The sequence below is a fragment of the Solimonas terrae genome, from assembly GCF_011067135.1.
In the GTDB taxonomy this organism is placed as follows: domain Bacteria; phylum Pseudomonadota; class Gammaproteobacteria; order Nevskiales; family Nevskiaceae; genus Solimonas; species Solimonas terrae.
Genome location: NZ_JAAMOW010000007.1, coordinates 1 through 55,976, shown reverse-complemented (window position 1 = coordinate 55,976; position 55,976 = coordinate 1). Strand labels below are relative to the sequence as shown.

The following is a 55,976-nucleotide window of genomic DNA, read 5'->3' as shown; positions in this document are numbered from 1 at the left end:
AGCACCGACGCCAGCCCCGGATCGCCGGGCTGCGCTTTGCCCAGCGCGAGCCGCAGTCGCGTATGGCTCGACTGCAGGGTACGGCGATCGGCGTCGGTTTCTTCGCGTTCCGCGAGGGTTTCGTGAACGCTGGCGAACAGCGCCTCGACCGAACGCGTCGGGTCGGCGAGCAGCTGCGCTTCAAGGCGCGGCCAGACGCGCGCCGCTGCGGCTGGCGGCAGTTCCCGCAGATATTCCTCGACACGACGCGGGAGCGGCGATGCGAGAGCCGAAGGCTGCTGAGTCACGATATCCCTGAAACGGTGGTGGCCGGGCCCGTCGCGGGCCGAACGTCGCTGCCGAAAGCGGCGCAGCCGTCGAGTTTAGGGACAAAAACGGTCGCTGCCGAGTCCCGCGATGAAACCCGCAGCGCGCTGAAGCGGCGATGAATCCGCCGCGCGACCGTCCGGCCTCAGTGCGGTTCCGGCGGCAGGATGTAGGCCCAGGTTTCCGAGATGTTGTCGTCGCCCTTGCGCAGCACCGCACGCATTTCCAGGGGCTTGCTGTCGTCGCTGCGGCGCACGCGCATGATCACGCGCCAGCCGCCGGTGACATCGTTCTTGACCAGCTGGCGATCGACGATTTCCCCGTTGTCGTTGACCCACAGTCCGGCCACCGGCCGCTCGTCCGGTTTCATGAAATCGAGCGGGCCACCCTGGAAGTCGATGACGTAGCGCAGCGTGTCGTCCGGCGTGTCGGTCCAGCCGCGGCCGCGACGGGTCTGCGCGACCCAGGCCAGCGGTGGCCTGGTTTCCTGATTGGCTTGCCAGAACAGGGTGTATTCGAGGTCCATCTGGCCGCCGGCCTTCGGCGTCTGTTCCGGCACCCAGTAGGCGACGACATTGTCGTTGGTCGCGTCCTTGGTCGGAATCTGCACGAGCTCGATGCGTCCGCGTCCCCAATCGCCTTTCGGCACGACCCAGACGCTGGGCTTGCGGTCGTAACGGGTGTCGAGGTCCTCGTAGTGCGCGAACAGGCGATCGCGCTGCATGAGACCGAAGCCACGCGGATTGAGCTCGCCGAACGAGGTCATCAGCAGCCGTTTCGGATTGACCAGCGGGCGCCAGACCCATTCGCTGTCGCTTTCGATCGACAGGCCCTCGGAGTCATGGACTTCCGGGCGATAGTCCTCGTTGGCGGACGGCTGGTTGGATGCGTACAGGAACATGCTGGTGAGCGGCGCGATGCCGAGCTTGCCGATGCTGTCGCGGAAATACAGTCGGGCCTTTATCTCGGTGGCGGTCGAGTCGCCGGGCCGCACCTTGAAGCGGTAGGCGCCGGTCACGCGCCGCGAGTCGAGCAGCGCGTAGATCGTCAGTTCGTGGTCTTCAGGGCGCGGCCATTCGATCCAGAACTCGCGAAACACCGGGAATTCCTCGCCGGACAGTTCACCGGTGTCGATCGCCAGACCGCGTGCCGACTCGCCGTAGACCTGGTCCTTGCCCAGCGCGCGGAAATAGCTCGCGCCCTGGAAGGCGATCAGCTCGTCCTCGACGTTCTTGTCGTTGAGCGGATAATGCACGCGAAAACCGGCGAAGCCGAGATCCTGCAGCTTGCCCGGATCGATCTTGTTGCTGCCGTAGTCGAAGTTCTCCGGCTGGAACGGAATCTTGCGCACGCCGTCGACCGTGACCAGATTCATCTTGACGATCTGATTGAAGTACAGACCCGGATGGTAGAACTGCACCTCGAACGGCGATTTGTTGCCGCGCCAGAGTGCCTTGTCGGGCTTGTACCTGATCTGCTTGTACTGGTCGTAGTTGAGATCGGTCAGCACTTTCGGCAGCTGCGTGTCCGGACGCACGAACGGCTTGTCGGCAAGCGTCTTGGCACGCCTGGCGACATCGTTGAAATCAAAAGCCAGTGCGGCATGGCTGGTCAGCGTTCCGGCTGCCAGCAGCAACGTTGCCAGGAGTGCCTTGCGTGTCATCACGTTCCGTCGTTGTCTGCGTTGAAGGCCAGTTGTGCGGGCGAAGGGTCCGATTCGCTCGCGCCACCGCCAGCGGTGGCTTCCTCGAACAGCGGTTGCATGCGATTCACCAGCAGGCAGAACAGGTCTGCCGTCTTTTCCGCATCATAGATTGCCGAATGCGCCGATTCGGCCTCGTAGCCGAGCTTGGTCGCCTGCAGCGCACGCGCCAGCACGGTCTGGCCGATCGCGGCGCCGGCCAGGGTCGCGGTGTCGAACACGCTGAAGGGATGGAACGGGCAGCGCTTGTAGCCGGTGCGCGCGACAGCGGCGTTGATGAAGCCGAGATCGAAATGCGCGTTGTGACCGACCAGGATCGCGCGCGTGCAGCCGTTCTCGGACACCGCGCGGCGGACGACGCGGAACACGTGATCGAGCGCATCCTTCTCGGCCATCGCCAGCCGCAGCGGACTGTCGATGCGGATGCCGGTGACTTCCAGCGCCGCCTTCTCGATGTTCGCGCCCGGGAACGGCGTGACGTGCGCGAAGCTGGTCTCGCGGCGGAACAGCCGGCCGTGCTCGTCGATGCCGAGGATGACCGCGGCAATTTCCAGCAGCGCGTCGGTCTGCGCGTTGAAACCGCCGGTTTCAACGTCGACGACCACCGGCAGGAAGCCACGGAAGCGGTGGCCGACCTTGAACCGGCGTTCTTCGGGTTGTGCCGCGAGCGGCTCACTGCTGGCTGACATGCGGGTCCGTGTCGTGGGGGAGGGCGGGCTCAGTTGCCGAACAGCGACTGTGCGCGTTGCTGGATTTCGTCGTTCGACAGGTTCTCGATGCGGCTCGCAAACCACCAGAGATGGCCGAACGGATCGACGAATTTGCCGCCGCGATCGCCGTAGAACTGGTCTGCGACCGGCTTGACGATTTTCAGTCCGGCAGCCACCGCCCGCGTCGTGAAGGCATCGACATCGTCGACGTACAGATGCACGGTGACCGGCGAGCCGCCCAGCGTCAGCGGACCGTGAATGCCCATCGCCGGAGATTCGTCGGCCAGCATCAGCGTTGCCGCGCCGAGCTTCAGTTCGGCATGGCCGATCTTGCCGTCCGGGCCGGCGATGCGCATGGTTTCGACCGCGCCGAAAGCCTGTCGGTAGAAGGCGATCGCATCGGCGGCACCCGCCACGGCGAGGTACGGCGTCGCGCCGAGGCTGCCGTCCGGGACCGGTTTGGCGGATTTCGTCATCGGGCTCTCCTGGTGGCGTGGCGGCGGAATCGGGCCGAGCATGATACCCGCTTCACGACCACGATCCGCTGCACCTGCAGTCGTGTCGCGGCGCAGGCTCTATAATCGCGCGCCTCGAGCCGGCCCATCCACACCTGCCTTCACGGCTTTCCGTTCGTCTGACGACCATGAGCAAGCAAAGTTCCTCACGCCGCAAGATCGCGCTCGCCTATTCCGGCGGCCTCGACACCTCGGTCATCCTCAAATGGCTGCAGGACACCTACGACGCCGAAGTCGTGACCTTCACCGCCGACATCGGCCAGGGCGAGGAGCTCGACCACGTGCGGCCGAAAGCGCGGCAGTTCGGCGTCAGGGAAATCTTCATCGACGACCTGCGCGAGGAATTCGCGCGCGACTTCGTGTTTCCGATGTTCCGCGCCAACGCGCTGTACGAGGGCGAGTACCTGCTCGGCACGTCGATCGCGCGGCCGCTGATCGCCAAGCGTCTGGTCGAGATCGCGCGCGAGACCGGCTGTGATGCGATCAGCCACGGCGCGACCGGCAAGGGCAACGACCAGGTTCGCTTCGAGCTCGGTGCCTATGCGCTCTGGCCCGAAGCCAAGGTCATCGCGCCGTGGCGCGAATGGGACCTGAACTCGCGCGAGAAGCTGCTCGCCTACGCCGCCGAACACCAGATTCCGATCACCAAGAAGAAGGACGGTGGTTCGCCGTACTCGATGGACGCCAATGCGCTGCACATCAGCTACGAAGGGGGCGGCCTCGAAGATCCGTGGTGGTCGCCGGACGACGGCATCTGGCGCTGGACCCGGAATCCGGAGGACGCTCCGAACGAGGCGCAGATCATCACCATCGAGTTCGACAAGGGCGACGCGGTGGCGATCGACGGTGTGCGCGGCTCGCCGTTCCAGATTCTCGACAAACTCAACCAGCTCGGCGGCACGCACGGCATCGGCCGCCTCGATCTGGTCGAGAACCGCTATGTCGGCATCAAGAGCCGCGGTTGCTACGAAACGCCGGGCGGCACCATCCTGCTGAAGGCGCACCGCGCGATCGAATCGCTGTGCCTGGATCGCGAACAGGCGCACCTGAAAGACGAGTTGATGCCCAAGTACGCCAGCCTGATCTACAACGGCTACTGGTGGAGCCCGGAGCGTCGCGCGCTGCAGGCACTGATCGACGACACGCAGACGCGCGTCAACGGCGAGGTCCGCCTCAAGCTCTACAAGGGCGCGGTTTACAACCTCGGGCGTCGCTCGAAGGACTCGCTGTTCGACGCGACGCTGTCGACCTTCGAGGACGATCGTGGTGCGTACAACCAGAAGGACGCCGAGGGCTTCATCCGCTTGAACGGTCTGCGCCTGCGTACCGGTGCAAAGCGCGACCAGCGCTGAGCAGCGGCTGAAGCCCTGGGAGCCGACTCGCCTTGCCGTCGATCCCGCGCTGCGCGCGGGTCCCTCGCCGGCTGGCTCGCGGCTCTGCTTCATTCGCCTCAACGGCCTGCGCCTGCGGACCGGTGCCAAGCGCGACGCTCGCTGATTCGCCTGCTGCGCGCGCCGATCTCGCGCCTGCCGTGCTCGCTGTGCTTCAGCACAGCTGTGCGCGACAGACGCGACCTCGGCACTGCTCGCGACGGCGACTCAGCGAGCGTCCGCGAAGTATCTAGCGCAAGGCCCGTCGAACGGGCCTTGTGCCTTTTTGCGCCAGGTGGGTGACTGCGTCGTAGACCCAGAGATTCGGAGCAGACGATGAGCATGAGAGCGATTCCGCTCGGTGGCGGGCGCAGACTGATTCGGCCGTGCTGACTGCATTGCGCGATCTGCTGCTGTTCGCGCGCATCGAGGCGCAGTGCTGCTTGTTCGCGGTGGCGATCTTCGGCGGGCTGGCGCTCAGCAAGTTCCTGAGCTTGCCGATTCCGCGCTATGACTTTCTGCTGCTCTGGTGCCTGGCGGTACAGGCACTGATGCTGCTGACCCGCATCGAGACCCTCGACGAGGCGCTGGTCATCTGCCTGTTCCACGTTTTCGGCCTGGCGCTGGAACTGTTCAAGACGCATCACGGTTCCTGGGCGTATCCGGAATTCGCCTATACGAAATTCCGGGGCGTGCCGCTGTACAGCGGCTTCATGTACGCCGCGGTCGCGAGCTACATCGTGCAGGCGTTCCGCCGCTTCGATCTGCATTTCAGCGAGTATCCGAGCGACGTCGCCAATCTGTTCGCGATCCTGCTGTACGTGAACTTCTTCACGAATGCCTGGATTCCGGATCAGCGCTGGGGTCTGGCGGCGGCGCTGGTCGCCCTGATGTGGAAGACGCGCGTTGACTTTCGCGTCGGCGAGCGCCGCTACGGCGTGCCGCTGGTGCTGTCGTTCCTGCTGATCGGCTTTTTCATCTGGCTGGCCGAGAACATTGCGACGTTCTTCGGCGCCTGGCGCTATCCGGATCAGCGCGATGTCTGGCACAGCGTGCACTACGCGAAGATCAGTTCCTGGGCGCTGCTGGTGATTCTCAGTTTCGTGCTGATCGCGCGCCTCAAGGGTCTGAAGGCCTCACTCGGGGTTCCGGATGGCGGCTCGTTCCTGCTGTCGCGCCTGCGCCATCCTTCGCTCGCCGGCTTCGATCAGAGCCGGAACTGTTCGCCGAGATAAACCTTGCGCACCGTCTCGTTGGAGAGCAACGCGTCCGGCGAGCCTTCGGCGATCACCTGGCCTTCGGCGAGGATGTAGGCGCGTTCGCAGAGCGACAGGGTTTCGCGCACGTTGTGATCGGTGATCAGCACGCCGATGCCACGTTCCTTCAGATGATGGACGATCTGCTGGATGTCGCCGACCGCGATCGGATCGACGCCGGCGAACGGTTCGTCGAGCAGGATGAAGCGCGGATTGGCGGCCAGTGCGCGGGCGATCTCGACGCGCCGCCGCTCGCCGCCGGACAGCGCCTGGCCTTCGGCCTCGCGGATGTGCGTGATGTGCAGTTCGCTGAGCAGGCGCTCCAGTTCGGATTCGCGCTGATCGGCGCTCAGATCCTTGCGCAGTTCGAGGATCGCGAGGATGTTGTCCTTGACCGACAGCTTGCGGAACACGCTGGCCTCCTGCGGCAGGTAGCCGAGACCGAGCCGCGCACGGGCGTGCATCGGCAGTGCCGTGATGTCCTTGCCGTCGAGTTCGATGCGGCCGCCGTCCGCCGGAATCAGGCCGACGATCATGTAGAACGACGTGGTCTTGCCGGCACCGTTCGGACCGAGCAGGCCGACGATCTCGCCGCTGGTCACCGACAGCGAGACATCGCGCACCACATTGCGCTTCTTGAAGCGCTTGACCAGCGCGAATGCCGACAGGGTCGAGGAGCTGCTCACGGTGTCTTCGCCTTCGGTTTCTTGTCGGATGACGGGCCCTGACTTTTTGCCGGCGGCGGCTGGAAGGTGATCGTCACCTGACCATTGCCGCCACTGGCGGCGCGGATGCGACGCTCCGGCACGACATAGCCGATGGTCTCGCCGTCGACCTCGTCGTCGCCGCGTTTGACGTGCGCGCCGCCGGTAAGATCGGCCGTGCCGCTTTGCGAGTCGTAGTGGATTTCCCTGGCCTCGGCATGCAGCGGCCTGGCCGCCGCGCCGGTCGCCTGCGGGTCGGCGGCGTGGTCCATCGTCGCCGGCTGGCCGTGAATCCAGGCTTCGAACTGGCCGTCGGCGGCCTGGTGCACTTCCATCGTGTCGCCGTGCACGACCAGAGTGTCGGATGTCATCGACACGTTGCCGGTGTACTTCATCTGATTGTTCTGTACCCATTCGGCGCTGTCGGCCTTGACCGTGACCGGTCCGGTCGGGCGCATTTCCTCCGCCTGGCTGCGAGCGTCCGGCTTGGCATCGGCCTTGGTCGCCGTCGCGCCTGCCGGCGCTGCGGCCGCGGGCGCCGACGGTTCGGCGGCGAGCGCGCCGGTGCTCAGCACCAGGCCGACAAGGACCGAAACACTAGCGGCTGGGCGCATCGTACTGAACCTCCACATTGCCCTTCATCTGGATGTGCGTGGCGTCGAAATCGGTCTGCCAGCCTTTCGCGGAAACGGCGCGATTCGGCGCACTGCCTTGCACCGGCTGGTCGGAGCTGATCGTGCGCAGCTGCCAGTCCACCCAGACATCGCGCGCGGCGATGGTGGTCGGCAGATCGGATGCCGTCTCGCCGCGGATCGCCACGTCCGGCTGCAGCAGCATGCGCTGCGCGTCCGGCGGCACGCTGCCGCGCGCGGCTTCCAGATGCCAGTGGCCCTGCGTGCCGCCCAGCCTGTCGACGACCACCGCGGTCATCGCGATCGAGCGGTCATCGTAGTAGTCGATGCGTTCGGCCTGCGCGCGCACCTGCGGCGTGCCGTCGACTCCATAGCGCACCCAGGTCGCCTGATCGGCGACATAGGTCGGCACGCGTTCGCCGGCCGCCGGCGTGCCGCCGGCGAGTTCCGCGTTGCGCCGCATGCTGTGCGAGACGATGTACGCGGCTGCCGCGATCAGCAGCACGAACGGCAGCCAGGCGCACAGCCTGCTCATGCCCGGCCCTGCGCTTCGAGGATCAGATCGATCGCTTCGCGCACGGCGCCGTTGCCGCCGTTGTAGCGCGAAACCCAGTGTGCGGCGCTCAGTGCCTTTGGATGCGCGTCGGCGACGCTGAGCGCGAGCGCGACGCGTTCCATCAGCGGCAGGTCCGGCGTGTCGTCGCCCATGTGTGCGCATTGCGCGTCGGCGAGGCCGAGCGCATCGCGGATGCGGACGTAGGCCGGCGCCTTGTCTTCGGTGTCGAGCGCGATGTGCTCGACACCAAGCCAGCTCAGGCGCGCGCGCATCGATTCGGACGGGCGGCCGCTGATCACGGCAACCTGCAGGCCGGCCTTCAGCATCATCCTGATGCCGAGACCGTCGCGCACGTAGTTGGTCTTGGTTTCTTCACCGTTGGCGCCGATGTAGAGCTTGCCGTCGGTCAGGACCCCGTCGATGTCGAGGAACAGGCAGCGGATGTTCGCCGCGCGCGCCTGCAGTTCCGCGTCGTCCAGCCGCTTCATGCGCGTATCCGTGCCGGCGTGCGCATCAGACGACGCCCGCACGCAGCAGGTCGTGCATGTGCACGACACCCTGCAGATGTCCGGCTTCGTCTTCGATCAGCAGCGCCGTGATCTTGTGCTTTTCCATCAGCGCGACTGCCTCGGCGGCGAGTTGCGAGCCGCGCACGGTCTTGCCGCCGCGCGTCATGACGGCGTCGACGCGCACTTCGCGGACATCGATGCCCTGATCGAGCACACGGCGCAAATCGCCGTCCGTGAACACGCCGAGCACGCGATCCTCGGTATCGACGATCGCGGTCAGGCCCATGCCCTTGCGCGACATTTCCAGCAGCGCGGCGCTGAGCCGGGTCTCCGGCGACACCTTCGGCAGACGGTCGCCGCTCTGCATCACGTCGCCGACCTTGAGCAGCAGTTTGCGGCCGAGCGAGCCGCCCGGATGCGACAGCGCGAAATCCTCGGGTGTGAAGCCGCGTGCTTCGAGCAGTGCGACGGCCAGCGCATCGCCCATCGCCAGCGTCGCCGTCGTGCTGGCGGTCGGCGCCAGATTCAGCGGGCAGGCTTCCTTGTCGACCGACACGTCGAGGTGCACGTCCGCGGCCATCGCCAGCGTCGAGCGCGGCTTGCCGGTCATCGCGATCAGCGGTGCGGCCATGCGCTTGAACAGCGGCAGCAGCGTGACGATTTCGGCGGTCTCGCCGGAATACGACATCGCCAGCACGACGTCCTGGCGCGTGATCATGCCGAGATCGCCGTGGCTCGCTTCGCCGGGATGCACGAAGAACGCCGGTGTGCCGGTCGATGCCAGGGTCGCGGCGATCTTGTTGCCGACGTGCCCGGATTTGCCCATGCCGGTGACGACCACGCGGCCGGTGCAGGCGAGCATCAGTTCGCAGGCGCGCGCGAAGCGAGCATCGATGCGCGGCAGCAGCGCGCTGAGCGCGTCGCGTTCGATCTCGATGGCTCGGCGGCCCAGGCTTTGCAGCTTTGCGGAATCCATGCGTTCCAAGAACGTTGGCCTCGTTTGGGGTCGCCCAGTATACCGGCCGGCCGGCCGGCGCCGACGGCGGCTCAGGCCGATTTGATGGTGGCGTAGGCCGCCAGCGCGCGTTTGCGCGATGCCGCCAGATCGACGATCGGCGCCGGATAGTCGGTGCCGAGACGGATGCCGCCGCGATTCAGTACCTCGGGCCGCGCCAGCCAGGGCGCTCGCAGCGCGTCGGCCGGCAGGGTGGCGAGTTCCGGCAGCCACTGGCGCAGGTAGGCGCCGTCGGCGTCGAATTTCTCCGCCTGCAGCAGCGGATTGAAGATGCGGAAGTACGGGGCGGCATCGGCGCCGCAGCCCGCGGTCCATTGCCAGCCGAGCGTGTTGTTCGCGAGGTCGGCATCGAGCAGTGTGTCCCAGAACCAGCGCGCGCCGTCCTGCCAGGGAATCAGCAGGTTCTTGGTGAGAAACGACGCCACGATCATGCGCACGCGGTTGTGCATCCAGCCGGTGGTCCACAGCTCGCGCATGCCGGCGTCGACGATCGGGATACCGGTGCGGCCGCGCTGCCAGGCGGCCAGGTCGGCAGCGCGGCTTTTCGCCGGGCGCCACGGCATGTCGGCGAATTTCGTCTGCAGGGGGTGCTCGGGCGTCTGCGGAAAATGGAACAGCAGATGGTGGGCGAATTCGCGCCAGCCGAGTTCGCGCAGCACCTGTTCGCCGTCGGCTTCGAGCCTGGCGATGCCGCCAGCCCGCCGGACGATCGCGGCGCGGATCTGCTGGGGCGAGATCTCGCCGAAATGCAGGTGCGGCGACAAGCCGGTGGTGTCGCGGCGCGCCGGCAAATTGCGACCGTCGGTGTAATGGCCGAGGCCGCCGCGCACGAAATTGTCGAGGGCGTGCAGCGCGCCGTCTTCGCCGGGCCGCCAGCGCGCATAGAAGCCCGTGTCCCAGTCAAGCTTCGGCAGCAGTTCCAGCGCGTCGGGCGACAGGCCGGCCACTTTGCCCGAAAGGCCCTTGATCCGGGCCGGGGCGGCGTGAATCTGCAACGGCGGCAGCTCGCCGACGAGCTTGCGCCAGAACGGCGTGAACACGCGATACGGTTCGCCGGCAGCGGTCTTCAGATTCCAGGGTTCGTGCCACAGCGCGGCGCGGAAGCTCTGCGCAATGATTCCGTCCTCGCGCAGCGCCGCCTTGACGACGCGATCGCGCTCGATCAGCGCCGGCTCGTACAGGCGATTCCAGTACACCGCTTCGGCGCCGGTCTCCGCAATCAGGCGGCGCAGTTCGGCGAGGCTGGCGCCACGGCGGATCAGCAGGGCGTTGCCGCGGCCGGCGAACGCGTTTTCGAGCCGGACCAGACTGTGATGCAGCCACCAGCGGCTGGCGGCCCCGGGCGCCCACGACGCCTCGGCCGCGAAATCGGCGACGAACACCGGCACGATGCGTTCGTGACGCGCCAGTGCCGCCTGTAGTGCCGGGTTGTCGGTCAGGCGCAGGTCGCGGCGGAACCAGACGATGGCGGTCGAGGTCCGGGATTCGGGCTTTTTGCTCAAGATCGTCGCTGGGTGGGCCGTGTACGGCCGTATAATGACGGTCTTCCATGACTTCCACATCCGCGCCAACCGCCGCAGCGCCCGCCAGCGCCATCGAAATCCGCGGCATTCGCAAGCGCTATGGCGCGCTCGAGGCCCTGCGCGGCGTCAGCTTCGATATCCGTCGCGGCGAGTTCTTCGCGTTGCTGGGCCCCAACGGCGCCGGCAAGTCGACGCTGATCAGCATCATTTCCGGCCTCGTGCACGCCAGCGAGGGCAGCGTCAGCGTGCTCGGGCACGACACCGTGCGCGACTACCGCGCGGCGCGCCGGCGGCTCGGCGTCGTGCCGCAGGAGCTGGTGTTCGATCCGTTCTTCAAGGTGCGCGACATGCTGCGCATCCAGGCCGGCTACTACGGCTGCGGCAAGGAAGTCTGGCCCTGGATCGACGAAATGCTGGAGCGTCTCGATCTGTCGGCGAAGGCGAACGTTTCGATGCGCGCCCTGTCCGGCGGCATGAAGCGTCGCGTGCTGATTGCGCAGGCGCTGGTGCACAAGCCGCCGGTCGTGATCCTCGACGAGCCCACCGCCGGCGTCGACGTCGAACTGCGGCGCACCACCTGGGCGTTCATGAGCGATCTGCACCGCCAGGGCACGACCGTCGTGCTGACCACGCACTATCTGGAAGAAGCGCAGGAGCTGTGCTCGCGGATTGCGATCCTCGATCGCGGCAGTGTCGCGGTGATCGAGCCGACACAACACCTGCTTGCGCGGCATCCCTACCGTTTCCTGCGCATCAAGCTGGTGGACGGTGCGCAGCTGCCGGAAGGGTTGATGCCGCTGGTGACCGGCGAGGTCAATGGCGCACTGGAGCTGAAACTCGAAACCAGCCGCAATCCGATCGGTGGCGTGTTCGACGCGCTGCGCACGGCCGGCATCGGCATCGAGGACGTGCACACGCGCGAGCCCGACCTCGAAGACATCTTCATCGAGCTGACCGGTCACCCGGTCGGAGCGGTTGCGGCCGGAGCGCCGAAATGAGCCCCGATCAACTCGGCTTCGTCACCTTGCTGAAGAAGGAAGTGATGCGCTTCTGGTCGGTCCTCGGCCAGACCGTCATTGCACCCGTCATTACCGCGCTGCTGTATCTGCTGGTGTTCGCGCAGGCGATGAAAGGCCGGGCGCCGGTCTACCCTGGCGTCGGCTACGGCGAATTCCTGGTGCCGGGCCTGGTGATGATGACGGTGATCCAGAATGCATTCGCCAACACCTCGTCCAGCCTCACGCAATCGAAGATGATGGGCAATCTGGTATTCCTGCAGATGGCGCCGCTCGGGCCGCTGGAATGGTTCGGCGCGTACATCATCGCGGCGCTGTTCCGCTGCATGCTGGTCGCCTGCGCAATGCTGCTGGTCACGGTGCCGTTCGTGCATCTGCCGATTCATGCGCCGCTGGCGCTGCTCGTGATGTTCGTGTTGTCGGCCGGCAGTCTGGCGGCGCTCGGGCTGATTGCCGGCATCGTCGCCGAAAAGTTCGATCACATCGCCGCGTTCACCAATTTCTTCATCACGCCGCTGTCGTTTCTGTCCGGCGTGTTCTACTCGGTGCACGCCTTGCCGCCGCTCTGGTTCAAGGCCAGCCATTTCAATCCGTTCTTCTACATGATCGACGGCTTCCGCTACGGCTTCTTCGGTCACGCCGACGTGCCGATCCTCTACAGCGTGCTGTGGAGTTTCGGTTTCTTCGCCCTGGCCTCCGCGGTCTGCATGTGGATGCTCGTCACCGGCTACAAGCTGAAGCGATGACCATGACCAAAGATGAAATCCGCCAGTTGATCGAAACCGGCCTGCCGGGCGCGCAGGTCACCGTCATCGGTGACGACGGCCAGCACTTCGAAGCCATGGTGGTCAGCGCCGAGTTCGCCGGCAAGGCGCTGCTTGCCCAGCATCGTCTGGTCTACGCGACACTCGGCGAGAAGATGGGGCGCGAGATTCACGCGTTGAAGCTCACGACGCGGGTCGCCTGAGCCCTTCCGATTCGGGTAACGAAACCGCGAATCGCCTGACGATCATCGATCGTTCTTCACCCGTCACCAGGAACCATGGACAAATTCATCATCGCCGGCAACGGCCCGCTGGAAGGCGTGATCGATGCCTCCGGCGCGAAGAACGCGGCGCTGCCGATCCTCTGTGCGTCGCTGCTCTCCGACGAGCCGCTGCATGTGACCAATGTGCCGAAACTGTGGGACATCAACACCACCCGCAAGCTGCTGAGCCAGATGGGATGCACGGTCGACGAGCCGGCGGCGCACGAAATGATCGTCGACGCCAGGCCGATCACGACCTGTGTCGCGCCGTACGAGCTGGTGCGCACCATGCGTGCGTCGATCCTCGTGCTCGGGCCGCTGGTTGCGCGTCGCGGCGAAGCGCATGTGTCACTGCCCGGCGGTTGCGCGATCGGCGCCCGTCCGGTCGATCTGCACCTGATGGGCCTGGAAGCGATGGGCGCGGAGATCACCCTGGATGGCGGGTTCATCCACGCCAAGGCCAGGCGCCTCAAGGGGGCGCGCATCGTCTTCGACACCGTGACCGTGACCGGCACCGAGAACCTGATGATGGCGGCGACGCTCGCCGACGGTGAGACGGTGCTGGAGAACGCCGCGCGCGAGCCGGAAGTCGTCGATCTGGCGCGCTGCCTGCGGGCAATGGGCGCGAAGATCGAAGGCGACGGCACGACGACGATCCGCGTGCAGGGCGTTGGCGCGCTGCACGCCGCGAAGCATTCGGTGCTGCCGGACCGCATCGAGACCGGCAGTTATCTGGTCGCGGGCGCCGCGACGCGCGGCCGCGTGCGCGTCAATCGTACCGACCCGGCGATGCTCGATGCCGTGCTCGTCAAACTGCAGCAGGCCGGCGCCAAGATCTCGACCGGCCCGGACTTCATCGAAGTCGACATGCACGGCAAGCGTCCGTCGTCGGTCAATATCCACACCATGCCGCACCCCGGTTTTCCGACCGACATGCAGGCGCAGATGATGGCGCTGAACTGTCTGGCCGAAGGCGTCGGCGTGATCAAGGAAACGATCTTCGAGAACCGTTTCATGCATGCCCAGGAACTGCTGCGCCTGGGCGCCGACATCCGCATCGAAGGCAACACCGCGGTGATCACCGGCCGCGAGCGCCTGCAGGCGGCGCCGATCATGGCGACCGATCTGCGTGCCTCGGCCTCGCTGGTGATCGCCGCGCTGGCCGCCGATGGCGAGACCTTCATCGATCGCATCTATCACATGGATCGCGGTTACGAAGACATCGAAGGCAAGCTCGCGGCGCTGGGTGCCAGGATCAAGCGCGTCGCCAGGCTGATCTGACCCTGATCGCGATCGGCGCTGCCCCTGGCGCAGACCGCCCGCAGGCCGCACGTCCTGATGTACGCTGCGAAGGCGTCGCCGCGGTGGCGCACCGGTCGTCGCTTGCGACGCAAATTTCACCTGCGCTGAGGTCCTGTCATGGCGGAACCGACCAAGAAGCTCGCCGTGCTGATCGATGCCGACAACACGCAGCCGTCGATTGCCACCGCGCTGCTCGCCGAAATCGCGAAGTACGGTACGGCCAACGTCAAGCGCATCTACGGCGACTGGACGACCGACAACCTGAAAGGCTGGAAGAAGGTGCTGCTGGACCTCGCGATCCAGCCGATCCAGCAGTTCGGCTACACGACCGGCAAGAACGCGACCGACAGCCGCATGATCATCGACGCGATGGATTTGCTGTACAGCGAACGCTTCGACGGTTTCTGCCTGGTGTCCAGCGACAGCGATTTCACCGGCCTGGCGTCGCGCCTGCGTGAAGCCGGCCTGACCGTCTACGGCTTCGGCGAACGCAAGACACCGGTGTCGCTGCGCGCCGCCTGCGACAAGTTCATCTATCTCGATGTGCTGCGCGGGGCCGCCCCGAAAGCCAGGCCCGAGAAGGGGAATGAAGCGGCAACGCTGCCGCCGGCCAAGGCGCGGGCCGCGAAGAAGCCGCAGCGCCCGACGGCGCAGCCGGCCGAGGCCGAACGTCCTGCCGATGTTCGCCACGATGCCAAGAGCGATCCGAAGACCGATGTCGAACTGCACGAGCTGCTGGCGGAGGCGATCGACGATGCCGCCGACGACGACGGCTGGGCGACGCTGGGCGCGGTCGGCAATCTGATCGCCAAGCGTCGCGCCGACTTCGACTCGCGTAATTACGGGTACAGGAAACTCAGCGAACTGGTGGCTGCCGCCGGCCTGTTCGAGATCGACGAACGCAAATCGGCCGACGGCCGGCAGAAGACCGTCTATCTGCGCGATCCCAAGGCGGCCGCCTGACGGGCGCCCGGCGCGTGCGCGCGGTGTCACGAGGCTGCGGGTACAATCGCGCCCCCTGAGTGTTTTTCCCTAGAGCGATACGGCGATGACCGCCCTGACCCTGGCCCTTTCCAAGGGCCGCATCCTCGAAGAAAGCCTGCCGTTTCTGGCCCGCATCGGCCTCGATCCCGCCGGCGACATCGATCGCCTGCTGCGTGTGCCGTCGCGCACGCCCGGCGTCTCGCTGCTGATCATCCGGCCGACCGATGTGCCGACCTACGTCGAGTACGGTGCCGCCGATCTCGGCATCGTCGGCAAGGATGTGCTGATGGAAAACGGCAGCGCCGAACTGTACGAGCCGCTCGATCTGGACATCGCCAAGTGCCGGCTGTCGGTCGCCGCGAGGAAGGATGCGCTGCCGCGCGATCCGCGTCGGCGTCTGCGCGTCGCCACCAAGTATCCGGAAATCACGCGCCGGCATTTTGCCGACAAGGGTGAGCAGGTCGAGATCATCAAGCTGTACGGCTCGATGGAACTCGCGCCACTGGTCGGGCTGGCCGACGTCATTGTCGATCTGGTTGCGACCGGCTCGACGTTGCGCGCTAATGGTCTGGTTGAAACCGAGATCATCTGTCAGGTCAGTTCGCGTCTGGTCGTCAACAAGGCGGCGCTGAAGACCAAGAACGGGCAGATCACGACGCTGCTCGAACAGATCCGGCGCGCCAGCCAGCAGGGCAGGAAGGCGGCTTGATGGCCCCTGGAATGGAAATCCGGCGACTCGACAGCCGGGACGCGGAATTTCCGGCGCAGCTCGATGCGTTGCTGGATCGCGCGCCGGAGACCAGTATCGAGGTCACGCGCGTCGTCGACGAAATCGTCGCCGACATCCGTGTGCGCGGCGACCGCGCACTGCTCGAACTGAGCAACCGCTTCGACCGTCGCAGCCTGCAGTCAGCCAGCGAATTCGAGATATCGAAGACGGCCTGGGTGCAGGCCTGGGACGGACTGCCGGCCGATCTGCGCGCGGCGCTGGCGGCCGCCGCCGAGCGCATCCGCGCCTACGCCGAACACCAGAAGCTGGCGCCGTTCGCGTACACCGACGCGCTCGGCAATACCCTCGGTCAGGAGGTGCGGTCGCTCGAGCGCGTCGGCATTTATGTGCCGGGTGGCAAGGCAGCGTATCCGTCGTCGGTGTTGATGAACGCGATTCCGGCGAAGGTCGCCGGCGTCGACGACATCGTCATGGTCGTGCCGGCGCCGGGTGGGGAACTCAATCCCGTTGTCCTCGCTGCCGCGCATCTGGCCGGTGTCGATCGCCTGTTCACGATCGGTGGCGCGCAGGCGGTCGCGGCGCTGGCCTTCGGTACCGCAACGATTCCCGCGGTCGACAAGATCGTCGGGCCCGGCAATGCCTATGTGGCGGCTGCCAAGCGCGCCGTGTTCGGCCGTGTCGGCATCGATTCGATCGCCGGGCCCAGCGAGATCGTCGTCATCAGCGATCGCGGCTCCGATCCGCGCTGGATCGCGATGGATCTGTTTTCGCAGGCCGAGCACGGCGAGGACTCCGAATCGATCCTGATTTCACCGGACGCCGATTTTCTCGACCGCGTTGCCGCCGCGATGGCCGAGCGTGTCACGACGCTGCCGCGCGAGGCCATCGTGCGCGCGTCGATCGCCGGGCGCGGTGCGTTGATCCTGGTACGCGATCTCGACGAGGCCTGCGCGGTTTCGAACCGCATCGCACCGGAGCATCTCGAACTCGCCGTCGATGCGCCACGCGCCCTGTTGCCGAAGATCCGCCACGCCGGTGCGATCTTCCTCGGGCGCCACACGCCGGAGGCTTTCGGTGACTACTGTGCGGGTCCCAATCACGTGCTGCCGACGTCGCGCGCGGCACGCTTCTCGAATCCGCTCGGCGTTTACGAATTTCAGAAGCGCAGCAGCCTGATCGACTGTTCGGTCGACGGCGCGCGGACGCTCGCACGGATCGCCGGTCGCATCGCCGACGCCGAGGGTTTGCAGGCGCATGCGCAAAGTGCGCGGGACCGCGGTTGATATGACCGTCGTCCCGGCACGGACACGGTGTAACTGGCGATGAGTGGGGTTGTCGTCTTGCTCGTGCTCGCAGTGCTTGCGATGAGCGTGTTGCTCAAGCGGGCCAGTACTCCGTCCAAGCCGAATCTCGCGAAGGGAAAACTTGACACGAGTGGCGCCTGGCCGCTGCAGCGAAGGGATTTGATGCAGCGATCCGAAGCGGTGCTCTTTCACCGCTTCTCGGAAGCGCTGCCTGATCACGTCATCTTGGCGCAGGTTGCGATGCAGAGCTTTCTCAAGGTGCGACAGGGCGAGCGTCAAGCGCAGGCGTGGCAGTGGAAGTTCGACAAGAAGTATGTCGACTTCGTGATTTGCGATCAAAACTTCGCAATCATCGCGGTGGTGGAGCTCGACGGTGCATCGCACCGAGACGAGAAGCAGGCTGAGCGGGATCGCGACAAGAGTCGTGCCCTGTCGGCCGCGGGCATTCGGCTTGTTCGACTGGAGCCGGAGCGGCTGCCGAGCGGTCAGGCCATCCGCGAGCTTCTGGGAATTACCGTCACCAATCTTTCGTAGTCACTCAATCGATCGCTTCGATTGCTGCGCGCAGTTGCCGGTAGCCTTCGACGAGTCGCGGTCCGGGGCGGCCGAGAAATTCCTCGCTGATGGCGACGATGCGGCCATCGCGAACCGCTGGAACGTCCTGCCAGCCGTCGCGCCGGACCACCACGTCGGCGCGATACTTGTCGACCTTCACGCCGCACCAGCTCATGGCGATCAGATCGATGTCCTCGGCGGGCGGCTCACCCGCCGCGTAGCTGTGGGTCTGCATGTCGGCCGCGCCGAGCGCATTGCGGCCGCCGGCGCGTTCGATCAGGTCGTGGACCCATGAGCGCCGGGCAGCGCCGATCACCGGCTTCGGCCACCATTCGACGAGCACGCGCGGCGCATCATCGCGCTGTGACTGCAGCGGCATGGCGGCCTGCATCTCGGCAACCAGGCGCTCGCCGCGTTCGGGGATCGCCAGCGCCGCCGCGATGCGGTGAATGTCGTCGAACACGTCGCCGAGATTCTGCGGGTTGCAGACCACGTGCGGGACGCCGCGAGCCGCGAATTCGGCGACGATGCGTTGGTGACCGGGAACCGTCAGCGAGGTCAGCACCAGGTCCGGCTTCAAGGCCATGGCTGCGTCGACATCGAGTTGCAGATCGCGACCGAGCTGCACGAGTTCGCTGACGACCTCGGGCGGATGATCGGAGTCGCTGTCGACGGCAATCAGCTGGTCCCGGGCGCCGAGTGCGCAGACGATCTCGGTGTTCGAGCAGGTGTGCGAAACGACTCGCATCAAGCCTCGATTTTCGCGAACTGCTTGCGTGCGTTCGCCTTCCAGGCCAGCGCCAAAGCATGACCGGCCAGGGCGCCAAGACCCGGCAGCCGGCCTTCGGCGCGAATCACGTAGTCGATCTCGGTGCCGGCGCCGGTGTTGCGCAGACGAATGCTGCCGAGATGATTCTTCAGAGGGCTGCCGCGACTGATCGTGTAGTCGATCCGTTGTGGCCGATCGAAGACGACGATGGTTTCGTCGAAGGCGAGCGGGCCCGGACCGATGCGTCGCACCGAGCCGACCCCATTCGGCTCGGCCGCGTCGTCGCCGGGCTTGATGCGCGTGCACCTGCCGCCGAACAGCGCGGCGAAATTTTGGTGATCGGCCAGAAATTCGAAAACGCGGTCGATCGGTGCATTGATCTGCTCGTGGAAATGCACTTCGCGCTGGGCCATCGGACGATCCTGAAGAAACGGGAATGAAAACTCTAGCAGCGCAGCCGCTCGAAAGCGCCGATAATGCGCGCGGGAGTCGGCCGGGCAATCGCCGCTGCATCTTGCAGGGGAGGAAAGTCCGGGCTCCGCAGGGCAAGGTGCCAGGTAACGCCTGGGCGGCGTGAGCCGACGGAAAGTGCAACAGAGAACAGACCGCCGAACGCATCGAGGTCGCTGCAAGGCATCGCGATGGCGTGGCAAGGGTGAAACGGTGCGGTAAGAGCGCACCGCGGTTCCGGTAACGGAAACGGCACGGCAAACCCCACCGGGAGCAAGACCAAATAGGGAAGGGCTCGTCGGCAACGACGGGACGCGTGGCCCACGCGCCTTCCGGGTAGGTCGCTTGAGCGTCGCAGTGATGCGCTGCCTAGAGGAATGATTGTCGGGACGCGCAAGCGTTCGCACAGAACCCGGCTTACAGGCCGACTCCCCTCTTTTTGCCCCACTATGGCGCTCAGCCACGAGTCTGATGCGCACCACTGGTGCGTCAGGAGTGTGTATTTTTGATAGATTTTATATCAATAGTATGGCTTTCATCTCGAAAGACAGCCCCGCGACGACGCGCGCACTCAAGCTGAAGTCTTCATGAACGAAAACTCAGCGCGGACACAGGTTTGGCCAGCTTTCCACATGAGCTTTTTTGTCTAAGCGGGTGTTTGTAAAAGAGATTGTTAGTTCGATGGCGTCGCGGGATGTAAGCCGCTGTTTCAACGCGATTTTTGCCGGAAAGGACGCTTGCGCGAGGGGGGGTGGTGGGATATAGTCAGCTTCAAGTGGTGGAAAGTGGGAGAAAGTGGGGGACGCCTCACAGCGCGCATGTTGTTTTCCGGGTCACATCATCTTTCGATTGACGAGAAAGGCCGCCTGGCCGTCCCGGCGCGCTTTCGTCAGCACCTGTCCGAACGTTGCGGCGGACAATTGGTGGTGACTCGCGGCCCCGATCCCGATTGCCTCGTGATGTACCCGATGCCGGAATTCGAACGCCTCGCCGACGACATCGAGAACATGGTCGATCGCGTCGACGCCGAGCGTGCCAAGGCGATCACCATCGGCTTTGCCGCCGACACCGAGATGGACAAGCAGGGGCGCATCCTCATCCCGCCCAATCTGCGCAAGATTGCCAAACTCGAGGGGCCCGCCGTGCTGATGGGTCAGATCCGCCGCTTCGATCTGTGGGCGGCGAACGAGTACGAGGCGCGCTTCGGCAACGGCTCGACGCTGTTCGGCGAGAGCGCCCACGAAGCGTTCCGGACCCTGAAGCGGTGAGCGCCGGCAATGCCATTCGACCTCGCCCCAGCCTTGCACCGGAGCGGGCCTGACCGCGCCATGAACCTGCATCGTCCGGTGATGCTCGATGAAGCCGTCGCCGGCCTTGCGGTCCGCGACGCCGGTATTTACGTGGACGGCACCTTCGGCCGCGGCGGCCACAGCGCCGCGATCCTCGAACGGCTCGGCGCGCAGGGACATCTGCATGCACTCGATCAGGATCCGCAGGCGGTTGCCCATGCGCGCGAGCGCTTCGGCGACGAGCCGAGGCTGACCATTCATCACCGCAACTTCGCAGAACTCGCCCAGGCCGCTGCGGCGATCGGCGTCGCCGGGCAGATCGATGGCGTGCTGATGGACCTCGGCGTGTCGTCACCGCAGCTCGACGACGCGGGCCGCGGCTTCAGCTTCAGCAAGGACGGCCCGCTCGACATGCGGATGAATCCGCAGGCCGGCGAGTCGGCCGCGGATTGGCTGGCGCGTGCCGAAGAAGCGGAGATCGCCGACGTGATCTGGCGCTATGGCGACGAACGCAACAGCCGTCGCATTGCACGGCGCATCGTCGAAACGCGCGCTGCCGCGCCGCTGACCACGACCGCCCAGCTGGCGAATCTGATTGCCGGCGTGCCCGGCCCGCGCTCGCACCACATCCACCCGGCGACGCGCAGCTTCCAGGCGATCCGCATCCACGTCAATCGCGAGCTGGACGTGCTCGCCGAGGGTTTGCAGCAGGCTGTCAGCGTGCTGAAGCCCGGCGGTCGCCTGGTCGTGATCGCGTTCCACTCGCTGGAAGACCGCATCGTCAAACGTTATCTGCGCGATTCGGCGCGCAGCGAGACGCCGACGTTGAAGCTGCACGGCAAGCAGTTCCCGACGCGCGAAGAGGCCAGTGCGAATCCGCGGGCGCGCAGCGCCGTGCTACGCATTGCCGAGCGCCTGCCATGAGCGCACCGGCGATGTGTTCGCGCGACCGCTGCGCCATCGGTGCGGGGCGAGAGGTGCAAACGTGAAGCGCGGTGCTCTGCTGATCCCCCTGAGCCTGATCATCGCCATCGTCGTGTCGGCGCTTGCCGTCGTGCGCACCAAGCACGAGAACCGCGGACTGGTCACCGAGCTCGAGGGTTTGCGCAGCGATCGCGAACGGCTCGACATGGAATGGGCGCAGCTGCAGCTGGAAGAAGCGACGCTCGCCAACAACAACCGCGTCGAAAGGATCGCCCGCAATCAGCTCGGCATGACCGAGCCGAATGATTACGTGATCGTCGAGGACAAGCCGTGAAGGCGCGGCGTCTGGCACCTGCGCCGGCACCCGCGCCGGTCGGCGGCTGGCGTCGCGGTTTCGTGCTCGGCGTGATGGCGCTCGGTGCCTGCGTCGTGTTCGGGCGCGCGTTCCAGCTGGAAGTCATCGATCAGGACTTTCTCGCCGCGGAAGGCAGCAAGCGCTCGATTCGCGACGTGACGATTCCCGCGCACCGCGGCGCGATCGTCGATCGCCGCGGCGAGCCGCTCGCCCTGTCGGCGCCGGTGGAGTCGCTGTGGGCGGTGCCGCAGGCCCTGCTCGATGCGCCGCGCTATGTCGATGCGGTCGCCAAGCTGCTCGGTCGCCAGCCCGACGAGCTGCGCAAATTCCTGCAGGCACGTGCCGATCGCAAGTTCGTCTACATCAGCGATCCGTTGTCGCCCGGCGAGGCCAAGCGCGTGCTGTCGCTCGGTGCGCCGGGCGTGTTCTCCGATCCTTCGTATGCACGCTACTACCCGGCCGGCGAAGTGGCCGGCCAGGTCGTCGGCTTCTGCGGCCGCGACGGCACCGGTCTCGAAGGCATCGAGAAGGCGCAGGAGTCGGTGCTCGCCGGCAAGCAGGGTTCGCGTCGCGTGATTCGCGATCGCGCCGGGCATATCGTCGAAGACAATCTGAAGTTCGTCGAGGCGCAGTCCGGCGAGGATGTGCAGCTGACGATCGACCTGCGCATCCAGTACCTCGCCTATCGCGAGCTCAAGGAAGCGGTCGCCGAACACAAGGCCAAGGGCGGCACGATCGTCATCGCCGACAGTGCGACCGGCGACATCCTGGCGATCGCGTCGCAGCCGGGGTTCAATCCGAACAACCCGGGCGAGCGCAAACCACCGGGCACACGCAACCGCGCCATCACCGACCTGTACGAACCGGGGTCGACCGCCAAGCCCTTGCTGGTCGCACAGGCGCTGGAGCTCGGCCTGTTCCAGCCGACCAGCACGATCGACACCACGCCCGGCTGGTTCAAGGTCGGCGCGCTGACCGTGCGCGACGATCACCCCGGCGGCGTGATGGACCTGGCGAAAATACTCGCCAAGTCGAGCAACGTCGGCGCCGCCAAGATCGGTCTGACGCTGGGGCCAGAAGCGGTCTGGGCCGGCCTGCAGCGTTTCGGCATTGCCGAGCCGCTCTACACGGCGTTTCCCGGCGAAGCCAACTCCGTATTGCGCCACTACAGCCAATGGGGCGAGATCGCGACCGCCACCGCATCGTACGGCTACGGCTGGTCGCTCAATGCGCTGCACGAAGTGCGCGCGTATTCGGCGCTCGCCAACGACGGCCTGATGCCGCATCTGCGTCTCATCAAGAACGCGCCGCCGGTGCCGCCACAGCGTGCGATCTCGGCGCGGACGGCGCGCGAAGTACGCGAGATGCTGGAAACGGTGGTCGCGCCGGGCGGCAGCGCCACGCGCGCGGCTATCCAGGGCTACAAGGTCGCCGGCAAGACCGGCACCGCACGCAAGCTGTCCGACAACGGGGTGTACGACGCAAACCGGCACATGGCGCTGTTCGTCGGCATGGTGCCTGCGGAAAATCCGCGCCTCGTCGGTCTCGTCATCATCGACGAGCCCAGCGACGGCCGTTACTACGGCGGCCTGGCCGCGGCGCCGGTCTTCGCCAGTGTCATGCAGGGCGCCGCACGTCTGCTGCAGATTTCGCCGGAAGGCACGCATACACCGGATCTCGCGCCGCCGAGCCTGCCGCGTGCGGTTGGCGGTCCGACCATGGTCAAAGTCAATGCGAGGACGACGCGATGAGCGGCGCTGCGCATTCGCTGCGAAGCCTGCTGGCCGGGTACGACGCCCCGGCCCCGGATTTCGACGTTACCGGCGTGGAAATCGATTCGCGCAAGGTGTCGCCTGGCGATCTGTTTCTCGCCTGCAAGGGTAGCGGCGCCTCACGCAGCGCAGCGCACGGCTTGTCGTTCATCGAGCAGGTCCTGCAGCGCGGTGCGGCGGCCGTGGCCTGGGAGCCGGCATCGGGCATCGTCGAGCCGGACATCGGGATCCCGCAGGTGCCGGTTGCGCAGTTGTCGCAGCGCGCCGGCGAGATCGCCGCGCGTTTCCACGATCATCCGTCGCGGCACATGTACTGCGTCGGCGTCACCGGAACCGACGGCAAGACGTCGACCGCGTATCTGATCGCACAGGCATTTGAAGCGCTGCACCAGGCCTGTGGCTACCTCGGCACGATCGGCATGGGCCGCGTCGGCGCGCTGGCGACCAGCACGCACACGACGCCGGATCCGATCAGTCTGCAGCAGTGGCTGGCGCAGATGCGCCGCGACGGCGTGCGGACGATCGCGATGGAGGTGTCGTCGCACGCGCTCGATCAGGCGCGCGTTGCCGGCACCACGTTCCGCACTGCCGTGCTGACCAACATCAGCCGCGACCATCTCGATTATCACGGTACGGTCGAGGCGTATGCGGCAGCCAAGCGCAAGCTGTTCGAGCGCAGCGAGCTGCTCTGTGCCGTGCTCAACCGAGACGATGTCTGGGGCCGCAGGTGGATCGCCGAACAGCGCGATCGCATCGAGGTCATCAGTTACGGCATCGACGGCGAAGCGCCGGCGACACCGCATCTGATTGCACGCGAACTGGCGCTCGACGCGCAGGGCCTGCGCTTCACGGTCGACAGCCATCTCGGCGCCGTGCAGATCCGCAGCCGCCTGCTCGGGCGTTTCAATGTCCACAATCTGCTGGCCGCACTCGGAGCGCTGATCAGCCACGACATTCCCTTGCGTGACGCGGCCGCGGCGCTCGAACAGGCACATACGGTGCCCGGGCGCATCGAGGGCTTTCGTGGCGCGGAGGGTCAGCCGCTGGTCGTCGTCGACTACGCGCACACGCCGGAAGCGCTGCGTCAGGTGCTGACGGCCGTGCGTGCGCATACCGCGGGGCGACTGCTCTGCGTGTTCGGGTGCGGCGGTGACCGTGATCGTGGCAAGCGTCCGCTGATGGCCGCTGCGGCGCTGGCGCTGGCGGACACGGTCTTCATCACCGACGACAATCCGCGGCACGAATCGCCACAGGCGATCGTTGCCGAAATCCTGGCCGGCATCGCACTCGCGCCGGCCGGCACCGCTGCGCCGCGTGTCGAACACGATCGTGCATCGGCCATCCGCATGGCGATCGCCGCTGCCGGTCGCGACGACGTGGTCGTGATCGCCGGCAAGGGCCACGAGGATTACCAGATCTACGGCAACGAAGTGAGAAGCTTCAGCGACCGCGGGTTCGTTGCCGGGCAGCTGGGCGTGGAGCCGCGCGCATGATGTTCGCGCTCGACGAACTGGTCGCACCGCTGGCTGCCGAATTGCGCGGTGCGGATCGGCGGTTTGCGCGGGTGACGACCGACAGCCGTGGCGTCGCCGACGGTGCACTGTTCGTCGCGCTCCGCGGCGAACGCTTCGACGGTCACGCCTTCGTTGCACAGGCTCGCGCGGCCGGCGCGGTTGCGGCTCTGGTATCGGACTACGTCGACGTCGAACTGCCGCAGCTCAAGGTCGCGGACACCCTGGTCGGCCTGCAGCGCATGGCGGCGCTCTGGCGCGCTCGTTTCGACATTCCGGTGGTGGCCGTGACCGGCAGCAACGGCAAGACCACGACCAAGCAGATGCTGGCGTCGGTGTTTGCGGCACGCGGTCCCGTGCTCGCGACCGAAGGCAATCTCAACAACCACATCGGCGTACCGCTGACGCTGTTGAAGATGCGCGGCGAACATCGCACCGCGGTGATCGAAATGGGGGCCAATCACGCCGGCGAGATCGCGCTGCTCGCGTCGATCGCCAGGCCCGATGTCGGCGTCGTCACGCAGGCCGGCGATGCGCACCTCGAAGGCTTCGGTTCGCGCGACGGCGTGGCCAGGGCCAAGGGCGAGCTGTTCGCGGCCCTCGGTGCCGATGGCGTCGCGGTCATCAATGCCGACGATCATTACTACCCGCTGTGGAAAACGCTGGCCGGCGACGCGTCGGTGCTGAGCTTCGGCCTGCGTGACGGCGTCGATGTGCAGGCTCTGCATCTGGAGCCGCAGGCCGGCGCCGGCAGCCGCTTCACGCTGGCGACGCCGCAGGGTCGCGCGGAGCTGATGCTGAGCATGCCCGGGCGCCACAACGTCATGAATGCCCTGGCCGCAGCCGCCTGCGGCGTCGCGCTCGGTCTGGAGCCGGCGCAGATCGCGATCGGCCTGTCGCGCAGCGAGGGCGCGAGCGGCCGCCTCGACTGGAAGACCACTGCGCAGGGCGCGCGGCTGCTCGACGACAGCTACAACGCCAATCCGAGCTCGCTGCGCGCCGGCCTCGAACTGCTGGCCGAACTGCCCGGTCGACGCTGGCTGGTGCTCGGCAACATGGCCGAACTCGGCGATACCGCAGCGCAATTGCACGCCGACGCCGGTGCCGCCGCCAAGCGGCTGGGCATCGAACGCCTGTTTGCGGTCGGGGCGCTGGCCGGCGAGGCCGTGCGTGCCTTCGGCAATGGCGGCGAGCGTTTTGACGATACCGAACAACTCGCGGCCGCACTGGCGCCGCAGCTCGACAGAACCATCACCTTGCTGGTGAAGGGCTCGCGATCGGCGCGCATGGAGCGCATCGTTGCCGCCCTCACCGGTGAAGCGTCGATCGGGGGAATGCACTAGTGCTCTATCACCTCGCTGAATTCCTGAAGCAGTATGTGAGCGGCTTCAACGCCTTCACGTATCTGACGCTGCGCAGCGTGCTCGGCGTGCTGACGGCGCTGATCTTCTGCTTCTCGTTCGGGCCGCTGCTGATCGAGCGCCTGTACCGGTTCAAATTCGGCCAGCCGGTGCGTTCGGACGGCCCGCAGAGCCATCTGAAGAAGACCGGTACACCGACCATGGGCGGCGTGCTGATCCTCGGCGCGATTTCGGTATCGACCTTGCTGTGGGCCGACCTCCGGAATCGTTTCGTCTGGTTCGCGCTGATCGTGACCCTCGCGTTCGGTGCGGTCGGTTTTGCCGACGACTACATCAAGATCAAGTACAAGGACCCCAAGGGTCTGCCGGCACGCAGGAAGTATTTCTGGCTGTCGCTGGCCGGCTTCGGCATTGCGACGCTGATGTACTGGACGGCGAGCACACCGGCCGAAACGATGCTGTTCTTCCCGTTCATCAAGCACGTCTCGATCTCGCTCGGCCTGTTCTTCATTCCCTGGGCGTATCTGGTGATCGTCGGCAGCAGCAACGCGGTCAATCTCACCGACGGCCTCGATGGCCTGGCGATCATGCCGACCGTGCTGGTGGCGTCGGCGCTGGCGATCTTCGCGTACGCGAGCGGCAACGCGAAGTTCGCGGCGTATCTGAGCATTCCGTACATCAGCGGCATCGGTGAACTGGCGATCTTCTGCACGGCGATCGCCGGCGCCGGCCTCGGCTTTCTCTGGTTCAACGCCTATCCGGCCCAGGTGTTCATGGGCGACGTCGGCGCGCTCGCGCTGGGCGCCGCGCTTGGCGTGGTCGCGGTGCTGGTGCGTCAGGAATTCGTGCTCGCGATCATGGGCGGCATCTTCGTCGCCGAGACGGTGTCGGTCGCCTTGCAGGTGCTGTACTTCAAGTACAGCGGCGGCAAGCGCATCTTCCGCATGGCGCCCCTGCACCACCACTACGAACTCAAGGGCTGGCCCGAGCCGAAGATCATCGTCCGCTTCTGGATCATCACGCTGATTCTCGTGTTGATCGGCCTTGCGTCGCTGAAGGTGCGCTGATGGCGGACTTTCACGGCCAGCAGATTCTGATCGTCGGGCTCGGTGCCAGTGGCGCTTCGAGCCTGCGCTACCTGGCGCGCCGCGGCGCTCGGCTGGATGTCACCGACACGCGCAGCGCACCGGCGGGGATCGAAGCGCTGCGCGCCGAGTTTCCGCAAGTCGGATTCCGGCTCGGCGGCTTTGCCGCGCCGCAGCCCTTGACCGCGTATGCGATGGCGGTCGTGTCGCCGGGCGTGTCGCTGGACGAAGCCTTCGTGCGCGAACTGGCGGCGGCCGGTGTCGAGATCGTCGGCGACATCGAACTGTTCGCACGCGCGGCCCACGCGCCGGTGGTCGGCATCACCGGCAGCAATGGCAAGAGCACGGTCACCACGCTGGTCGGCGAGATGGCGAAAGCGGCCGGCCTGCAGGTCGCCGTCGGTGGCAATCTCGGCACGCCGGCGCTCGATCTGCTCGCCGACGACGTTGCCCTCTACGTGCTCGAGCTGTCGAGCTTCCAGCTGGAAACGACCCGCAGTCTGCGCTGCGCGGCGGCGACGATCCTGAACCTGTCGCAGGATCATCTCGACCGCCACGGCACGATGGCGCACTACGCTGCCGTCAAGGCGCGCATCTTCGACAAGACCGCTGTCGCGATCGTCAATCGCGACGATCCCGCGGTCATGGCGCTGGCGCCGGCCCATGCGATCTCGTTCGGTCTCGATGCGCCGGAGGCAGAACAGTACGGCCTGCGGGCATTGCCGGACGGCCCGGCGCTGGCGCGGGGCGATGCCGGTGTCCTGCCGCTCGCCGAGCTGAAGATCTTCGGGCTGCACAATGCCGCCAACGCACTGGCAGCGCTGGCGCTTGCCGATGCTGTCGGCATTGCGCGTGCGGCGAGCGTCGCGGCGTTGCGCAGCTTCGGCGGCCTGCCGCATCGCTGCGAGTTCGTTGCGCGCGTCGCCGGCGTCGATTACTTCAATGATTCGAAGGGCACCAACGTCGGTTCGACACTGGCCGCGCTGAACGGCCTGCCGGCACCGATCGTCTGGCTCGGTGGCGGGCAGGGCAAGGGGCAGTCGTTCGTCGATCTGCGCGACGCGCTTGCGCGCAAGGGGCGCGCGGCGGTGCTGTTCGGCGAAGACGCCGCCGTGATCGAACGCGACGTGCACGGCGCGCTGCCGATCTGGTGCGAGGCCGACATGGGCGGCGCGCTGCGGCGTGCCCGTTCTCTGGCCGAGCCCGGCGATCGGGTCCTGCTGTCGCCGGCCTGCGCCAGCTTCGATCAGTTCAAGAGCTATGTCGATCGCGGCGAACAGTTCCGCGCCGCCGTGCGGGAGCTCGCATGAACAGCGCAACGATGGGCTGGGGCATTCCCAAGACCCGCTTCGGAATCGACAACTGGCTGTGCGGCGCGATTCTCGTTCTGCTGCTCTGGGGTCTGGTGATGGTCGCGTCCGCGTCTGTCGCGCAGGCCGAGAAGATCACCGGTGACCCGTTCTACTACTTCTTCCGGCAGCTGCTGTTCATGGCGATCGGTGGCGGCCTCGGTTTCGTGATGTATTGCGTGCCGATGCAGCAATGGGAGCGCAGCAGCACCTGGCTGTTCATCTTCGCGCTCGGCCTGCTGGTGCTGGTGCTGATTCCGGGCATCGGCGTCAAGGTCAATGCCGCACGCCGCTGGATCGACGTCGGCGTGTTCGGTCTGCAGGCGTCCGAGCCCGTGCGCCTGGCGCTGATCATTTATGTCGCCAGCTACATCACGCGCCGACAGGAACAATTGCAGACCAGCTTCAAGGGTCTGGCGATGCCGGTCGTTGCGGTGATGCTGCCCTGCCTGCTGCTGTTGATGGAACCGGACTTCGGCGCGACTGCAATCCTGCTCGGCGTCGTCTTCCTGATGCTGTTTCTCGGCGGCGCGCGCGTGCATTACTACCTGGCTTTCGTCGGCTTTGCCGCTGCCGGTCTGGTGATGATCGCGGTCGCGGCGCCGTATCGCGTCAAGCGCATGCTCAACTTCATGGATCCCTGGGCGGACGTCGAGAATGCCGGCTGGCAGCTCGCGCAGTCGCTGATCGCCGTCGGTCGCGGCGAGTGGACCGGGGTCGGGCTCGGCAACAGCGTGCAGAAGCTGCTGTACCTGCCGGAGATGCATACCGACTTCATCTTCGCGATCCTTGCCGAAGAATTCGGCCTGCTCGGCATCAGCATCCTGATCACGCTGTTCGGCATCGTCGTCTGGCGCGGCTTCGCGATCGCGCGTCGTGCCGAACTCGACGGGCGCCGGTTCTCGGCCTACGTCTGCTACGGCCTCTCCGGCTGGCTGGGCTTGCAGGCGCTGATCAACATGGCCGTCAACATGGGCCTGCTGCCGACCAAGGGTCTGACACTGCCGCTGATGAGCTATGGCGGTTCGTCGCTGCTGACGGTCTGTGCGCTGCTGGGCCTGATCCTGCGGGTCGACTACGAAAATCGCGCGGCCGCATTCGGCGTGACCTCGGCAGAGGATCGCAAATGAGCGCGGCCATGAAATTCGTGGTCATGGCGGGAGGCACCGGTGGCCACGTCTACCCGGCACTCGCGGTCGCGCAGGAACTGCGCGCGCGCGGACACGAAGTGAGCTGGATGGGTGCGCCGGACAGCTTCGAAGCGCGCGTCGTGCCGCAGCACGGTTTCGCGATCGACTTCATCCGCGTCTCCGGCCTGCGCGGCAAGGGCATCGGCAAGCTGCTGCAGGCGCCGCTGCTGATCGTGCGTGCCGTGCGCGAGGCGCTCGCGATACTCAAGGCGCGGCGGCCGGCGGCGGTGCTCGGCTTCGGTGGCTTTGCCGCGGGCCCCGGCGGACTGGCGGCATGGCTCAGCGGCCGGCCGCTCGTCATTCACGAACAGAACGCCGCTGCCGGGCTGACCAATCGCTGCCTTGCGCGACTGTCGCGCCGGGTGCTGCAGGCCTTCCCGGATACCTTCGGCAAGGCGGTGACGGTCGGCAATCCGGTGCGCGCCGGCTTTGCCGAGTTGCCGCCGCCGGCGACACGGCTCGCCCACGATGGCGCGCCGCGACTGCTGGTGATCGGCGGCTCGCAGGGGGCGCGCGCGCTCAACGAACAATTGCCCCAGGCGCTCGCGCTGTTGCCCGCCGCGCAGCGACCGCAGGTCCGGCATCAGGCCGGGCGCACGCTCGAGATTGCGCAGCGCGCCTATGGCCAGGCGCAGGTCGAGGCCGACGTCACGGCGTTCATCGACGACATGCCCGCGGCATTCGCCTGGGCCGATCTGGTCGTGTGCCGTGCCGGTGCGTCGACGATCGCCGAGGTCGGCGCCGCCGGCAATGCGACGATCCTCGTGCCGTTTCCGTTTGCGGTGGACGATCACCAGACGCGCAATGCCGCCTACCTGGTCGATGCCGGCGCGGCGGTCCTGCTGCCGGAGCACCGTCTCGATGCGGCGCGTCTCGCGCAGCTGCTCGGCGAGTTGCTCGGCGACCGCCAGCGCCTGCAGCGGATGGCCGACGCCGCGCGCAGCCGTGCCTGGCACGACGCCAGCAAAACCATTGCCGACGCCTGCTTGCAGGTCGCCGGAGCGACGCCATGAGCGCGACCCTCAATCCGACGATGGCAATGCGTCGCGTGCGACGCATCCACATGCTCGGCATCGGCGGCTCCGGCATGGCAGGCATCGCCGAAGTGCTGATCAATCTCGGCTATCAGGTCAGCGGGACCGACCTGAAAAGCAGCGCGGCCACCGATCGTCTGCGCGAGCTTGGCGCCACCATCTTCATCGGTCATGCCGAGAAGAACGCCGAAGGTGCCGACGCCATCGTCGTCTCGACGGCCGTGAAGGCGAGCAATCCGGAAGTGGTCTACGCGCATGCGCAGCGCATTCCGGTCGTGCGTCGCGCGGAAATGCTCGCGGAGCTGATGCGCTTCCGTTACGGCATCGCCATCGCCGGTACGCATGGCAAGACCACGACCACCAGCCTGGTTGCCAGCGTGCTGGCCGAAGGCGGGCTGGACCCCACCTATGTGATCGGCGGCAAGCTCAAGTCCGCCGGCAGCAATGCGCGGCTCGGTGCCGGCCACTATCTCGTTGCCGAAGCCGACGAAAGCGATGCGTCGTTCCTGCATCTGTCGCCGATGATTGCCGCCGTCACCAACATCGACGCCGATCATCTGGAAACCTACGCGCACGATTTCCGCAAGCTGCGCGCGGCGTTCATCGAGTTCCTGCATCGTCTGCCGTTCTACGGTCTGGCGGTGATGTGCATCGACGATCCGGTCGTGCGCGAGCTGCTCAACGACGTCGGCCGGCCGGTGCTGACCTACGGCTTTGCCGAAGACGCCGATCTGCGCGCCTGCGACATCCGGCCGGAAGGCAGTGGCGCGCACTTCACGGTCTGCCATGTCGACGGCGACGGCAAGGCCGGCAAGGAGGAGTTTCACCTCAACCTGCCGGGCGAGCACAACGTGCAGAACGCGCTGGTGGCGATCGCGATCGGCCGCGAACTCGGCGTGTCCTTCGACGCGATGCGCCGTGCGCTGTCGGGTTTCGGCGGTGTCGGCCGGCGCTGCGAACCGCACGGCGAGCTGCCGCTGGCGAAGGGGCGCTTCGTGCTGGTCGATGACTACGGCCATCATCCGCGCGAGATCGCCGCGACGTTCCAGGCAATGCGCGCCGCGCATCCGCAGCGGCGCCTGGTCGTTGCCTTCCAGCCGCACCGCTACACGCGCACGCGTGATCTGTTCGAGGATTTCGCCGCGATCCTGGCGGAAGCCGACGCCTTGTTGCTCGCCGAGGTCTACGCGGCCGGTGAAGCGCCGATCGAAGGCGCCGACGGGCGTGCGCTGGCGCGTGCAATCCGCGCCCGCGGCCAGGTCGAGCCGGTGTTCGTCGCCAGTGTCGCCGAACTGCCGGACGCCCTCTCGCACGTGCTGCGCGACGGCGATCTGCTGCTGACGATGGGCGCCGGCGACGTCGGCGGGCTGCCGGCGCTGCTGCAGCAGCAGTTCAGACCGGGAGTGCCGGCATGAACCTCATGCACGACGAGCCGATGGCACGGCACACCTCATGGCGGGTCGGTGGCCCGGCCGATCGTTACTTCGAGCCGTCGACGCGCGAATCACTGTCGAGCTTCGTGCGCAGCCTGGCCGCCGATGAACCGATCCTGTGGATCGGTCTGGGCAGCAATCTGCTGGTTCGCGACGGCGGCGTGCGCGGCACGGTGATCGGCCTGCATGGCGCGCTCGACGAGCTTCGGCGCGTCGACGCCGACACGATCGAGGCCGAAGCCGGCGTGCACTGTGCGCGACTTGCCAAATTCACGGTGGCCGCAAAGCTTGCCGGTGCCGGGTTCTTCGCCGGCATACCGGGCACGGTCGGCGGCGCGCTGGCGATGAACGCCGGTGCGCACGGTGGCGAAACCTGGGATGTGGTGCGCGAGGTCGAGGTGATGCGTCGCGACGGCACGACCGTGTGGCTGCCGCGGCAGGCGTTCCGCTACGGCTATCGCCACGTCGAGCTGCCCGATGACGTGGTCGGGTTTGTCGCCGCAAGGTTCACGTTCAAGGCCGATGCGGGTGGTGTCGCCGAAGCGGACATGAAGGCCTGGCTCGCGCGCCGCAAGGCAACCCAGCCCGTCGGCCGGCCGACGGCCGGCAGCACTTTCCGCAATCCGCCGGGTGACCACGCCGCGCGCCTGATCGAGCACTGCGGCCTCAAGGGACATCGCATCGGTGGCGCCGAGGTCTCGATGCTGCACGCCAATTTCATCATTACCGACGAGACCGCGTGCGCGGCCGACGTCGAGCGCCTGATTGCCTGCATTCGTGACACCGTGCGCGAGAAGACCGGCATCGAGCTGCAGCCGGAAGTGCGCATCGTCGGAGAACGCGCATGACGCGAACGACGAACCCTGCGGCATTCGGTCGCGTCGCCGTGCTTGCGGGCGGCTGGAGTAGCGAGCGCCAGGTCGCGCTGTGGAGCGGCGAGGGCATTCATGCCGCGCTCGTTGCGAAAGGCGTCGATGCGACCCTGATCGATGCGACGCCGGAGATCGTTCTGAACCTTGGCAGGCAGGGTTACGACCGCGTCTTCAACATCCTGCACGGCACCGGCGGTGAGGACGGCACCGTACAAGCCGCGCTCGACCTGCAGAACATTCCGTACACCGGCAGCGGCGTGCTCGCATCGGCGCTGGCGATGGACAAGCTGCGCACCAAGCGTCTGTGGAAGGCCGAAGGCCTGCCGACGCCGGAATGGCTGTGGATCGAGCATGAGGCCGATCTGACGACGGCCGTCGAACGCCTGGGCCTGCCGCTGATCATCAAGCCTTCCGAAGAGGGTTCGAGCGTCGGCGTCAGCAAGGTCAAGCATGCCGACCAGTTGCATGTCGCGTGGCAACTGGCGCGCGGCAGCGACGGTGCGGGTGACGACCGTGTGGTGATGGCGGAGCGCTTCATCGGCGGCGGTACGCAGGGGCACGAGTTCACCTGCGCGATCCTCGACGGCGTGGCCCTGCCGACGATTCGCATCGAACCGGATGGCGAATTCTACGATTACAACGCCAAGTATCTGTCCGACAACACGCGCTATCACTGCCCGAGCGGTCTCGACGCCGAGCTCGAAGCGCAGGTGCAGGCGATCTGTCTGCGCGCCTTCCGGCTGCTCGGCGCGCGTGGCTGGGGGCGCGTCGACTTCATGCTCGATGCCGACGATCGGCCGTGGCTGATCGAAGCCAATCTGGTGCCGGGCATGACCTCGCACAGTCTCGTGCCGATGGCCGCGAAAGCGCGCGGCATCGACTACCCCGAACTGTGCTGGACGATTCTCGAAGGCACCTTGCCGGGCGCAGCGGAGGGCGGCGGATGACCGCACTGACGATGACGGCCGACGACATGTTCGATCAAGCGCAATCTCCGATGCATCGCCATCTGCTGCTGCTGGCAGGTGTGGTCGCGTTCGTCGGCGTGATCGGTGCCGGCTGGGGCGCGCTGTCGATCGGCAGTCATACGCCGGTCGCGCGGATCCAGATCGAGGGACACCTGCAGCGGCTCAAGAGCAGCGACATCGATGCGGCGCTGCGGCCGCTGGTCGATCGCGAGTTCGGTGCGCTCGATCTCGACGCTGCCAGGCACGCGGTCGAAGCGCTGCCGTGGACCTCGCGTGCGAGCGTCGAGCGGGTGTGGCCGGCAACGGTGCGCGTGCGGGTCTGGGAGCGCACGCCGTTCGCGCACTGGGGCGACAAGGCCTTGCTCGACAGCGACGCCCGGGTCTTCACGCCACCCGCCAGCGAAGTGCCGGACGGTTTGCCGCAACTGGCCGGACCGAGCGGTGCCGAAGAAGACGTGGCCCAGATGTTCCGCACCCTCAGCGGCGAGCTGGCGTCGTCGGCGTTTCCGCTGCAGGGACTGACCCAGGACGCGCGCGGCGAATGGGGCGGGCACACAACGGACGGCGTCGAACTGCGCTTCGGCCGTACCGACCCCGAAGAGAAAGTCGAGATGCTGCGCGGCCCTGCCGAGCGTGTCCTCAAGAACCGGATGAACGAAGTGAAATACGTCGATCTGCGCTACACGAACGGGTTCTCTGTCGGCTGGCAGGATCCGTCCAAATCAGACAGCACGGAGGGTCGCTGACATGGCACGTCGCGAAGAGCGCAATCTGCTGGTCGGCATCGACATCGGCACGTCGAAGTGCGTGGCCGTGGTCGGCCAGCTGATGCCGGAAGGGCACATCGAGATCGTCGGCTACGGCGAGCACGCATCGCGCGGCATGAATCGCGGTGATGTCGTCAACATCGAGCTGACCACGCAGGCGATCAAGCGTGCGGTCGAGAACGCCGAACACATGGCGAACTGCCGTGCGCAGTCGGTCTATGTCGGCATTTCCGGCACGCACATCCGCAGTCTCAATTCGACCGGCGTCGCGCCGGTGCGCGCGGGCAGTGTCTCGGATCGCGATGTCGACAGCGTGATGGACGCCGCACGCGCGATCGCGATTCCGGCCGATCAGAAGATCCTGCACGTGATTCCGCAGGAGTTCGTCGTCGACGGCCGCGAGGGCATTCACGACCCGATCGGCATGCACGGCGTGCGGCTCGAAGCCAAGGTGCACATCGTCACCGGCTCGATCTCGGCGGCGCAGAACATCTACAAGTGCGTCGAGTCCTGCGGCCTCAAGGTCGACAAGCTGATCCTCCAGCATCTGGCGTCGAGCTACGCGACCCTGCTGCCGGACGAGCGCGATCTCGGTGCCTGCATGATCGACATCGGCGGCGGCACGTCGGACATCGCGATCTTCAAGGGCGGCACGATCCGCCACACGGCGGTGCTGCCGATCGCCGGCAACCAGGTCACCAACGACATCAGCGTCGCGTTCCGCACGCCGGCGCCGTACGCCGAGGAATTGAAGGTGCACTACGGCGTGGCGTTGCCGCAGTTCGCCGCGGCGCACGAGGAGATCGAGGTCAAGGGGGTTGGCGATGCACCGTCGCGGCGCCTGTCGCGGCTGACGCTGGCCGAGGTCATCAAGCCGCGCTACGAAGAACTCTTTCACTTCATTCGCAAGGAACTGCACCGCTCCGACTGGTACGAACTGGTCGCCGGCGGCGTGGTGCTGACCGGGGGGTCGTCGCAGATGCCCGGCGTCGTCGAACTCGCCGAGCAGGTCTTCGATCTGCCGGTGCGTCTGGGCCTGCCGCACGACGTGCAGGGGCTCAAGGATGTGGTGCGCAATCCGGCCTGCGCCACGGCGGTGGGGCTGCTGATGTACGGCCGGCAGAACCAGCCGCAGACCCCGACGCTGCCGACCCAGGGGGTCGGGCAGTGGTTGCACCGCGTCAACGAATGGATCAAGGGCAGTTTCTGAGCAAGGCGGAATCGTTTTTTTTTAGATGTTTTTGAGCTTTTTTTATTGACATTGGCACTGTGATGAACTATTTTAATTTTGCGAAAATGTTTCACATAAAAAACAAGCCGCCGCAGGCCGGGTCAGGACTTCGTACGGCGAAGGTCGCGGTTGGCGCGTTTCAGGTGGACACGGACGAGCGCTTTCAAGGCGCAGGAGCAAGAACATGAGCGGACAGACACGGGAAATCTTTGAACTGACGGACGGCCAGCGCCGGCGCGCGGTGATTCGCGTCATCGGCATCGGTGGCGGTGGCTGCAACACCGTCAACCAGATGGCGCAGGCCAATATCGATGGCGTCGACTTCATGTGCGCCAACACCGATCGCGACCATCTCGAGCGTTGCGTGCCGACCAACCAGGTCCAGCTCGGCGTCGAGATCACGCGCGGACTCGGTGCCGGCTCGAATCCGGAAGTCGGCCGTCAGGCGGCGGAAGAGGATCGCGATCGCATTCGCGAGATGATCGAGGGCACCGATCTGCTGTTCGTGACGGCCGGCATGGGCGGCGGTACCGGCACCGGTGCGGCGCCGGTCATCGCGCAGATTGCCAAGGAGCTGAACATCCTGACGGTCGCGGTCGTCACCAAGCCGTTTGCCCACGAGGGCAAGAAGCGCATGGCCGTTGCGCAGCGCGGCATCGACGAGCTGCGTCAGTTCACCGATTCGCTGATCCTGATTCCGAACGAGAAGCTGTCGCTGGTGCTCGGCAAGAAGGTCACGCTGCTGAACTGCTTCAAGGCCGCCAACGACGTGTTGCAGAACGCCGTGCAGGGCATCTCCGATCTGATCACCCGTCCGGGCCTGATCAACGTCGACTTCGCCGACGTCAAGACCGTGATGTCGAATCGCGGCATGTCGATGATGGGTATCGGCATGGCGACCGGCGAAGATCGCGCACAGCGCGCGGTCGAGATGGCACTGTCGAGCCCGCTGCTTGACGACATCGAACTGCACGGCGCGCAGGGCCTGCTGGTCAACGTGACCTGCGACGAGACCCTGTTGTCCGAGGAATACGAATACATCAGCGCGCGCGTCAGCGAGATCGCATCGGATGAAGCCGATGCCAAGATCGGCATGTCGATCAATCCGAATCTCAATGGCGAACTGCGCGTGACCGTGGTGGCGACCGGCCTGCCGGGTGGCGCTGCCGCCGCGCCGATGCCGCAGATGGCGACGCCGAGCATGACGGCCAATCCGCGCGTCGCGCAGTTCATTCGTCCGGCCGAGCCGGCAATGTACGGCCAGACGCAGCATCCGGGCTACGCACAGCCGATGCCGCCGATGGGATCGCCGAACCTCGACATCCCGGCCGTGCATCGCCAGCAACCGCGCAAGGTTGCGGCAGCTGGCGGCGGCGGCGCATTCCCGCTGGGGCTGGACGAAGACATCATCAACATCCCGGCATTCCTGCGTAACCAGGCGGACTGAGTCTGCTGCCGGCGCGTGCGGCTGCCCCGCAATGGGGCGGCCGGCCGGGGAACCCGTGGTAACATTTCCGTGTCCAATGGCGCGGCCGCTCTCCCGGGCGCCGCGCTTTTTTTATTGAACCCGGCCCCCATAAAGCGAACATGGTCCGTCAACGCACTTTGAAGCAGGCGATCCGCGCGAGCGGCATCGGCCTGCACTCGGGCCGCAAGGTCTACATGTCGCTGCTGCCGGCGGGTCCGGACACCGGCATCGTGTTTCGTCGCACCGATCTCGAACCCGGCGTCGAAGTGCCGGGCAGCGCGCACCTGCTGCGCGAAGCGGTGATGTGCAGCACGCTGGTCAATGACGCCGGCGTCAAGATCATGACCGTCGAACATCTGATGTCGGCGTTCGCCGGACTGGGCATCGACAACTGCGTGGTCGAACTGTCGGCTGCCGAGATTCCGATCATGGACGGCAGCTCCGGCCCTTTCGTGTTCCTGATCCAGTCGGCCGGTATCCATGAGCAGGATGCGCCGAAGACCTTCCTGCGCATCCGTCAGCCGGTGCAGGTGCAGGACGGCGACAAATGGGCGCGCTTCGAGCCGTACGAAGGCTACCGTCTCGCATTCAACATCGACTTCCAGCATCCGGTGTTCAAGTCATCCGGCCAGGACGCGATCGTCGATTTCTCGACCGCCAACTACGTCAAGGAAGTCTCGCGCGCGCGCACCTTCGGCTTCCTGCGCGAGCTTGATGTGCTGCGCTCGAACAATCTGGGCCTCGGCGCCAGTCTCGACAACGTCGTTGCGCTCGACGACTTTCGCGTCGTCAATCACGAAGGCCTGCGCTACGACGACGAGTTCGTGCGGCACAAGATTCTCGACGCCGTCGGCGATCTCTACCTGCTCGGACACCCGGTGATCGGCGCGTACACGGCCTACAAGTCCGGGCACGCACTGAACAACAAGCTGGTTCGTGCCGTGCTTGACGACGCGGCATCGTTCGAACTGGTGACCTTCGAGGATCAGGCCGCGCGCTCGCCGATCGCCTACGTGCGCGGCAGCATGGCGACGGCGGCCTGAGCCGCGTTTGCCGCCTGGCGGCATCCCTTTTGCTTGGCGGTAGACTCAACCGGGGCAGGCCGCGGGCTTGCACTGGGATGGGGCACGCCGATAGACTCGGGCTAGACCACCAGCGGGGGGCGCACTTTGGCATCAAGCCGGGTGCAGGAAAGCCGGTAGTGGTCGTTCAGCCAGAGCAGGAATGTGCTGCTGCGATGCCGCAGCGGCACCAGCGCCGCAGCTGACGCCGAAAAGACGACGACGGTCTGGCCGCGAATGTTCGCGACTCTGATCTGTCGGACCCAGGGTTCGGCACACCACGATGGCAGCGACCGGTTGATGTCAGCCAGTCGCTGGACTTGAGACAGCCATGCAATGCCCGCCTTGGCCGGCGCCAGATCCAGGCATTGCTTGACGGATTGTGGATCGCGCACTAGGGACTCGTCGTCACAAGATGGACATTATTGTAGTCAGTCATCAGCGCGGCAGAACCTGGCGCTTGCGCCTCGATGTTCGCCACGTGTTCGGCTGGCTGCCGTTCGTGCTGATCGGCGGGTTGTTGCTGTCATCGAGCTTCGCAGTCGGCTACTGGACCCGCGGTGGCTCCAGCGTCCTGCCGCCGCGGCTGGTCGCCAGCTGGGCCAGGGAAGTCGAGCAGCAGCGCGCCGCACTCGGCAAGGCGCGCGAAACGGCCGAGGAAAACGACGCTGCCTTGTCGCGCCGTCTCGCCGAACTGCAGGCGCAGGTTCTGCGCCTCGACGCCGCCGGCCAGCGCATGACCGAGATCGCCGGTCTCGAGCAAGGTGAATTCAATTTCAGCGAACCGCCGCCGATCGGCGGCCCGGAACTGGCCTCGGCGTCGCCCGAGCCGGCGTTCAATCCGGTGCTGCAGTCCCTGACCAAATTCGAGCGCCAGCTCACCGATCGCGAACGGCAGTTCCGCGTGCTCGAGGACCTGCTGGTGGCGAGCCGCCTGCAGAAGGAAGTACGCCCGACCGGCTGGCCGGTCGAAAACGGCTGGATCAGCTCGCTGTTCGGTGTCCGTACCGATCCGTTCACCGGACACCTCACGCGACACGAAGGCATCGACTTCGCCGCGCCGATCGGCACCGACGTCGATGCGGTTGCTTCGGGCATGGTCACCTGGGCCGGACCGAGTACCGGTTACGGCAACCTCGTCGAGATCAATCACGGCAACGGCTATTCGACGCGCTACGGGCACAACAGCGCGGTTCTGGTCCACGTCGGCGACAAGGTCACGCGCGGCCAGGTTGTCGCGCATGTCGGCTCCACCGGCCGCTCGACCGGACCGCACGTGCATTTCGAAGTCCTCTACAACGGCGAACCGGTCGATCCGCAGCGTTATATTCAGGCCGCGCGCTGAGCGCATACACGATATCGCATCCCCGGATGCAGGCTTGAAACCCTGCGGCCAGCCCCAAGCAAGGCATAATACGCGCCATTCTTTTTCGGGCTGCCTCTTTCGCGCGGCGGTTCTCACGTTTCCAGCGAGCTTATGTTCAATAACGTCTTGGCCCGGGTTTTCGGGAGCCGCAATCAACGCATCCTGAAGAAACTCGACCCGCTGGTCGCCAGCGTCGCCGCGCTCGAAAGCAAATACGCGGCCATGGACGATGCCCAGCTGGCGCAGCAGACCATTGTCCTGCGCGAGCGTCTCGGCAAGGGCGAAACCCTCGATCAAATTCGTGCCGATGCGTTTGCCGTCGTTCGCGAGGCCGGCAAGCGCGTCATGGGCATGCGCCACTTCGATGTGCAGCTGGTCGGCGGCTCGATCCTGCACGAAGGCAAGATCGCCGAAATGCGCACGGGCGAAGGCAAGACCCTGGTCGCCACGCTGCCCGCCTATCTGAACGCACTGCCCGGCAAGGGCGTGCATGTCGTCACGGTCAACGATTATCTGGCGCGTCGCGACTCGGAGTGGATGGGCCGCATCTTCCGCTTCCTCGGCCTGACGGTCGGCGTGATCACCTCCGGTCAGACCACCGAGGAGAAGCGCGAGGCCTATCGCAGCGACATCACCTATGCGACCAACAACGAGCTGGGCTTCGATTACCTGCGCGACAACATGGCGTTTTCGCTCGCCGACAAGGTGCAGCGCGGCCAGAACTACGCGATCGTCGACGAAGTCGACTCGATCCTGATCGACGAGGCCCGCACCCCGCTGATCATCAGCGGTCCGACCGACGATGATCCGGAGCTGTACCGCAAGATCAATGCACTGATTCCGAAGCTCGTCATCCAGCAGGAAGAAGACGGCCCCGGCGACTTCTCGGTCGACGAAAAGTCCAAGCAGGTCCACCTGACCGAAGAGGGTCACGAAAAGGTCGAGGGCCTGATGCGCGCGGCACAGCTGCTCGGCGACGAGGACAGCCTCTACGACGCCGCCAACATCGTGCTGCTGCATCACCTGAATGCGCTGTTGCGCGCGCATCACCTTTACAAGCGCGATGTCGAATACATCGTCCGCGACAACCAGATCATCATCATCGACGAGTTCACCGGCCGCATGATGCCGGGACGACGCTGGTCCGACGGTCTGCACCAGGCGATCGAGGCCAAGGAAAACGTCAAGATCCAGCAGGAAAACCAGACGCTGGCGAGCATCACTTTCCAGAACTACTTCCGTCTCTACGACAAGCTGTCCGGCATGACCGGTACCGCCGACACCGAGGCCTTCGAGTTCCAGAGCATCTACGAACTTGAAGTCGTCGTGATTCCGACCAATCGCCCGATGCTGCGCAAGGATCAGGGCGATCTGGTATTCATGAACGCCAAGGACAAGTTCAACGCGGTCATCGACGAGATCAAGCAGGCGCACGCCAGGCAGCAGCCGGTGCTGGTCGGCACGGCCAGCATCGAAACCTCGGAACTGCTGTCGGGCCTGCTTCGGCAGGCCAAGATTCCGCACGAAGTCCTGAACGCCAAGCAGCACGAACGCGAAGCCGACATCGTCGCGCAGGCTGGCAGCCCGGGTGCCGTGACGATCGCCACCAACATGGCCGGCCGCGGCACCGACATCGTGCTCGGCGGCAATCTCGACAACGAGCTCGCCAAACTTCCGGCCGATGATCTGGCCGCGCGCGAAGCCGCCAGGGCGGCATGGAAGCAGCGCCACGAGCAGGTGCTGCAGGCCGGCGGCCTGTGCGTGCTCGGTTCCGAGCGGCACGAGTCGCGGCGCATCGACAACCAGCTGCGTGGCCGCTCCGGTCGTCAGGGTGACCCCGGTGCGTCGCGCTTCTATCTGTCGCTCGACGACACCCTGATGCGCATCTTCACGCCGCCGCGCATGCGGGCGATGCTGCAGGGCCTCGGCATGCAGGAAGGCGAAGCCATCGAGCATCGCTGGGTGACGCGCGCGATCGAGACCGCGCAGCGCAAGGTCGAAGCGCACAACTTCGATATCCGCAAGCAGTTGCTCGAATACGACAACGTCGCCAACGACCAGCGCAAGGCCGTCTACGAACTGCGCGATCAGGTGATGGCCGCCGAGCGCGTCACCGACATGGTCGACACCATTCGCCCGGATGTCGTCAGCGCCGTGATCGATGCGCATGTGCCACCGCAGTCGATCGAAGAGCAGTGGAATGTCGAAGGCCTGCACGACGCATTCCGCAGCGATTTCGCGCTGGAGTTCCCGATCCGCACATGGCTGGACGAGGAACGCGATCTCAACGAGAAGGGCTTGCGCGCCCGCCTGCTGGAGTACGTCCGCGAGGCGTACGAAACCAAGAAGGCGCAGGTCGGCGCGCCGGTGCTCGAGCACTTCGAGAAGGCCGTGATGCTGCAGACGCTCGATACGCTGTGGCGCGAGCATCTCGCGGCGATGGACTATCTGCGCCAGGGCATACACCTGCGCGGTTACGCACAGAAGGACCCGAAGCAGGAATACAAGCGCGAAGCGTTCAACATGTTCAACGACGTGCTGGCGCGCTACAAGCACGACGTCGTGACCACGCTCGCGCGCGTGCGCATCCAGACCGAAGCCGAGGTGCAGGCGGTTGAAGACCAGCGCCGCCGCCAGGCCGAGCTGCTCGAAAAGCGCATGCAGATGCAGCACGAGTCTGCGCCTTCGCCGGGCGCCGGCTCGGCCGCGGAAATTGCGCCGCCGGCCGAAGCCGAGGTGCCGCCGGGCATGGCGCCGAGGCGCCTGCCGGCCGCAGAGCGGCCCGCGCCGGTCGTGCGCGACATGCCCAAGGTCGGCCGCAACGATCCATGCCCCTGCGGCAGCGGCAAGAAGTACAAGCACTGCCACGGCACCCTGGCGTAGCGCAGCGCAGCCGTCTGCTGCGCGGGTGATCTCACGTCATTCGTGCTCGCGGTGCCTGGGCATGGACGTGCGTCGATGACACGGGGTCGGCACCGCTCGCGACGTCGCCGCCCCTCTGGTCTGGCCGGGACAAGGGCTGCAGAATGCACGGAGGCGCCCGCTGATCTCGGGCGCCTCTTTTTGTTGCTGCTTCGGAAAACACCGTCATGCCCGTGAATCTGTCCGCTCCTTCGAATCTGTTGCCGGTTGCCGGCATCCGGCTGGGTGTCGCCGAGGCGGCGATCAAGAAGCCGGGCCGCAAGGATCTGCTGGTGATCGAGATTGCCGAGGGTGGTCGCGTCGCCGGAGTCTTCACGCAGAACGCCTTTGCGGCAGCGCCGGTGCAGCTGTGTCGTGAGCGCCTGGCGGCGACATCGGCGATCCGCGCCTTGCTGGTCAATGCCGGCAACGCCAACGCGGCGACCGGCAATGGCGGACTCGACGATGCGCGTGCGACCAGCGCCGCGGTGGCGAGCGCGCTTGGTTGCGGTCCGCAGCAGATCCTGCCGTTTTCGACCGGCGTGATCGGTCAGCGTCTGCCCTGCGAGCGGATGATCGCGGCAATCCCGGTTGCGGTCGCCGCGCTCGATGCCGATCGCTGGAATCTCGCGGCCACCACGATCATGACCACCGACACCGTCGCCAAAGGTGCCAGTCGCCGGGTCGCGACCTCGCAGGGCGAGGTGACGGTGACCGGCATCGCCAAGGGCGTCGGCATGATCGAGCCGCACATGGCGACCATGCTGGCCTTCATCGCCACCGACGCGCGCCTGGGGGCGACGGCCGTCGATGCCGCCCTGCGCGCCGCGGTCGACGATTCGTTCAACTGCGTGACCGTCGACAGTGATACCTCGACCAACGACTCCTGCGTGCTGTGCGCGACGGCGCGTGTCGGTACGCGCGACATCGAACCCGGTGATCCCGACTACGGCGTGGTCGCGGCCGCGATTCGCGAGGTCTGCATCGAGTTGGCGCAGGCGGTCGTGCGCGATGGCGAAGGCGCGACGCGCTTCATCACGATCAATGTCGGCGATGCCGCCTCGGTCGCCGAAGCGCGCCAGGTGGGCTACGCGATCGCCAATTCGCCGCTGGTGAAGACCGCGATGTTTGCCGGCGATGCAAACTGGGGACGGATCGTGATGGCGATCGGCAAGGCCGGCGTGGCCGGGCTGGACCCGGCAAAGGTCGGCATCACGCTCGACGATGTCGTGCTGCTCGATCGCGGGCAGCCGCATCCGGACTATCGCGAGGAACGCGGCGCGGCTGTCGTCGCCAGACCGGAGTTCACGATCCACGTTTCGCTGGGGCGCGGCACCGCGCATGCGCGGCTGTGGACCTGCGATTTCAGCTACGAGTACGTGAAGATCAATGCCGAATATCGAACCTGATTCCGGCGTCCGGCGGCCGCTCGTGCCGGCCGCCGCTGCCGGCCCCGGGTCGCGGATCTGATGGCATCCGCAACATCTGCATCGCGACCGTGCATCGAGGTGGCAGCGGGTTGCCTGATCGACACGCAGGGACGGGTGCTGATCGCGCAGCGGCCGATCGGCAAGATCGCGGCCGGCCAGTGGGAATTTCCGGGCGGCAAGATCGAAGCCGGCGAGTCGGCATACGAGGCCCTGCGGCGCGAGCTGCACGAGGAAATCGGCATCGACATCGAGGCCGCGCAGCCGCTGATCCGGATCGTGCACGACTACAGCGAACGACGCGTGCGGCTCGATTGCTGGAAGGTGCTGCGCTGGCGCGGCGAACCGGCCGGTCGGGAGGCGCAGGCGCTGGCCTGGGTAACGCCACAGACGATCACGGACTATCCGATCCTTGCGGCCGATGCGCCGATCATCTCGGCGCTGCGCCTGCCGTCCGACTACGTCTTCACGCCGCCACGAATGACACCGGCATCGCTGCTGTCGGCCTTGCCCCGGCTGCCGGCTGCCGCGCTGCTGCGACTGCGCTTCCCCGAACTCGATGATCACGACTACGCGACGCTCGCCGCCAGCGTGCTGCCCGCGGCGCAGGCCCTGGGCTTGCGGGTCGTGCTTGATCGCGCGCCCGAGATGGTTGCTCGCCTCGGCGCCGACGCCTGGCATGCGACGGATGCCTGTTTGCGGGATCTGGACGAGCGCCCGGATGTGCCGCTGTGTCTGGCCTCCACGCACGGTGCCGATGGCCTGCGCAGAGCTCGGGCACTGGGTTTCGACGCCGCCGTGCTTGGCAGCGTCTCGGCGACGCTCAGCCATCCGGGCAGCGCCGTGCTGGGCCTGAGCGAAGCCAGCCGTCTGACGCAGGCCGCGAATCTGCCCGTGTACTGGATCGGTGGCCTGCAACGCGACCAGCTTGCATCGGTACAGCAACACTACGCACAGGGCATCGCGGCGATTCGTGCTTACTGGCCGGCTTGAGCGACCGGCGCGGACATTGTGATCGGGGCGGCGTCGACGATCGCCGCGCGGGAATTTTCCTCAGGACTGCGGTTTGAAGGTCTTCGAGAACCAGTCCTGGAGCATTCGCTTTTCGTAATACAGATGCTCGCTGGAACGACCGGAGCGCTGCTGGTCGAGATAGTTCATGTCGCTGATCTGGGCATCGCCTTCGCTCGCGATCACGCCGTCCTTCTTCAGGACGTAATGCAGCGCGATGCGCGGCCAATCCGAATCGCGCATGACGCGAACGGTGTCGCCGGCCTGCGGGCCGGGTTCGAATCGACCGGCCAGATCGACGTCGCTGACGTCGATCTTCAGCGCCTCGCCGGGGCCAAGATACTTCGCGCCCAACGCGACGATCGCCTTTCCGAGTTCGGCGAGCACGCGCTTGCTGGGGGCGCCGCCGAAACCCTGATCGCCGGCGTCGACGAACTTCTCCGGATGCACGAAATCGACCACGGTGTTGGCGCTGGTCGGCGCGGCCGTGCCCTGGGCGCTGGCTGCGCCGGCGAACAGCAGGGCTGCAAGCAGAACGGTACGCATGCGGGCTCTCCGGTTGGGTCTGGCGGTGCTCAGTCTGCGCCGCGTTCCGTGTCGCCGGCAGCCTCGGCGACATGGCGTTGCAAAGCGACACGTTCGTGCTCGAAGGCGCGCGCGATGGCGTCGTGAAAGCCGCGATGGGTGAACCAGTGTGCCGAGTGCGCAAGCTCGATTTCGAAGCCGCGCGCGAGCTTGTGTTCGCCCTGCACGCCGGCGTCGAAATGCTTCAGCCCGCGCGCGAGGCAGCGCTCGATGCCCTGGTAGTAGCAAAGCTCGAAATGCAGTCCGTCGTAGCTGGCGTCGGCACCCCAGTGCCGGCCGTACAGGGTGTCGCCATCCTCGAAGAAGAACGCCATGGCGACCATTTCGCCGGCCTGTCGCGCCACGCAGAACTGCAGACGCTCGCCGAAATGCGCGGCCCAGTCCTGCAGGCAGGCGAGATTCAGATAGGGCGCCTGGCCGCGCATGTGATAAGTGCTGGCATAGAGCTGGAACACACGCTGCCATTCACCCGCGTCGAAACTGCTGCCGGGCTGCCAGCCGATCGCGAAGCCCGCAAGCTTGCGGCGTTCGGCGCGAATGTTCTTGCGCTTCTTGCCCGGCAGGCGCGCGAGGAAATCGTCGAAGCTCCCGGCGCCGCGGGCATGCCAGACATAGCGCAGCTGCACGCGCCGTATCCAGCCGTCGGCCGCCAGCAGGGCACACTCGGCGGGATCGGCGAACAGCACATGCGCGCCCGAATGGCGGAATTCGGCCTGTGCCTGCAGTTCGCGCGCGAGCGACAGGCGACCGGCGTCGTCCGCAGCCAGCAGGCGCGCGCCCGGGACCGGCGTGAACGGCACGCAGGCGACCAACTTTGGGTAGTACGCCAGACCGTGCTGGCGATGCGCACGGGCCAGTTCGAAGTCGAACACGAACTCGCCCCAGGAATGCGCCTTTTCATAGCAGACCACGCGACCGCGCGGGCCGTCGATATGTCGGGGTGTCCAGCCGTTCTCCGGTGCGGCGCAGCCGTGGCGCTCGAGGGCGGCGATGTAGGCCGGATCGGTGAACGGGCTGGAATCGGGGATCACAACCGCATCATTGGCGAGCGAGGCCGGTGAGCGCAACGGCTTCGAATCGCCGCCGGGATTGTCGGCCGGCGCGACGCCCCCATATCGCGTGCATCGCGCGGCGGAAGGAGTATCGTGAGCCGCCCGCAAACCCGAGGAGCGCAAACATGGCTGGCGGTTTTTTCGGCGGTAGCCTGAAGGTCAATCCGAACGATGTTCCGGCCGCGGCGCTGGATCCGCGCGAAGCCGGCGGTCCGAAACTGGCGGTACTCGCCGGCGGCTGCTTCTGGTGCGTGGAGGCGGTGTACAAGGACCTCGACGGGGTGCTGTCGGTGACGTCCGGGTATGCCGGCGGCTCGGCGGCAACCGCCGACTACAAAACCGTCTGCACCGGGCAGACCGAACATGCCGAAGTGATCCAGATCGCCTACGACCCGACGCGGACCAGCTTCGGCAAGCTGTTGAAGATCTTCTTCGCCGTTGCCCATGATCCGACGCAGTTGAATCGGCAGGGCAATGATGTCGGCACACAGTACCGTTCCGCGATCTTCTATGCCGACGAAACGCAGAAGCAGATTGCCGAGGCGTATATCGCGCAGCTCGACGCGGCAGGAATCTACAACGCGAAGATCGTCACGCGGCTCGAACCGCTGACGGATTTCTTCGAGGCAGAGGCCTATCACCAGAACTATGCCGAACTGCATCCGGAGCAGCCGTACATTGCCGCGGTGGCCTTGCCGAAGGTCGAGAAGCTGCGTGCCTATTTCGGCGAGGAACTGAAGGCCTGAGGATGGCCTGGCGAGCGGCAAGCGTCGACTGCGTCACAGTCCGGTGCGTCCTTAAGAATTCTTTACGGTTCCCTTAATCAATAAATAAGAACGGCGACAGCGCCGCTTCCCTACAGTGCCGGCCATCCGGAGCAGCGCTCCGATCGGCCATTTCACAACCAGGGGAAGCACCATGCAGAACACCACCACGACCGCCCGGCACAACATGTATGCGGTCATCCACAAGGGCTTGCGCGCCATGATGGGCGAGGCCTTGAGCGCCGCCGGCCGCTGCGACTGGAGCGATGCCGCGGACAGCGGCCGCACGCTGGCCGCGGTCCGCGAACTCGCCGACTTCTGCGCCTCGCACCTCGCCCACGAGAACGAGTTCGTTCACCCGGCCATGGAAGCGCGGGCACCGACCACGGCGATGGCGGCAACGCAGGAGCACGTCGAGCACGTCGCCGCGATCGAGCGCCTGCGCACGCAGATGGCGTTGATCGAAGCGCTGGACCCGTGCGTGCGCACGGTCGCCGGCGAGGCCCTGTACCGCGAGCTGGCCACCTTCGTCGGCGACAATTTCCTGCACATGCACGACGAGGAAACGCGCCACAACGCCGTGTTGTGGGCAACGTACAGCGATGCCGAACTGCAGGCCATTCATCAAGCCCTGGTTTCGTCGCTGTCCCCGGACGAGATGCGGCAGGCCATGCGCTGGATGCTGCCGAACGCCAGCCACCAGGAGCGCGTCGAGCTGCTGGGCGGCATGCGCGGCAACGCGCCGGCGGCGGTCTTCGACGCCACGATGGGCATGCTGCGCGGCCTGATTTCCGCAGCCGACTGGCAGAAGCTGATTCTGGCGCTGCAGCTGGAGACCGCTGCCGCCGCCTGAGCCCAGGGTCAGGCCGCGACCGGCTTGCCGATCTCGGCAAGCCGGACCGGCCGGCCGACGTGCAGGCGGAAGCGGCCGCGAGCGGTTTTCTCGATGCGCAGGCAGTCGCTGCGTTCGGCGAGACGGCGGCTCAGCAGCACGAGCCGGGCTTCGAGGTTGTCGGCGATGTCGGGCAGGCGCAGCGACGGGTCGAGCCGCAACTCGCGGTTGCTGAACTCGTTGCGCCCCTCCGCCAGCCAGACGTCGAGCAGCTTCCAGAGGATGGCGCCGGCGACGCCCTTGATCAGGTAGTCGTCGTCGAGAAAGATGCTGTCGTCCTCGCGGTAGCGCCGCACCTGCAGCGGCGTGCCGTCTGATCCGGCCGGGCATTCGGCTGTCTCGGTCGCAAGCTCGACATCGCCGGCTTCGTCCTGCGCTGCCTGCGCCTGGTCGAGCGCCAGCCCGAGCTGCGTCGACAGCGTGATCAACGCGTCTTCATCGTCGTAGCCGAAGCGCCGCTGCTGGGGGCACTCGACGTAGAGCACGCCGCGCACCTCGCCGCCGCAGACGATCGGCACCGCCAACTGGCTTTCGACGTGTGCCAGGCCGGGAAACGGGATCTCCGTCCTGCGTTGCGCGTCGGCTCCGTCCGCCTGCGTGGCGACATGCACGTACCGGTAGTCCGATGTCGCGTAGGCGATACGGATCGGCGTGTTCTGCGCCGCGGCAACGCCGATCACGCCGTCGCCGAGTTCGATCTCCGAGCCGATGCCGGAACGGGCGTAGCCCCGGCTGCCGACCAGGTACAGGCGCCCCTGCGCGCGATCGAGCATCAGCAGCGCCGCATGGTGAATGTCGAAATGACGCTGCAGCGCGTCGAGTGCCGCGTCCAGCAGCGCATCGAAACCGCCGCCGCAGGCGGCGATGGCGCAGGACGCGGCACGCAGCGCGGCCAGCGGCTTGCGCTGCGGCGGCCGCGGCGCCGCACTGATGCCGGCCACCGCCTCGATGCCGCGCACGCGGTAAACGTCGGCACCGCGCAGGCGGAAGACGCCGGCCATGCCGGTATGCGAGGCAATGCCGGCGAGACGCGCCTTCATGCGCTCGAACAGCGGACCTTCGGATTCGGTGCGCAGGTATTCCAGCTCCAGCCGGTAGCTGGCGCCGGATTCCGAGTCGGTCGCGTAGAGCAGGGCTGCGCGCCGCGCCAGCACGTTCTCGCGGGTCTTGTTGAAAAACTGGAAGCTCAGCGCCAGATGCTCGGCGTCGACGTATTCGGCGTGCGAAACATAGGTGACGTTGGGTATGCCGTCGCCGGAGACGGTGGCGATCGTGCACGGAATCGCACTGTCGAGGCAGTCGCGTGCGGTGTCGAGATCGAGGCTCAAGGCGCGTTACCGGCGATGCGCTGGCCGGCCTGTGGCCCCGGTGTCTGTTCGAACAGGGTCTGCGGCCGAAAGCCGATCGCGACCGCTGGCTCCGGCGAGCCGCGAATCACCGCGTGCACCAGTTCCGGCGTGAAGCCGCGCGGTCCGAGCGCGGCGACGAATGCGTCGAGATGCCGCTGCACCAGCGCTTCGGCATCGGCCGGCGGCGCCGCCAGGCGTCGGCCCGTGCCCTTGAGTTGCAAGGTCTGATGCGTTTCCGGCGCGTTGAAGACGACGGCCAGTACGCCACTCTGCTCGACATCGTGCAGCAGTCGATCGGCCTGCAGCGGATGCGCCAGCAGAATCAGCTGGCGGCGATCATCGGCAACGATGCAACCGAGCAGCCGCGCCAGCGACGGCCGGAACCGGGCATCGCAACTCGTCGCGTAGATCGAGCGCGGTCCCTCGATGAACGCGGCCTGCGCGGCCGACAATGTGACAGCGGCTTCCCCCATGCGCGGATATTAGCCGGCGGCCGGGGTACTCAGGAATCCGGATTCGGCCCTCGACCGAGCCAGCGGCGCACACGCAGTTCGCCGTGATCGAGCCAGGTGGCGACGCTTGCCGATTCGCCGGCCAGCAGGGCGGCGCCGACGGCAACCACCAGCAGGCCGGGCCCGGGTGCCGGCACCAGGATCAGGCCGGCGGCAAGGACCGCGACGCCCGCCGCCAGCCGCAGCGGCCGCAACCAGCGACGGCGGCGCTGCCGCTGACGGCGACGGTGATAGCGACCGAAACGCTCGCCCGGCGGCGCCTGCCGGATGAAATTCCAGCTTTCGCGCAGTCCCGCGATCACGCCGCCAGCGTGGCGATGTCGATCACGAAGCGGTATTTCACATCGCTCTTCAGCATCCGCTCGTACGCCTCGTTGATCCTGTCGATGGCGATCAGCTCGATGTCCGAGACGATGCCGTGCTCGGCGCAGAAGTCGAGCATTTCCTGGGTTTCGGCAATGCCGCCGATCAGCGAGCCGCCGATCTGGCGCCGCGAGTAGATCAGGTGCTGGAACTGCAGCATCGGTGGCGTGTCCGGCACGCCGAGCAGTGCCAGCGTGCCTTCGCGCTTGAGCAGCGCCAGATAGGCATTGATGTCATGCGGTGCCGAGACACAGTCGAGGATGAAATCGAAGCTCTTCGCGTGTGCCTTCATCTCGTCCCTGTTCTTCGAGATCACGACTTCCGCTGCACCGAGGCGCCTGGCGTCGTCGGTCTTGCCCGCCGAGGTCGTGAACAACACCACGTGCGCGCCGAATGCCTTCGCGAACTTCACTGCCATGTGACCGAGCCCGCCGAGGCCGACAATGCCGACCTTCTGGCCCGGGCCGATCTTCCAGTAGCGCAGCGGCGAGTACGTGGTGATGCCAGCGCACAGCAGCGGCGCGACGGCGGCAAGCTCGAGCTTGTCCGAGACGTGCAGGACGAAGGCTTCATCGACGACGATGTGATTCGAATAGCCGCCGTAGGTAATGCCGTCGCCGATGCGAGACTTCGCGCCGTACGTGCCGGTGAAGCCTTTTTCGCAATACTGCTCGAGGCCTTCTTCGCAGGCCGGGCAGCTCCGGCACGAGTCGACCATGCAGCCGACGCCGGCGACATCGCCGGCCTTGAACTTCGTGACCTGTTCGCCGACCTCGATCACGCGGCCGACGATTTCGTGGCCCGGCACCATCGGGAATGTGCCGTGACCCCACTCGTCGCGGACCTGATGCAGATCCGAATGGCAGACGCCGCAATACGAGATCTCGATCCGTACATCGTGCGGGCGGGTGGCTCGCCGTTCGAAGCTGAACGGCACCAGCGGGGCCTTGGCGATTTCAGCGGCATAGCCGAGCGCAGCAGTCATGGGGGCTCCAAATCGAAAAAATGGCAGACCTGCATGATGCCGCACGCCGATGAACCGCGGGCAAACGTCATCGGATCAGGCAATACGACGGCGCGCTTCGGGCAAACGACGCGACTTCTCCGCTTTTCTGCAAGCCCCTGACCGCGATTCGCGAACTGGCCACGGACATTCCCGAATATGGGCTCTGGGGAACGAAGACGCCGTCGAACGAAGAGCCGACGCTTTTGGCAATGCACTGGGGAATTCCGATCGTCGGATCAGCCACCAACGGTAACTGCGTTCTGGGCAACGAACGATTTACGGAGCAGATCGCTCAGGTGCTCGGTCGTCGTGTCGTCGGAGGTAAGGCCCGGGTAGCCAGTGCGGACTCAGGCGTCAGAATCAGGGGAATGGATCGAATAGGGCGAGCGTATATCGTGGTCTGTCCCCTATTATTCCCTGGTATCGACCAGCTGACCAAGATCGGCTTCTTTGGTGCAGGACTACAGGCGGCCGCGGCCGACGCGAGCAACGGCATCAAGGCGTCTCAAGGCTTCTCTTGGTCGGCAGTCGGTCGCGGCGTCGCACAGGGCGCGCTCAACGCCAGTGTCAGCCAAGTTGCGAACCTTGCCTTGGGCCAGCAGAAACATTTCGATTGGGCTGCAGTTGCTGCCGATGCCGTAGTTACGGGGCTGGGGCAGGGCTTGGGTGACGACGACCCGCTTAGGCGCATTCCCGGCAGCAGCGGACAACCGCAAGCTTTCGATTTGGACAATGTCTTCGGTGATACGCTGAGAAACACTGCCTATGACCTTGCCGACCGTTCTGTTGTCGTGGCGATCGAAGGACACGGGAAGTTCGATATCGAAAGCATTGCGGCCGACGCATTTGGCAATGCACTCGGCAATTCGATTGTCGGGGCGATCAAGCAGAGCGAGATAGACCATCAGGTCCAAAACCTGAGTCCAGGTGCGAAAAAGGCCTACGACAATGTCGTTGAGCGCTATGGATCTGAGCGCGCGCTGCAGTATGCGCTGGACTATCAGAGCATTGAGCAGCCCATCAGCGTACAGAGCTTCTCCAGCACGCCGAGCATAGCGCCGCTTACTGCTGAGGATTTGGTGTTGCCAGCCGGCGCATATTCGTCGCCGACCGAACTAGGCCCCATCCTGAAGATCACGCCTTCGACCACACAGTCTAATGCGACTGTCGTAGGTTTAAACCTAAGACAGGCGAGCGCCCCTCTGTTCACTTTTGGTGGTGTCGCTGCGTTGCCGGATACGTTAACGAGCCTATTAGCTGGACAAGGAATTCCGCTCACTTCTGACTTCTCGCTTGCTCCGTTAGGTTCGTATCAAAGTAATGCTGAAATCGGAAAGCGTGCTATTGGGATAGCATATGACGCTAATGCAACTTCGTCACAAATTTTGGGCAGTCTGGGTGAAGTGAGGGCTGCGCTCGCGAACCCTTATCTTAGCGCTGACGACCGAGTCTTTTTGGGAAACCAGGCTTTTCTTTCAATATATGCAAGGGCGAACGCCGCCGGTGTTGTTCACTTGGGGTCGCTGCCAGACCCCCAATTAACGCTTTCTGCGCTGCAGGCAGGGGGTGAGGGCGTAGGCAAATTGGGCCAGCGCTTCGGTAGTGCTGAACTCGAAATATTACCTTCAACAACTGGAAACGCTGCGTCGTTCAAACTCTCTCAAGGTTCCGAGGAGTTCCGGACTTTCGGATTAAATCCGAGCTATGACCAAATAGAAGCAACAAGCTACGGGCAATCACTTGTCGGGCAAATAGCTGCCGGTAATCGCGACCTAAGTCCAGATGCAGTACTTAGTCGCGCCCAGCAATTTTTGAACAGTGGGTCTGGAATTCCTTCGGTTTCTACTGCCGAAGCGGGTCAATCGTTCTTTAAGCTGATCGGGACGGATAGTCGGTATACTTCGCCTAATGAATCGACAGGATATTTTATGGACGCAAAAACTTATGACGTGATTCGATCGTTGCCGCCAGAACAGATCGCGGATGCATTGGGCCTTCCAAATGCATCCCCGGCGTATAACGCTTTTTCCATAACCCCTCGACAAGGAGAGACGCCGTTGATATTCCGAAGCTCTATTGCGCCTGCTTCTAGCAATGGAGCAGTGCGGTACGGTGGTTTTCAGCAATCGATAATTCCAAATCGATCTCAGTTCACCCCCCCTAGCTACGTCGAGACTTTGGGGCCAGGACAATGAGCCTCACAGAAGCATTTGTCGATTTGCCCACGCTTCAAGACTGTTGCAATGCGCTCATCGAATTGTTAAAAAAGTATTCCTCCACTGAGAGTGACGCAGCTCTGTGCTTGCGCATATTGCGACCAATTTTTGATGAGATATTGTCTGGCGAGAGGATTGAGCCGTATGGGGAAATTCCCTGTGCATATTATTTTCACCAAGGCAGTTTAAGTCGTCATTTGGAATTAGAGGAGGCGTACTCAAAATTTGCCACAGCGGCTCGCGGAATTAATAGGGAGAAATTAATTGCTTTCGTTAATCAGGCGAAGGATAACGCTTTAAAGAAAAACTATGAATAATAATAGGGGACAGACCACGATATACGCTCGCCCTATTCGATCCATTCCCCTGATTCTGACGCCTGAGTCCGCACTGGCTACCCGGCCTTACCTCCGACGACACGACGACCGAGCACCTGAGCGACTTGCTCCGCAAATCGTTCGTTGCCCAGAACGCAGTTGCCGTTGGTAGCCGATCGAATCTCGTCGATCAATTTCGGATCCATGTCGGGCTTAAACAAGGCCCGGTATCGTTCACAGCGTTCGGCAGGAGTGGCGCCCAGCTGCAAGTACAGCAGGTTGGGGGCTGACCAGTGCATCGGCCTCGCCTTGCCCGTTGGCTCGGTAACTGGACCAGGGATAGTCACCCGGATGTGACACCATACCCGCCCGTACCGGGTTGAGTTCGATATAGCGATGGCAACTCAGCAGGTATTCGTCCTGCTGCACCAGACAGGACCGGAACCGTCCTTCCCACAGCGTACCGCTGCGCCGGTATTGCCGGTTAACGTACTGCACGTAGCGCTGGCCCAGCGCTTTCATCAGGATCCCCGCTCCGTCCGCGCGCAGACTCGAAATCAGCAAATGCACGTGGTTGGTCATCAGCACGTACGCGTGAATCTGGCAGCCGGCCTTTCTGGCGTATTCCTTCAGCCAGTCCAGATAAAATACGTAGTCGTCATCCGCGTAGAAACAAGCCTGCCGGTTATTTCCTCGCTGAATGATGTGCTGCGGAATGCCAGGGAGTTGCAGAGGGGGACGGCGGGGTATGGCCCGATTCCTGCCTAGAGTTTCCAGACCGTAGCATATTCGTGGTCTGTCCCCTATTGTCGCCTATTGTCGTGAAGGCCGATTGGTCCACACCCAACGAAGTGAAACAGCAGTTCGGCAATGCCAGCGTTCTGAAGGACGGGCGTGTCGTGTTCAATATCGCAGGCAACAAGTACCGCCTCGTTGTCTGGATCAATTACCCATACAGGGTGCTTTACATCCGCTTTATCGGCACCCATCGGCAGTACGATCAGATCGACGTACAGGCCATCTGAAGAGCTCGCTATGAACATCCGACCCATCAAGACCGAAGCCGACTATCGCGAGACACTGCGCGAGATCGAGACGCTCATGTCAGCAGATGCGGGCACCGAGGCGGGCGACCGCCTCGACGTGCTGGCAACCCTGGTTGAAGCCTACGAGCGTACACACTTCCCCATGGATCTCCCGGATGCGGTAGAGGCCATCAAGTTCCGAATGGAACAGCAGGGCCTCACGGTAGATGACCTGATTCCTGCAATCGGTCGAAAGAACCGTGTCTACGAAGTGCTGGCCCGCCGTCGGCCGCTGACAGTGCGGATGATCCGGGCTCTGAACAAGTCATTCAATATCCCGGCCGAGAGCCTGATCAATCAGCGAGTTGCTCCAAGGGCCGCATAGCCGTTCCGTGCAAGAAGTGGTCGGCATGCTTCGCCGCTCAACCACATTTTGCACGCAGCCGATTCTATTTACTCCGACCCTGACCTATCCCCCCGAAAGTCACTCAATGATGAGCACAGATTGCGTGTACTGTCTGACGATTCGAGCGACATCGTCCAGACAGCTGAGCGGTAATCGGTTGCGGGTGAATTGGACAAGCA

56 protein-coding genes, 1 other RNA gene and 1 pseudogene (1 of these 58 running past the window's edge) are annotated in these 55,976 nt (G+C 65.5%); 38 read left to right on the top strand and 20 right to left on the bottom strand.

The window, feature by feature from the left end; translation table 11 throughout:
* The 4 genes from mdoH to G7Y85_RS13705 all read right to left on the bottom strand — a co-directional run.
* Positions 1-287 carry the beginning of a glucans biosynthesis glucosyltransferase MdoH gene (gene mdoH / locus G7Y85_RS13720; protein ID WP_366514974.1) on the bottom strand. 2,245 nt of this gene lie to the left of the window's left edge, so the window shows 287 of its 2,532 coding nt (coding positions 1-287); the start codon lies at positions 285-287; its stop codon lies beyond the left edge, outside the window.
* Positions 288-451: 164 nt separating this feature from the next.
* Positions 452-1,969, bottom strand: coding sequence for a glucan biosynthesis protein G (locus G7Y85_RS13715; protein WP_194241184.1), 1,518 nt, complete (start codon positions 1,967-1,969; stop codon positions 452-454).
* A complete protein-coding gene (rnt, locus tag G7Y85_RS13710) occupies positions 1,969-2,697 on the bottom strand; it encodes a ribonuclease T (RefSeq protein WP_166258102.1) in 729 nt (242 codons plus the stop codon). The genes G7Y85_RS13715 and rnt overlap by 1 nt, the downstream gene beginning before the upstream one ends.
* Positions 2,698-2,726: 29 nt before the next feature.
* Positions 2,727-3,194, bottom strand: a complete 468-nt coding sequence (locus tag G7Y85_RS13705) for a VOC family protein (RefSeq protein ID WP_166258099.1) — start codon at positions 3,192-3,194, stop codon at positions 2,727-2,729.
* 167 nt (positions 3,195-3,361) lie between these two features.
* Between G7Y85_RS13705 and G7Y85_RS13700 the strand changes: the two genes are divergently transcribed.
* Positions 3,362-4,585, top strand: coding sequence for an argininosuccinate synthase (locus tag G7Y85_RS13700; RefSeq protein ID WP_166258096.1), 1,224 nt, complete (start codon positions 3,362-3,364; stop codon positions 4,583-4,585).
* 404 nt (positions 4,586-4,989) lie between these two features.
* Complete coding sequence (locus G7Y85_RS13695) at positions 4,990-5,838, top strand: DUF817 domain-containing protein (RefSeq protein WP_166258093.1); 849 nt, start codon at positions 4,990-4,992, stop codon at positions 5,836-5,838.
* Here the strand turns inward: G7Y85_RS13695 and lptB are convergent.
* From lptB to G7Y85_RS13665, 6 genes are all read right to left on the bottom strand, one after another.
* A complete protein-coding gene (gene lptB / locus G7Y85_RS13690) occupies positions 5,811-6,545 on the bottom strand; it encodes an LPS export ABC transporter ATP-binding protein (RefSeq protein ID WP_166258090.1) in 735 nt (244 codons plus the stop codon). The two genes, G7Y85_RS13695 and lptB, sit on opposite strands and share 28 nt — an antisense overlap.
* Entirely contained in the window at positions 6,542-7,177 is a 636-nt protein-coding gene (lptA, locus tag G7Y85_RS13685) for a lipopolysaccharide transport periplasmic protein LptA (protein WP_166258087.1), read from the bottom strand. The genes lptB and lptA overlap by 4 nt, the downstream gene beginning before the upstream one ends.
* Positions 7,161-7,730 carry an LPS export ABC transporter periplasmic protein LptC gene (gene lptC / locus G7Y85_RS13680; protein ID WP_166258084.1) on the bottom strand — a complete coding sequence of 190 codons (570 nt, stop codon included), beginning with the start codon at positions 7,728-7,730 and terminating at the stop codon, positions 7,161-7,163. The genes lptA and lptC overlap by 17 nt, the downstream gene beginning before the upstream one ends.
* Positions 7,727-8,239 (bottom strand): KdsC family phosphatase, encoded by a 513-nt coding sequence (locus tag G7Y85_RS13675; RefSeq protein WP_166258081.1) that lies wholly within the window; start codon positions 8,237-8,239, stop codon positions 7,727-7,729. Before G7Y85_RS13675 ends, lptC begins: the two co-directional genes overlap by 4 nt.
* Before the next feature lie 25 nt (positions 8,240-8,264).
* Entirely contained in the window at positions 8,265-9,236 is a 972-nt protein-coding gene (locus G7Y85_RS13670; protein ID WP_166258078.1) for a KpsF/GutQ family sugar-phosphate isomerase, read from the bottom strand.
* Positions 9,237-9,307: 71 nt separating this feature from the next.
* Positions 9,308-10,777, bottom strand: a complete 1,470-nt coding sequence (locus G7Y85_RS13665; RefSeq protein WP_241696181.1) for a cryptochrome/photolyase family protein — start codon at positions 10,775-10,777, stop codon at positions 9,308-9,310.
* A gap of 47 nt (positions 10,778-10,824) precedes the next feature.
* Here G7Y85_RS13665 and G7Y85_RS13660 point away from each other — a divergent pair, with 47 nt between their 5' ends.
* The 8 genes from G7Y85_RS13660 to G7Y85_RS13625 all read left to right on the top strand — a co-directional run bounded on the left by G7Y85_RS13660 (position 10,825) and on the right by G7Y85_RS13625 (position 17,695).
* Entirely contained in the window at positions 10,825-11,796 is a 972-nt protein-coding gene (locus G7Y85_RS13660; protein WP_166258072.1) for an ABC transporter ATP-binding protein, read from the top strand.
* Positions 11,793-12,560: an ABC transporter permease gene (locus G7Y85_RS13655; RefSeq protein WP_166258069.1), complete on the top strand. Its 768-nt coding sequence runs from the start codon at positions 11,793-11,795 to the stop codon at positions 12,558-12,560. The genes G7Y85_RS13660 and G7Y85_RS13655 overlap by 4 nt, the downstream gene beginning before the upstream one ends.
* A gap of 2 nt (positions 12,561-12,562) precedes the next feature.
* Entirely contained in the window at positions 12,563-12,781 is a 219-nt protein-coding gene (locus G7Y85_RS13650; RefSeq protein WP_166258066.1) for a BolA family protein, read from the top strand.
* A 75-nt stretch (positions 12,782-12,856) separates the two neighbouring features.
* A complete protein-coding gene (gene murA / locus G7Y85_RS13645; protein ID WP_166258063.1) occupies positions 12,857-14,122 on the top strand; it encodes a UDP-N-acetylglucosamine 1-carboxyvinyltransferase in 1,266 nt (421 codons plus the stop codon).
* Positions 14,123-14,260: 138 nt separating this feature from the next.
* Positions 14,261-15,106 carry an NYN domain-containing protein gene (locus G7Y85_RS13640; RefSeq protein ID WP_166258060.1) on the top strand — a complete coding sequence of 282 codons (846 nt, stop codon included), beginning with the start codon at positions 14,261-14,263 and terminating at the stop codon, positions 15,104-15,106.
* 85 nt (positions 15,107-15,191) lie between these two features.
* Positions 15,192-15,836, top strand: coding sequence for an ATP phosphoribosyltransferase (gene hisG / locus G7Y85_RS13635; RefSeq protein WP_166258056.1), 645 nt, complete (start codon positions 15,192-15,194; stop codon positions 15,834-15,836).
* Positions 15,836-17,140, top strand: coding sequence for a histidinol dehydrogenase (gene hisD, locus G7Y85_RS13630; RefSeq protein WP_166258053.1), 1,305 nt, complete (start codon positions 15,836-15,838; stop codon positions 17,138-17,140). Before hisG ends, hisD begins: the two co-directional genes overlap by 1 nt.
* A gap of 81 nt (positions 17,141-17,221) precedes the next feature.
* Complete coding sequence (locus G7Y85_RS13625) at positions 17,222-17,695, top strand: DUF2726 domain-containing protein (protein WP_166258049.1); 474 nt, start codon at positions 17,222-17,224, stop codon at positions 17,693-17,695.
* Between the two features lie 4 nt (positions 17,696-17,699).
* Here the strand turns inward: G7Y85_RS13625 and G7Y85_RS13620 are convergent, their stop codons facing one another.
* Complete coding sequence (locus tag G7Y85_RS13620; protein ID WP_166258046.1) at positions 17,700-18,464, bottom strand: ABC transporter substrate-binding protein; 765 nt, start codon at positions 18,462-18,464, stop codon at positions 17,700-17,702.
* Positions 18,464-18,898, bottom strand: coding sequence for an SRPBCC family protein (locus tag G7Y85_RS13615; RefSeq protein ID WP_166258043.1), 435 nt, complete (start codon positions 18,896-18,898; stop codon positions 18,464-18,466). The genes G7Y85_RS13620 and G7Y85_RS13615 overlap by 1 nt, the downstream gene beginning before the upstream one ends.
* 72 nt (positions 18,899-18,970) lie before the next feature.
* Between G7Y85_RS13615 and rnpB the strand changes: the two genes are divergently transcribed.
* The 18 genes from rnpB to lpxC all read left to right on the top strand — a co-directional run bounded on the left by rnpB (position 18,971) and on the right by lpxC (position 38,587).
* An RNA gene (gene rnpB, locus G7Y85_RS13610) (RNase P RNA component class A) lies at positions 18,971-19,371 on the top strand.
* A gap of 301 nt (positions 19,372-19,672) precedes the next feature.
* A complete protein-coding gene (gene mraZ, locus G7Y85_RS13605) occupies positions 19,673-20,203 on the top strand; it encodes a division/cell wall cluster transcriptional repressor MraZ (protein ID WP_166258040.1) in 531 nt (176 codons plus the stop codon).
* 60 nt (positions 20,204-20,263) lie between these two features.
* A complete protein-coding gene (rsmH, locus tag G7Y85_RS13600; RefSeq protein ID WP_166258037.1) occupies positions 20,264-21,148 on the top strand; it encodes a 16S rRNA (cytosine(1402)-N(4))-methyltransferase RsmH in 885 nt (294 codons plus the stop codon).
* A 61-nt stretch (positions 21,149-21,209) separates the two neighbouring features.
* A complete protein-coding gene (gene ftsL / locus G7Y85_RS13595; protein WP_166258034.1) occupies positions 21,210-21,482 on the top strand; it encodes a cell division protein FtsL in 273 nt (90 codons plus the stop codon).
* Positions 21,479-23,254 (top strand): peptidoglycan D,D-transpeptidase FtsI family protein, encoded by a 1,776-nt coding sequence (locus tag G7Y85_RS13590; protein ID WP_366514971.1) that lies wholly within the window; start codon positions 21,479-21,481, stop codon positions 23,252-23,254. Before ftsL ends, G7Y85_RS13590 begins: the two co-directional genes overlap by 4 nt.
* On the top strand, positions 23,251-24,768 hold the full coding sequence (locus G7Y85_RS13585; RefSeq protein ID WP_166258031.1) for a UDP-N-acetylmuramoyl-L-alanyl-D-glutamate--2,6-diaminopimelate ligase: 1,518 nt from the start codon (positions 23,251-23,253) through the stop codon (positions 24,766-24,768). Before G7Y85_RS13590 ends, G7Y85_RS13585 begins: the two co-directional genes overlap by 4 nt.
* Positions 24,768-26,129, top strand: coding sequence for a UDP-N-acetylmuramoyl-tripeptide--D-alanyl-D-alanine ligase (locus G7Y85_RS13580; protein WP_166258852.1), 1,362 nt, complete (start codon positions 24,768-24,770; stop codon positions 26,127-26,129). Before G7Y85_RS13585 ends, G7Y85_RS13580 begins: the two co-directional genes overlap by 1 nt.
* A complete protein-coding gene (gene mraY / locus G7Y85_RS13575) occupies positions 26,129-27,214 on the top strand; it encodes a phospho-N-acetylmuramoyl-pentapeptide-transferase (RefSeq protein WP_166258028.1) in 1,086 nt (361 codons plus the stop codon). The genes G7Y85_RS13580 and mraY overlap by 1 nt, the downstream gene beginning before the upstream one ends.
* A complete protein-coding gene (gene murD / locus G7Y85_RS13570; RefSeq protein ID WP_166258025.1) occupies positions 27,214-28,542 on the top strand; it encodes a UDP-N-acetylmuramoyl-L-alanine--D-glutamate ligase in 1,329 nt (442 codons plus the stop codon). The genes mraY and murD overlap by 1 nt, the downstream gene beginning before the upstream one ends.
* Positions 28,539-29,711, top strand: coding sequence for a putative lipid II flippase FtsW (gene ftsW, locus G7Y85_RS13565; protein WP_166258020.1), 1,173 nt, complete (start codon positions 28,539-28,541; stop codon positions 29,709-29,711). The genes murD and ftsW overlap by 4 nt, the downstream gene beginning before the upstream one ends.
* 8 nt (positions 29,712-29,719) lie before the next feature.
* Positions 29,720-30,784: an undecaprenyldiphospho-muramoylpentapeptide beta-N-acetylglucosaminyltransferase gene (murG, locus tag G7Y85_RS13560; protein WP_166258017.1), complete on the top strand. Its 1,065-nt coding sequence runs from the start codon at positions 29,720-29,722 to the stop codon at positions 30,782-30,784.
* A complete protein-coding gene (gene murC / locus G7Y85_RS13555; RefSeq protein WP_174839779.1) occupies positions 30,781-32,220 on the top strand; it encodes a UDP-N-acetylmuramate--L-alanine ligase in 1,440 nt (479 codons plus the stop codon). The genes murG and murC overlap by 4 nt, the downstream gene beginning before the upstream one ends.
* Positions 32,217-33,086, top strand: coding sequence for a UDP-N-acetylmuramate dehydrogenase (gene murB, locus G7Y85_RS13550; RefSeq protein ID WP_166258014.1), 870 nt, complete (start codon positions 32,217-32,219; stop codon positions 33,084-33,086). Before murC ends, murB begins: the two co-directional genes overlap by 4 nt.
* Complete coding sequence (locus tag G7Y85_RS13545; RefSeq protein ID WP_166258011.1) at positions 33,083-34,057, top strand: D-alanine--D-alanine ligase; 975 nt, start codon at positions 33,083-33,085, stop codon at positions 34,055-34,057. Before murB ends, G7Y85_RS13545 begins: the two co-directional genes overlap by 4 nt.
* Positions 34,054-34,824 carry a cell division protein FtsQ/DivIB gene (locus tag G7Y85_RS13540; RefSeq protein WP_166258008.1) on the top strand — a complete coding sequence of 257 codons (771 nt, stop codon included), beginning with the start codon at positions 34,054-34,056 and terminating at the stop codon, positions 34,822-34,824. The genes G7Y85_RS13545 and G7Y85_RS13540 overlap by 4 nt, the downstream gene beginning before the upstream one ends.
* A gap of 1 nt (position 34,825) precedes the next feature.
* Positions 34,826-36,055: a cell division protein FtsA gene (gene ftsA, locus G7Y85_RS13535; protein ID WP_166258005.1), complete on the top strand. Its 1,230-nt coding sequence runs from the start codon at positions 34,826-34,828 to the stop codon at positions 36,053-36,055.
* A 205-nt stretch (positions 36,056-36,260) separates the two neighbouring features.
* A complete protein-coding gene (ftsZ, locus tag G7Y85_RS13530) occupies positions 36,261-37,523 on the top strand; it encodes a cell division protein FtsZ (protein WP_166258002.1) in 1,263 nt (420 codons plus the stop codon).
* Positions 37,524-37,663: 140 nt separating this feature from the next.
* Positions 37,664-38,587, top strand: coding sequence for a UDP-3-O-acyl-N-acetylglucosamine deacetylase (gene lpxC / locus G7Y85_RS13525; RefSeq protein ID WP_166257999.1), 924 nt, complete (start codon positions 37,664-37,666; stop codon positions 38,585-38,587).
* A 101-nt stretch (positions 38,588-38,688) separates the two neighbouring features.
* Here the strand turns inward: lpxC and G7Y85_RS13520 are convergent, their stop codons facing one another.
* Positions 38,689-39,000, bottom strand: coding sequence for a hypothetical protein (locus tag G7Y85_RS13520; protein WP_166257994.1), 312 nt, complete (start codon positions 38,998-39,000; stop codon positions 38,689-38,691).
* Between the two features lie 20 nt (positions 39,001-39,020).
* Between G7Y85_RS13520 and G7Y85_RS13515 the strand changes: the two genes are divergently transcribed.
* The 4 genes from G7Y85_RS13515 to G7Y85_RS13500 all read left to right on the top strand — a co-directional run bounded on the left by G7Y85_RS13515 (position 39,021) and on the right by G7Y85_RS13500 (position 45,292).
* Positions 39,021-39,950: a M23 family metallopeptidase gene (locus tag G7Y85_RS13515; RefSeq protein ID WP_194241183.1), complete on the top strand. Its 930-nt coding sequence runs from the start codon at positions 39,021-39,023 to the stop codon at positions 39,948-39,950.
* A 132-nt stretch (positions 39,951-40,082) separates the two neighbouring features.
* Positions 40,083-42,854 carry a preprotein translocase subunit SecA gene (gene secA, locus G7Y85_RS13510; protein ID WP_166257991.1) on the top strand — a complete coding sequence of 924 codons (2,772 nt, stop codon included), beginning with the start codon at positions 40,083-40,085 and terminating at the stop codon, positions 42,852-42,854.
* A gap of 206 nt (positions 42,855-43,060) precedes the next feature.
* A complete protein-coding gene (gene argJ, locus G7Y85_RS13505; protein ID WP_166257988.1) occupies positions 43,061-44,281 on the top strand; it encodes a bifunctional glutamate N-acetyltransferase/amino-acid acetyltransferase ArgJ in 1,221 nt (406 codons plus the stop codon).
* A 60-nt stretch (positions 44,282-44,341) separates the two neighbouring features.
* On the top strand, positions 44,342-45,292 hold the full coding sequence (locus tag G7Y85_RS13500) for a Nudix family hydrolase (protein WP_166257985.1): 951 nt from the start codon (positions 44,342-44,344) through the stop codon (positions 45,290-45,292).
* A gap of 60 nt (positions 45,293-45,352) precedes the next feature.
* Here G7Y85_RS13500 and G7Y85_RS13495 read toward each other — a convergent pair whose 3' ends face one another.
* Both G7Y85_RS13495 and G7Y85_RS13490 read right to left on the bottom strand, forming a co-directional pair.
* Positions 45,353-45,856, bottom strand: a complete 504-nt coding sequence (locus G7Y85_RS13495; RefSeq protein WP_166257982.1) for a DUF3016 domain-containing protein — start codon at positions 45,854-45,856, stop codon at positions 45,353-45,355.
* Between the two features lie 29 nt (positions 45,857-45,885).
* Entirely contained in the window at positions 45,886-46,926 is a 1,041-nt protein-coding gene (locus G7Y85_RS13490; RefSeq protein WP_166257979.1) for a GNAT family N-acetyltransferase, read from the bottom strand.
* A 146-nt stretch (positions 46,927-47,072) separates the two neighbouring features.
* Here G7Y85_RS13490 and msrA point away from each other — a divergent pair, with 146 nt between their 5' ends.
* Together msrA and G7Y85_RS13480 are read left to right on the top strand one after the other, a co-directional pair.
* Positions 47,073-47,693 carry a peptide-methionine (S)-S-oxide reductase MsrA gene (gene msrA, locus G7Y85_RS13485; protein WP_166257976.1) on the top strand — a complete coding sequence of 207 codons (621 nt, stop codon included), beginning with the start codon at positions 47,073-47,075 and terminating at the stop codon, positions 47,691-47,693.
* Between the two features lie 172 nt (positions 47,694-47,865).
* Positions 47,866-48,564, top strand: coding sequence for a hemerythrin domain-containing protein (locus G7Y85_RS13480; protein ID WP_166257973.1), 699 nt, complete (start codon positions 47,866-47,868; stop codon positions 48,562-48,564).
* Between the two features lie 8 nt (positions 48,565-48,572).
* Here G7Y85_RS13480 and G7Y85_RS13475 read toward each other — a convergent pair whose 3' ends face one another.
* The 4 genes from G7Y85_RS13475 to G7Y85_RS13460 are packed head-to-tail and all read right to left on the bottom strand — an operon-like array spanning position 48,573 to position 51,812.
* Positions 48,573-49,931 (bottom strand): GAF domain-containing protein, encoded by a 1,359-nt coding sequence (locus G7Y85_RS13475; RefSeq protein ID WP_166257970.1) that lies wholly within the window; start codon positions 49,929-49,931, stop codon positions 48,573-48,575.
* Positions 49,928-50,425 carry a hypothetical protein gene (locus G7Y85_RS13470; RefSeq protein ID WP_166257967.1) on the bottom strand — a complete coding sequence of 166 codons (498 nt, stop codon included), beginning with the start codon at positions 50,423-50,425 and terminating at the stop codon, positions 49,928-49,930. Before G7Y85_RS13470 ends, G7Y85_RS13475 begins: the two co-directional genes overlap by 4 nt.
* Before the next feature lie 29 nt (positions 50,426-50,454).
* Positions 50,455-50,766 (bottom strand): PGPGW domain-containing protein, encoded by a 312-nt coding sequence (locus G7Y85_RS13465; protein ID WP_166257964.1) that lies wholly within the window; start codon positions 50,764-50,766, stop codon positions 50,455-50,457.
* Complete coding sequence (locus tag G7Y85_RS13460) at positions 50,763-51,812, bottom strand: NAD(P)-dependent alcohol dehydrogenase (RefSeq protein WP_166257961.1); 1,050 nt, start codon at positions 51,810-51,812, stop codon at positions 50,763-50,765. The genes G7Y85_RS13465 and G7Y85_RS13460 overlap by 4 nt, the downstream gene beginning before the upstream one ends.
* Before the next feature lie 230 nt (positions 51,813-52,042).
* Between G7Y85_RS13460 and G7Y85_RS13455 the strand changes: the two genes are divergently transcribed.
* Both G7Y85_RS13455 and G7Y85_RS13450 read left to right on the top strand, forming a co-directional pair.
* Positions 52,043-54,028: a hypothetical protein gene (locus G7Y85_RS13455; RefSeq protein ID WP_166257958.1), complete on the top strand. Its 1,986-nt coding sequence runs from the start codon at positions 52,043-52,045 to the stop codon at positions 54,026-54,028.
* Positions 54,025-54,366 (top strand): hypothetical protein, encoded by a 342-nt coding sequence (locus G7Y85_RS13450; RefSeq protein ID WP_166257955.1) that lies wholly within the window; start codon positions 54,025-54,027, stop codon positions 54,364-54,366. Before G7Y85_RS13455 ends, G7Y85_RS13450 begins: the two co-directional genes overlap by 4 nt.
* 234 nt (positions 54,367-54,600) lie before the next feature.
* Here the strand turns inward: G7Y85_RS13450 and G7Y85_RS13445 are convergent, their stop codons facing one another.
* Positions 54,601-55,068: a transposase gene (locus tag G7Y85_RS13445; RefSeq protein ID WP_366514978.1), complete on the bottom strand. Its 468-nt coding sequence runs from the start codon at positions 55,066-55,068 to the stop codon at positions 54,601-54,603.
* 119 nt (positions 55,069-55,187) lie between these two features.
* On the opposite strand from G7Y85_RS13445, the pseudogene G7Y85_RS13440 reads away from it, so the two are divergent.
* A pseudogene (locus tag G7Y85_RS13440) lies at positions 55,188-55,391 on the top strand (type II toxin-antitoxin system HigB family toxin); the annotation flags it as partial.
* Positions 55,392-55,401: 10 nt separating this feature from the next.
* Positions 55,402-55,776, top strand: a complete 375-nt coding sequence (locus tag G7Y85_RS13435) for a helix-turn-helix domain-containing protein (RefSeq protein WP_166257953.1) — start codon at positions 55,402-55,404, stop codon at positions 55,774-55,776.
* Positions 55,777-55,976: the final 200 nt, after the last annotated feature.

Excerpts from the sequence above, each read along its gene's own strand:
- G7Y85_RS13715 (WP_194241184.1), bottom strand. The coding sequence starts at position 1,969 with ATGACACGCAAGGCACTCCTGGCAACGTTGCTGCTGGCAGCCGGAACG.
- rnt (WP_166258102.1), bottom strand. The coding sequence starts at position 2,697 with ATGTCAGCCAGCAGTGAGCCGCTCGCGGCACAACCCGAAGAACGCCGG.
- G7Y85_RS13705 (WP_166258099.1), bottom strand. The coding sequence starts at position 3,194 with ATGACGAAATCCGCCAAACCGGTCCCGGACGGCAGCCTCGGCGCGACG.
- G7Y85_RS13700 (WP_166258096.1), top strand. The coding sequence starts at position 3,362 with ATGAGCAAGCAAAGTTCCTCACGCCGCAAGATCGCGCTCGCCTATTCC.
- lptA (WP_166258087.1), bottom strand. The coding sequence starts at position 7,177 with ATGCGCCCAGCCGCTAGTGTTTCGGTCCTTGTCGGCCTGGTGCTGAGC.
- lptC (WP_166258084.1), bottom strand. The coding sequence starts at position 7,730 with ATGAGCAGGCTGTGCGCCTGGCTGCCGTTCGTGCTGCTGATCGCGGCA.
- G7Y85_RS13675 (WP_166258081.1), bottom strand. The coding sequence starts at position 8,239 with ATGAAGCGGCTGGACGACGCGGAACTGCAGGCGCGCGCGGCGAACATC.
- G7Y85_RS13670 (WP_166258078.1), bottom strand. The coding sequence starts at position 9,236 with ATGGATTCCGCAAAGCTGCAAAGCCTGGGCCGCCGAGCCATCGAGATC.
- G7Y85_RS13660 (WP_166258072.1), top strand. The coding sequence starts at position 10,825 with ATGACTTCCACATCCGCGCCAACCGCCGCAGCGCCCGCCAGCGCCATC.
- G7Y85_RS13655 (WP_166258069.1), top strand. The coding sequence starts at position 11,793 with ATGAGCCCCGATCAACTCGGCTTCGTCACCTTGCTGAAGAAGGAAGTG.
- G7Y85_RS13650 (WP_166258066.1), top strand. The coding sequence starts at position 12,563 with ATGACCAAAGATGAAATCCGCCAGTTGATCGAAACCGGCCTGCCGGGC.
- murA (WP_166258063.1), top strand. The coding sequence starts at position 12,857 with ATGGACAAATTCATCATCGCCGGCAACGGCCCGCTGGAAGGCGTGATC.
- G7Y85_RS13640 (WP_166258060.1), top strand. The coding sequence starts at position 14,261 with ATGGCGGAACCGACCAAGAAGCTCGCCGTGCTGATCGATGCCGACAAC.
- hisG (WP_166258056.1), top strand. The coding sequence starts at position 15,192 with ATGACCGCCCTGACCCTGGCCCTTTCCAAGGGCCGCATCCTCGAAGAA.
- hisD (WP_166258053.1), top strand. The coding sequence starts at position 15,836 with ATGGCCCCTGGAATGGAAATCCGGCGACTCGACAGCCGGGACGCGGAA.
- G7Y85_RS13625 (WP_166258049.1), top strand. The coding sequence starts at position 17,222 with ATGAGCGTGTTGCTCAAGCGGGCCAGTACTCCGTCCAAGCCGAATCTC.
- G7Y85_RS13620 (WP_166258046.1), bottom strand. The coding sequence starts at position 18,464 with ATGCGAGTCGTTTCGCACACCTGCTCGAACACCGAGATCGTCTGCGCA.
- G7Y85_RS13615 (WP_166258043.1), bottom strand. The coding sequence starts at position 18,898 with ATGGCCCAGCGCGAAGTGCATTTCCACGAGCAGATCAATGCACCGATC.
- rsmH (WP_166258037.1), top strand. The coding sequence starts at position 20,264 with ATGAACCTGCATCGTCCGGTGATGCTCGATGAAGCCGTCGCCGGCCTT.
- G7Y85_RS13585 (WP_166258031.1), top strand. The coding sequence starts at position 23,251 with ATGAGCGGCGCTGCGCATTCGCTGCGAAGCCTGCTGGCCGGGTACGAC.
- G7Y85_RS13580 (WP_166258852.1), top strand. The coding sequence starts at position 24,768 with ATGTTCGCGCTCGACGAACTGGTCGCACCGCTGGCTGCCGAATTGCGC.
- murD (WP_166258025.1), top strand. The coding sequence starts at position 27,214 with ATGGCGGACTTTCACGGCCAGCAGATTCTGATCGTCGGGCTCGGTGCC.
- ftsW (WP_166258020.1), top strand. The coding sequence starts at position 28,539 with ATGAACAGCGCAACGATGGGCTGGGGCATTCCCAAGACCCGCTTCGGA.
- murG (WP_166258017.1), top strand. The coding sequence starts at position 29,720 with ATGAAATTCGTGGTCATGGCGGGAGGCACCGGTGGCCACGTCTACCCG.
- murC (WP_174839779.1), top strand. The coding sequence starts at position 30,781 with ATGAGCGCGACCCTCAATCCGACGATGGCAATGCGTCGCGTGCGACGC.
- murB (WP_166258014.1), top strand. The coding sequence starts at position 32,217 with ATGAACCTCATGCACGACGAGCCGATGGCACGGCACACCTCATGGCGG.
- G7Y85_RS13545 (WP_166258011.1), top strand. The coding sequence starts at position 33,083 with ATGACGCGAACGACGAACCCTGCGGCATTCGGTCGCGTCGCCGTGCTT.
- G7Y85_RS13540 (WP_166258008.1), top strand. The coding sequence starts at position 34,054 with ATGACCGCACTGACGATGACGGCCGACGACATGTTCGATCAAGCGCAA.
- ftsA (WP_166258005.1), top strand. The coding sequence starts at position 34,826 with ATGGCACGTCGCGAAGAGCGCAATCTGCTGGTCGGCATCGACATCGGC.
- ftsZ (WP_166258002.1), top strand. The coding sequence starts at position 36,261 with ATGAGCGGACAGACACGGGAAATCTTTGAACTGACGGACGGCCAGCGC.
- lpxC (WP_166257999.1), top strand. The coding sequence starts at position 37,664 with ATGGTCCGTCAACGCACTTTGAAGCAGGCGATCCGCGCGAGCGGCATC.
- G7Y85_RS13515 (WP_194241183.1), top strand. The coding sequence starts at position 39,021 with ATGGACATTATTGTAGTCAGTCATCAGCGCGGCAGAACCTGGCGCTTG.
- secA (WP_166257991.1), top strand. The coding sequence starts at position 40,083 with ATGTTCAATAACGTCTTGGCCCGGGTTTTCGGGAGCCGCAATCAACGC.
- argJ (WP_166257988.1), top strand. The coding sequence starts at position 43,061 with ATGCCCGTGAATCTGTCCGCTCCTTCGAATCTGTTGCCGGTTGCCGGC.
- G7Y85_RS13500 (WP_166257985.1), top strand. The coding sequence starts at position 44,342 with ATGGCATCCGCAACATCTGCATCGCGACCGTGCATCGAGGTGGCAGCG.
- G7Y85_RS13495 (WP_166257982.1), bottom strand. The coding sequence starts at position 45,856 with ATGCGTACCGTTCTGCTTGCAGCCCTGCTGTTCGCCGGCGCAGCCAGC.
- msrA (WP_166257976.1), top strand. The coding sequence starts at position 47,073 with ATGGCTGGCGGTTTTTTCGGCGGTAGCCTGAAGGTCAATCCGAACGAT.
- G7Y85_RS13480 (WP_166257973.1), top strand. The coding sequence starts at position 47,866 with ATGCAGAACACCACCACGACCGCCCGGCACAACATGTATGCGGTCATC.
- G7Y85_RS13470 (WP_166257967.1), bottom strand. The coding sequence starts at position 50,425 with ATGGGGGAAGCCGCTGTCACATTGTCGGCCGCGCAGGCCGCGTTCATC.
- G7Y85_RS13460 (WP_166257961.1), bottom strand. The coding sequence starts at position 51,812 with ATGACTGCTGCGCTCGGCTATGCCGCTGAAATCGCCAAGGCCCCGCTG.
- G7Y85_RS13455 (WP_166257958.1), top strand. The coding sequence starts at position 52,043 with ATGCACTGGGGAATTCCGATCGTCGGATCAGCCACCAACGGTAACTGC.
- G7Y85_RS13450 (WP_166257955.1), top strand. The coding sequence starts at position 54,025 with ATGAGCCTCACAGAAGCATTTGTCGATTTGCCCACGCTTCAAGACTGT.
- G7Y85_RS13435 (WP_166257953.1), top strand. The coding sequence starts at position 55,402 with ATGAACATCCGACCCATCAAGACCGAAGCCGACTATCGCGAGACACTG.